Raw genomic sequence first — 41,419 nt, 5'->3', positions numbered from 1 at the left:
GATATCATTTATACTTATTCAATTAATGAAATCTAAGATACGTATGATTCATAAAAGTGATGTTGTTTATGCACAGTAGCTAAATGAACTGAGAAGATGGGAGTGGGACAGAATTCTTTTTGAATTCGTCGTCCCACCCCCGCAAGGGTGACTAGAACTGAGAAAAGCTTGAATTAAGCGCCTTCTTAGTTCAGTCAGCTACTGCGAATTTGCTAAATAGCTTCATTATATTATTTTTGTCCCATCCTCTAATTTTATGTAAATTAATGTTATGCTATTATGAAATGACTAACAGATAGAAGGTGTGAGAACATAATGACAAAAATGCTATTTTACATTAACGGTACACAAGTGACTCAAAAGAAAGTGAATAAATGGGAAACGCAACGTTTAAAAAATGTTTATAAATATTTATCGAAATATCCAGAAGCTCAGTTAAATAAAAATGTCAAATTATGGGTTAAAAATAATGATTTAGATAATATGAAACAGGAAATTGCTCAAGCTAAACTTAACATCACCTTCTCAAAACTAAGAAAATCAATGAGATTTAAATATACAGTAGGTAATTTAATATCAGCAATAGCGACTAAGCTATCGTTTGGACAACGCAAAATGAGCACAGTTGAAATCGCTATACCTAATAGTCATTTAAATGCTCAGGAAGTGATGAATGTTTTAAATCAAGTAATGATGCAGAAAACGCCAGAACATGATGAAATTAATGTGAAAGCAAATCCGGATCATTATGTACTCGAAGGCATTACTTCAGAAATTCAAGAAGTGCTTGAAACTACAGGTGGTAGTCCGTTACCGACACATTTCTTTGCTCATTATAATGATGAAACCAAACTTAAATCACGTATGTCGGAAGATTACCAAATTGAATTACCGGGCGTTGCTAAATTGAAAAACGGCATGATTATAGGCGGTATGCGTCATCAAATTCGCAATGAAAATAATGGCTTTCGTTTTAAAGCATTAGTTGAATTTCCAGCGATTTTACCAAATTATATGATTCATCAACATCAATATCATTTATGCTGTGAATTTGGAAACTGGCTGACTTACATTTTAGAAGTTGAAAGTAAATAGAGCTTTAAACTAATAATCGCTACCTAATAAAGTAGCGATTTTTTTATTGGAAAAATTATTGTGAATTCATCATTTTAGTTTAAAATTACTTTACAAATATTTATGAAATCGTTTACATAAACCATTTTCAGTGAAAGAATAGTATAAGATACATAAACTTAGGAGGATGTTATTTATGAGTGAGACGATTCCGGAGAAAATGAATGTTGCATTAATGCATGAACCTTATGATATTGAAATTGTCGAAAGAGACATGCCTGAAGTAGGTCCTAAAGATGTCCTAATTAAGATGATGGCGGTAGGCGTATGTGGTTCTGACGTCCATTATTATGCACACGGTCGTGTAGGTGAATTTGTTGTTGAGAAACCAATCGTATTAGGTCACGAATGTGCAGGTATGGTCGCACAAGTTGGGGAAGATGTCACAGACTTTAAAGTTGGTGATCGAGTTGCTATCGAACCTGGGGAACCTTGTCGTGAATGTGAATACTGTAAATCTGGACGCTATAACTTATGCCCACATATGGAATTTATGGCAACACCACCGTACGATGGTGCATTCTGTGAATACGTAAGCCATCCGGCAGACTTCCTGTATCATTTACCAGACTCAGTGACTTATGAACAAGCGACATTAGTTGAACCATTCTCAGTTGGGTTACAAGCATGTAAACGTGCGGATATTAAACCAGGTTCAACAGTTGTCATCATGGGTATGGGTCCCGTTGGTTTAATGGCGGTTGTCGCTGCTAAAGCTTACGGCGCAACAAATATTATCGTTTCAGATTTAGAAGATAATCGTTTAGAAGCGGCTAAACGTTTAGGTGCAACAACGACAATTAATATTAAAAATGAAGATGTTGTTGAACGTATTAAAGCCTTAACAGACGGTCAAGGCGTGAACTATGCCATTGAAACTGCAGGTAATCCGATTGCTTTAAGAAGTGCGTTAAATTCATTAAAAGATGGTGGCACTTTAGCAATTGTTGGCTTACCTCAAGAAGATATGAACGAAATTAATGTGCCATTTATAGCGAATCATGAAATCAATATTGTAGGTGTGTTTAGATATGCGAATACGTACCCACAAGGTATTCAAATCTTAAGTACAACAGACGCTGACATCGATTCATTATTCACACATCAATTTGAACTTGCCGATACAAAAGAAGCGATGGAATTAACACGTACAAGTAAAGGTGATGCCTTGAAAGTGATGGTATATCCAAATGGCTTTTTAGATAAATAACTGTAAGTAATGCGTACGCTAACTTTCAATTTTGAAAGCGAATGGTCTTAACATGTAAGATTAGATAAATGCGCATGACGATTGAGCCTCCTACCATAATAGGTAAGGAGGTTATTTTATGAGTGAAAAACGTATTGTTGGATTAGATATCATTAGAGGTATTGCCATAGCTGTAGTATTATTTGCCAATGTTTCAGATATTCTTCCTATAGTTCAAGGTGAAGTAAAACCAACGTTTACACACGCGGACCACATTGTTAAACAGTTCTTTGCACTTTTAATTGATGCACGTTTCATCACCTTATTTACCTTATTGTTTGGTATCGGTATGGGAATATTCATGAATAATGCACGAAAAAAATCTCTATCACCGATTAAATTAATGTTTCGCCGACTCATTTTCTTACTTATTGTCGGTATCCCTGGCATGATACTAGTGTTGCCTTACGCACAATACGCCCTAAGTGGTCTTATTTTGATGTTTTTATTCTTATTACCAAAACCACGCTATACTTTATGGATTTCTCTTGTTTTGATTGTCGGTACAACCGTTGAAATTTTGATTACGCCATCTTCAAATCCTATGTTTTATACTCTACTAGGCGTGATGGCATTTGGTTTGTATTTATCTCAAAGTGGCTTGATTTATCATTTTCACGAAAAACGCACATGGTTTATAGTCACATTATGTATCAATAGTTTCGTTGTAGCGTTATTAGTCATATTGAAAGTAACTGGGTTACCATATAATTGGACAACGATTGAAGATTTAGTAACGCCTTATCAAGCAATTATTTATTTTATTGTCTTAATGTTTATGACACAGAAAGTGACGATTCAGCAAATGCTTAAGCCTTTTGAAAAGTTAGGCAAAACAGCATTTACGAATTTCATGACGCAAATGGTATTACTCTATATTGTGGTGAAATGCTTCTTTCCTTATGACCACCCAACACCAACGCAATCACTTTATATTGGATTGCCTATATTGGTAGTTAATATTTTAGCAACTTATTGGTGGTTATCTTGTCATCGCCAAGGCCCACTAGAAATATTATGGCGCAAATGGACGTATAAAAATGTGCTGAAAAATAAATAATCCTTGAATCGGGTGATGAGTATGTATAAGTTAATACGCTCAAAATCCGATTTTGCTATTTTTAGATGAAATTTAGTGTATGCGCAAATTGTCTATTAATTATCGTTTGCTTACTTTAAAAAAAAGAAAGCAAATAATATGTGTGTTAATTTAATCAATAGATAATGTGTAAGGGGAGATTATGTTATGAACAAAAGACAAGAAATTATAGATATTCATCACCATATTATTCCAAATGTATATAGAGATGCCTTGCGTAAAATCGGTGTGACTACTGCTGGTGGCTTTCCTATTAGAAAATGGGAACCCGAAGACAGCATTCAAATGATGGATGAGTTAAATATAGATGTGGGTTATACTTCAATATCAGAACCTGCAACGATACCATTTAATAGAAAAAAAGCTGCTAAAGTAGCACGACAAGTGAATGAATATCAAGCACAATTAAAGAAAAAGTATCCTGATAGATTTAAAAGCTTTGCCTTGGTTCCTATGCCACATGTCAAAGAAACAATTAAAGAAATTGAATATGCGTTAGATGTCTTAAAATTAGATGGCGTTGGATTATTCTCAAATTATGGAAATGCATATTTAGGAAATGATGTATTTGAAAAGGTCATGGTGGTACTTAATGAGCATCATGCCAAAGTATTTATTCATCCGAGCGCTAACGCTGAAGATTTCCAACCGCCACAATATGTGGTTGCAGATTTCATCCAAGAGTTTACATTTAATACTACACGTGCAGCTACCAATTTAATATTTAGTGGCACAGTAGAACGCTATCCTAATATTAAATTTATCTTAGCTCATGCTGGAGGTACATTGCCATATATCCAATGGCGTATCAATAATACATTAGAAACGCAAAAGTATATAATTCAAGATCCTAAAAATAGACTCAAGTCATTGATGAATAACGGTAAGTCTGAAATCATTAAAGAGGTAGCCAAACATCCAATTCAATATGCGAAGATGTTTAAATTCTATCGTCATGGCTTGCAACCAAGTAAGACAATAACTAAAACTGCGGCTGATTATATGAGTCATTTCTATTATGACACTGGCTTATCTACTGGAGAATCGACATTCGCCAGCTTGAAAGCAGCGACAGATACTGAACATATTTTATTTGGTTCGGATGCACATTACGCCCCAAATCAATGGATCGCCAAAATGGAGCAAGATATAGATAATACTGGAGCATTTAGTGACATTGAAAAAGCAAATATTTTCAGTCATAACACGACGAAATTATTTAAATAAATAACTTTATAGAGGCAGGGCAACCAATTTTGTATAATACATGAAAGGCTGTCCTGCTTTTTTAACACTTAATATTTGATTAATCGCGCGCGATTATTTACACTTTAATTAATCGCGCACGATTGAAAAGAGGTGATGTCTTGAACAATGATGATATGAAATTAGCAAATCAACTTTGTTTTTCTGCATATAATGTGAGTCGTCTATTTGCGAAATTCTATGAACAACAATTGAAACCCTTTGGGTTAACGTATTCACAATATTTGGTGTTACTTGCATTATGGGAACGTGACAATCAACCCTTACATGAAGTGGGGAAACAGTTGGATTTATCGAGTAATACATTGACTCCCCTTTTAAAAAGATTAGAACAGTCAGGGTGGGTTCAACGGCAACGTTCAGAGGCAGATAAACGTCAATTAGTCGTTTCGTTAACACGAAAAGGGCATGAACAACAAGAAGCGATCTTTAAAGCAGTGGCTCAATGTCTACCGCCAGAACTAGATGAAGCACAATATAACGAAGCGAAAGCAGTCTTGAATAACCTAGAACAGTCATTAAAAGCACTCACGAATAAATAAAAAAGGATGAGTTGAATGAAACAATATGATGTTGTATTTATAGGAAGCGGACACGCAGCGTGGCATGCAGCACTAACACTTAAACACGCAGGAAAAGAAGTTGCAATTATTGAAAAAGATACCATTGCAGGTACATGTACAAACTATGGTTGTAATGCCAAAATCCTATTAGAGGGCCCATATGAAGTGCTAGAAGCATCAGCACAATATCCTAACATCATCCAATCACAAGATGTCAATGTGAATTGGTCTCATTTAATGGATTATAAAAAACAAGTGATTAATCCAATGAATGGTATGTTAAAAGGCATGTTTGAACAACAAGGCATCGACGTTTATATGGGCAAAGGTGTCATTAAAGAAGCGCATATAGTGGAAGTAAATGGTGAAACATTACAAACGGAGAATATCGTCATTGCGACAGGTCAACATAGCAATAAATTGGACATTGAAGGTCAAGCACTCACACATGATAGCCGTGAATTTTTATCTATGGATGAACTTCCAAAGCGTATGACATTTATCGGCGTTGGTATTATTAGTGTAGAATTTGCGTCTATTATGATTAAATCAGGTGTTGAAGTGAGTATGATTCACCATTCAGACAAACCACTTAAAGGCTTTAATGACACACATGTGACGAAATTAATTAAGAAATTAGAAGACGAAGGCGTACAATTCTACTTTAATGAAGAGACAAAAAAAGTCGAAAAAGTAGGCGATGCTTATCAAGTATCAACAGAATCTGGATTAATGATTGAAACAGATTATGTCTTAGATGCGACAGGTAGAAATCCAAATGTTGAAGGCATCGGTTTAGATAATGTGGGAATTGAATATAGTAAAAAAGGTATCTCTGTAGATGGTCATTTAAGAACAAATGTAAACACTATTTATGCGAGCGGCGATGTCTTAGATAAAGCTATACCTAAATTAACACCAACAGCAACATTTGAATCAAATTATATTGCTGCACATATCTTAGGAATGACGCAAGATGAAATACACTATCCAGCGATTCCTTCGGTACTTTATTCATTACCTCGACTTTCTCAAATTGGCGTTACTGTTCAAGAAGCAGAGCAAGATGAACGTTATACAGTTAAACACATTCCATTTGGTAAACAAATGGCATTCGAATATAAAAATGAAACAGATGCAGAAATGTACGCTGTGTTAGATGAAAATAAGCGATTGGTCGGCGCAGAAATTTATGGTATTGACGCAGCGGATTTAGTAAACTTACTCGTATTTATCATTAATCAACGTATGACAGCACAAGATTTAAATCAATTGATCTTTGCCTTCCCTGGTGCCTCTAGTGGTGTCATTGATATGTTGAAAGTGACTATGTTGTAAATTAATATAAATCAATAAATAAGCGACGGGGACATAAATAATATAAAGAAGCTATTTTGCAAATTCGCAGTGGCTGACTGAACTGAGAAGGCGCTTAAATCAAGCTTTTCTCAATTCTAGTCATCCTTGCGGGGGTGGGACGACGAATTTAAAAGAATTCTGTTCCACTCCCTTCTTTTTATATTTTAACTGTACGCGCAGTCTAAAAACTTACTTTTGTGATTCCAAGAATTTTTCAGCTACGGCTTTACCAGATTGTGGATTTTGACCAGTAATGATGCGACCATCAGCGACTACAAATTCAGTCCAGTTATCGCCTTGCTCATAGTTAGCACCGCGACGTTTCAGTTCATCTTCAGTAAGATAAGGCACGACGTCTGCCAAACCAACCGCTTGTTCTTCACTATTTGAGAAGCCAGTAACTGTCTTGCCATCGATGATATAGTTACCTTCAGCATCTTTAACATTTAATAGGCCGATTGCGCCATGACAAACAGATGAAACGACATCGTTATTGTCATAGATTTCTTGTGTTAATTTCTGTAAATCTTCATTGTCTTTGAAATCCCAAATCGTACCGTGACCGCCAGCGAAGTAGATAATATCGTAATTCTCAGCTTTGACAGCATCAGGTGTAACGGTATGGCCAAGACGTGTCATAAAGTCTTTGTTTTGATAGTATTTCCAATCTAAATCAGTCATCATATCCTCTTGTAGACTTTGTGGATCAATGGCAGTATAACCACCTTCTGGGCTAATGTAATGCACTTTATAACCATTTTTATATAAGACATCCGCGAAATGAACAACCTCGCCAAACCATAGACCAGTTGGACGGTTCATATCTGGATATTTCGTTACACTTGTCACAACCACTAATGCTCTTTTTGTATTCATTGATACGCCTCCTCATTTTATACTACCTTCAGTCTACCCTTTTCAGAAAAGTAGGAAACTGAAGTAGTCGTGTATTAAAGATATCATGTTTCAAGTAAAAAGACGTAAGATGTATTCGTTGTGCGTCAAATACAACTTCAATATACTTAATATAATGATGATTGTTAGCGAAAGGAGGAATTAGAATGGCACAAGATAATAACAAATTGAAATGGTCAAGCTTAATAATGGGGACATTACTGTTAATTGTGGCAGTTATCATCTTTAGTTATCCTGTTAAAAACTTCTACACGCTGACTTGGCTTATTGGTTTATTTATTCTTATTAACGGTGTGATTCAGCTGTTATTCCGTCGTGCTGCAAGAGCGCTCGCTGGTAGTGGTACTGGGCTTATTATGGTTATAGGAATTATAGATATTATATTTGGACTGCTAGTCATGTTTAATGTTGGTGCAAGTTCAACATTCTTTATTTTTATGTTTGCCGCATGGTTTATTGTAAGTTCAATTATCGGTCTACTTACGATTTCTAAGCAAAGCCGTTTAAAAGGACTATCTATCATAGTTAATATTTTAGGCTTGCTATTAGGAATGATTTTATTATTTAATCCTATGATGGGAATGATACTTGTTTCAACAATGATTGCGATCACATTTGCAATTTTAGGTGTAACTTATGTCATTGACGGCCTTGCATAAATTTTTGGGGTAGGGAGAGAGACATAAATAATATGATGATGCTATTTTGCAAATTCGCAGTAGCTGACTGAACTGAAAATGCGCTTAAATCAAGCTTTTTTCAATTCTAGTCATCCTTGCGGGGGTGGGACGACGAATTTAAAAAGAATTCTGTCCCACTCCCGTTGTCTTTCTCCCAATTTTTATATTTAGAAGAGAAAATCTTAAAAAGTGAATTCATGATTTGGAAGTATTACAATAAAATATATTAAACAATGATTATAGGAGGCATTCATGTGACGTACAATTTTGATGAAATCATTGATCGCCGTGAAACTAATGCGATGAATGTTGAAGGTTATAAAGGTTACTTATTTGGAGATGCAGATACTTCAGACTTAGAAGACCATGATGAACTCATCCGTATGTGGGTCGCTGATATGGATTTCGCCACACCCGACGTTGTGTTAGATGCGATTAAAGATAGACTAGATAAAAAGATTCTAGGTTACACTAACTTATTTGGTACAGATTATTATGATGCCTTTGTCTCATGGACAGAGCGACGATTTGGTTATACATTCCCACAAGACCACCTTGTATTCTCCCATGGTATAGTTGCTGGGTTAATTGAACTTGTAAGTTATATTTGTGATGAAGATGACAAAGCGCTTATTTTAACACCAAGTTATGGACCATTTAAAATGGCATGCGATAAAAACAATATCAAGACGATATATTCCCCACTGATTAATCATAATGGGTACTATGACATCGACTTTGACGATGTACGTCAAAAAGTAGAATCAGAAAATATTAAACTATGTATTTTTGCGAACCCACATAATCCAACAGGCCGCGTATGGTCAGAAGATGAATTGAAACAATTTGGTCAAATCATGGCAGATAATGATGTATGGATCATTTCAGATGAAATTCATTGTGACATTAAACGTGCCGGTCAAACACACATCCCTTTTGCTAAAGCAGTGCCAGATTACGATAAGATTGTGACCGCAATGTCGCAAAGTAAGGCATTTAATATAGCAGGCTTAATGTTCTCAAACATCATTATTCCGAATAGAAGATTATTAAAGACATGGAAGTTACATCACTTTAGTTCTGAGAATCCATTAAGTATCGTTGCGACACAGGCCGCTTATGAAAAGGGCGAAGACTGGTTAGCCGCTATGAATGATTATTTAGACGACAACTTCAAATATTTGGCAAACTTCTTAGAACAAGAACTCCCACATGCAGAATTTAAAATACCAGAAGCCACGTACCTCGCATGGGTAGATTTAAGCTATTACATCAAAGAAAAAGAAATCAACGAACCCATCGCGAAATACTTTATCAAATATGCAGGCGTGATCATTGAAGGACAAGAACAATTCGTGCATAACGCGGAAGGTCACATTAGAATCAATATTGCCATTCCACGTGAAGTTATGAAAAAAGGATTACAAAAAATAAAAGACGCATTGGTTTAAAAGGAGATAATGCATGTCAATTATACCCCCATCGAACAATGGTCAGACACCATTTCAAAAGTTATTAGGCCATCAAGACAAAATGATGCAGTTATGGTCACAGTTAAGTGATGTGTTAGAAAGTGACGGCGCACTTAGCAAGGCATTGAAAGAAGAAATACGAAGAATGTTAGCCCAGAAGAATGGGTGCCAATACTGTAAGGCAAAAGGTCAACCTACCGGCAGTCTAAAAGATGAAAAATCATCCATTTGCATAGGATTTACCGAGGTGTTTATCAAAATGGGCGACCACATTCCAGACAACATTATTAAAGTACTTCAAGACAATCTAACAACAGAAGAAATCGTTGAACTCATTGCATTTATTACATTCACCAACGCACAACAGAACTTTGGTGCAATAATGAAATTACAACCATAACACAAACCTCTAGTCTATTTGGCTAGAGGGATTTTTATTTCAAATATTCAAATTGTCAAAAAGTATATTATTACTCTCTATTTATAATTTTATATGATATGATACAAGAAACAGAATATTCAGTCATAATCAATTTTTATAACTTTATAAACAAGGGGGTTAGGCTCATGCCTAAAAAGTTATTTAGTATTGATTTAAACAAGACAATGGACCAACAAGATCATCCAGGTCACAATCGCTGGCATCCAGATATTCCAGCGGCTTTTTCAGTGGATCCTGGAGAATCATTCAGAATGGAATGTTTAGACTGGACAGACGGTCAAATTAGTAATAATGATGATCCGAGTGATATTAAACACGTCAATTTAAATCGAGTTCATGTATTAAGTGGACCAGTACATGTTAACGGTGTGGAACCTGGAGATTTACTTGTTGTGGATATTCTAGATATTGGTGTATTTGATGAACATCAATGGGGATTCAACGGTATCTTTGATAAAACGAATGGTGGAAGTTTCCTTGTAGATCATTATCCTAATGCGCAAAAATCAATTTGGGATTTCAATGGTATTTATGCGACGAGTCGACATGTACCTGGAGTAGAGTTTGTAGGTTTAATTCATCCTGGCTTAATTGGTGTGGCACCTTCTCAAGAAATGTTAGATGAATGGAATCGCCGTGAAAAAGAACTTGTTGATACTGACCCAAATCGAGAACCCGTATTGGCCAATTTACCTGACACAGACGCTGTAGTTGCTGGTACGTTAACTGGAAAAGACTTTGATAAAGTTGCTAAAGAAGGTGCACGTACGGTTCCACCACGTGAAAATGGTGGTAACTGTGATATCAAAAACTTATCTAAAGGTTCACGTATTTACTTCCCAGTCTTTGTTGATGGCGCAAAATTATCAGTAGGAGATTTACATTTCTCTCAAGGTGATGGCGAAATCACATTCTGTGGTGGTATTGAAATGCCTGGTTGGATTGAACTTAGAGTTAATGTTATTAAAAATGGCATGGAAAAATATCATATTAAAAAGAATCCAGCATTTAAACCAGGTCCAGTAATGCCTAATTATACGGATTACATCGTCTTTGAAGGTATTTCTGTTAACGAATTTAGTGGTAAACAAACGTATTTAGATGCTAATACGGCATATAGAAATGCTGTATTAAACGCAATTGAATTCTTAAAAACACGTGGCTTTACTGGCGAACAAGCATACATGTTACTAGGTACAGCTCCTGTACAAGGCACTGTAGCTGGCATTGTAGATGTTCCCAATGCATGTTGTACAATCGCAATTCCTCGAGAAATTTTTAAAGAGGATATTATTCCAAACTTGGAGCCGGATAAGTAATGCCTAATTATACTTATAATTGCGCAAAATGCGGAGAATTTACACTTCGACAATCAATGAACACTCAACATGATACAGCGACTTGTCCTTCATGTGAAAGTGAAGGAACACGTGTGTTTAATAGCTTTCAAACGTATAAAATGGATGGAAAGTTAAAAAAGCGAATTGAACGGGGACAAGAACCTCGATTAGTAAGTAAAGATAAACTTCCGTCAATGAAATCAAAGCCTAGTAGAGTAGCTCGTCCCTGGATGGCTGGTCATTAATAGTATGAGACGAGCCTGGGACATAAATAATATATTAATGTTATTTTGCAAATTCGCAGTAGCTGACTGAACTGAGAAGGCGCTTAAATCAAGATTTTCTCAGTTCTAGTCATCCTTGCGGGTGGGGCCCCAACAAAGAGAATTTCACTAAGAAATTCTACAAGCAAAGCAAGTTGGGAGAGAGACGACGAATTTAAAAGAATTCTGTCCCTCTCCCATTTTCATGCCTTAATCTAAACACGCCCCTTATTTAAAAAAAGTAAAAAATCTGTCACTTACGTTTATTTGAAATTATAAAAAGATAACTCTAATATATAATTGAAAGGGTGTAAAGCGCTTACACCCAATTAGGGTGATTATGTTCAAAGTTAACATTATTAAGGGATGGAAAGACAACTTCAAAGGTGAAAGGGGTACAAATGATGTCTAAATCGTATGATTTGATCGTTATTGGAGCAGGGCCTGGAGGTTATGCGGCAGCAATTCGAGCAGCGCAATTAGGAAAGGATGTAGCGATTGTTGAGAAACAACACGTGGGTGGTGTATGTCTGAACGTAGGTTGCATACCGTCAAAGATATTTTTAGAATATGGTGCGAAAGTGAGAGACATACAATCTGCAAACAATTGGGGAATTAAGACGAATCACATAGATATCGATTTAAATGGTCTTGTGCAACGTAAAGACCAAGTGGTTAAGACCGTAACGGATGACGTTCGAGATGCATTACAGCAACACAATGTTGACATGATTGAAGGCGAAGCAGAAGTACTTGAAGGATTGAAAGTCCAAGTGAATCAGGCCATTTACACGGCGAAAGATATTATTTTAGCAACAGGGACAAAGCCGTTTGTACCACCAATCGAAGGTCTAGATCAAGCACACTTTGAAACAGCTGACACATTTTTCAACATGGATGCATTGCCGAAACAACTCGTGATAATTGGTGGCGGTGTGATTGCCTCGGAAATCGCCTCTTCAATGGCTGATTTAGGCGTAGATGTTACGATTTTGGAAAAGGGCGATAACATTTTATCTAGTGAAATTGAGGAGATACATACGCATCTATCCTCATATTTGAAACAACAAGGTGTACAAATTATTACCAATTCAGAAACAACGAAAGTGAATGCTACAACCTTAGAAATAGATGGCAAAGATGGGCCTAAAGAAATACCATATGAAACGTTACTCTTTGCGACAGGACGACAACCTAATGTTCATGTGGCTAAGGCATTAAAGCTAGAACAGGATGGGAAGTGCCTCCAAGTCAATGAACATTATGAAACGAGCTACGCACATGTTTATGCAATTGGTGATTTGGTGCCAGGTTACCAACTAGCACATACCGCAAGTGCGCATGGTAAGTATGTAGCAGAACATATTGCAGGCAATCATCCAGAGGCGATTAATCAAGAAGATATACCGCGATGTATTTATACAAGATTGGAATCTGCGTCTGTTGGTTTATCAGCACTACAAGCACAAGAAGCGGGCTATGAGGTTGAAGTGACAACTGCGCCTTTTCAGAAGAATCCTAAAGCAATCTTGAAAGGTGAAACACAAGGACTTGTTAAAATAGTAGCGAATAAGCAAGATGGCAAGATTTTAGGTGGATTTATCATTGGGCCGCATGCGACAGATTTAATTAGTGAAATCTTAGGCATTAAAGTGGCAGGAGGTACGTTGAACGATATTGCGCACATTATTCAACCACATCCTTCACTATCAGAAGTGATTGGTGAAAGTGCAGAGGCATCTTTTGGAAAAGCAATATACCATTAAGTGTGAACAATCATTATCTTTCAAAAACCAAGTCAAATACATTAGCGATTGATTTATAAATTACACAAAATGAATTTTAATATTTACGTAACGAGTATGGATAATCCCCCAGGCGCGCCAAAGTTGCTGGGGGATTTAATGTGTTATTTATGCAACTTATTAATTAGCGTAGCGATTAAAGCGTCACTATATTTTATTGTAAGATAGTTGACTTCTTTTTTAAAATGCACTATCTTATATTATAAGATAGTTAGTAAAAGGTGATGACATGTCAGTATCTAATCAAATGATGAAGGGGCTTTTAGATGGTGCAATTCTAGGACTTATAGCTAAGGGTGAGACGTATGGGTATGAAATTTTAGAGAAATTAAAAGAAAACCAATTTCCTGAAATTAGCGATGGTAGTATTTATCCAGTGTTACTTAGATTAAGTAAGAAAGGCTACGTTCACACAACCACGCGTAAATCAGATAACGGTGGCCCTAAACGTAAGTATTATACGATTTCTGAAAGCGGGCAAGAAGAATTGGAACGATTTAAGGAGAAATGGCGTTATCTCAACTCAGGAATGAATAATTTATTCGGGAGTGATGAATATGATGACTAAAGCACAAGAAGACTATATATTAAAGCTAAAGGCAGAATTAATGTTTAGAGGTAAGGATGAGGATGAAGTCCATGCCATTGGTGATGAATTACAAGACCACTTTGAAATGGCAGAAGCGAATGGTGACGATGTGAGCGATATTCTGAACACGCCTGTGAAAGATTATGCGGATAACTTCTCTAAAGAAATGAGCTTCACTAAAGGGTTACCTAAATATTTAACGTACTTCGTATGCTTTATGATTGCGATATTTACGATACCAGATTTCTTTGAAACGACCTTTACACTCACGGTGGGCTATATTTTAAATATAATCTTTATCTTCGTATTAGCGATCATTGTGCCGTGGTTCTTAATAAGAAAAGCAATTGTAAAATATGGCGATGCTAAACGTGTCTATGTCTATGCGTTTATAGGCGGTATGGTTCTTTTTATACTAATGATTGTAAGTACGTATATTGCTGGAAAATATCCTATCTATACACTTGTGAGCCTTAATCAAACGCAAAGTATCGTTATTGGACTCATATTATTAGCAATTGTTATGTTGCTATGTTTCATTGTGAAACAAAAGCTATTTGCACTTGTCATCTTTATCGTGTGCTTACCTAATTTAATCGGCCAGATTTTTAAAGCACACCATCATTCTAATGAGCAATTTCTAACGATATCACTTGTACTGTATATCGTATTACTTATTGGAATCAATATCGCATTCTTTGGTCATGCTTATTATACGAACCGAAAAGAGCGAAAACATCATTCTTAAATGATTGATAAAAAGCGTTGAATCACTTCATTAATAGTGACTCAACGCTTTTATTAGTGACGCATCATTGAAATATGAATGCATCATTAATCGACTAACCAACCACCATCGATTGGAATAATTGAACCATGGATGAAATTAGAATCATCACTTGCTAGGAAGAGTGACAATTGTGCAATTTCCTCTGGTTGACCATAACGACCAGCAGGTACAGAATTTGTTTTTTCCATAACATCTGCAGAACCTTCTTCAAACATCGCATGTGTCATGCCAGTATCAACGGCACCAGGTGCAATGGCGTTTGCTTTAATACCTTTAAGGCCATAATCAAATGATAATTGTTTCGTATAACCTGCAATACCATGTTTCGCAGAAGTATAAGCTGCACCGCCACCGCCAGCTACAAATGCACCGATAGAAGCAATATTAATAACCGTACCTTTGCCATTGTCAATCATATGTGGCAACACTGCATTCGTTACAAGATAGGTACCTTTTAAATTAATATTAATAATTCTATCCCATAATTCCTCTGACGTTTCTAGCGTTGGTTTATAATCATCTAGAATACCAGCTGTATTACTTAAGATATTGATCGTACCAAATGCTTCAACACCTTGTTTAACAGTTTCTTCATTGATATCAGCGATGATAACTTTAGCACCCTCTGATGCATAAAGAATGGCCTGTGCTTTACCCATACCAGAACCTGCACCTGTAATAAATGCGACTTTACCATCTAATTTTCCCATTAATAATCCCTCCAAGATATATTCATGAACACCCTTTATTTAACTATTCCTTTAAAATGTGAAAGTATTCATATCACTTATTTATGTATTCATAACTTTAAGTTATGAGACTTTGAATGATTATTAATTAAGCACATAGGTTCAACTAAATTTACGAAGAATTGGTTGCGAGACGCTACTAGGAATAGCATTAGCACTGAGACAAAACTTAAATAAAAAAAGAGTTAAATCACAACCTACAAGACTTTGAAAAAGGCTTATAAAGTGATTTAACTCTTTTCAATTATAAATAGCTTGGCTTCATAGTGGTTGATTGACATTAAGCATTTACATGCTTAATGTCTAATCAACTTTGTGGGGGCGAAAAAACGAATTCTTAAACACTAGAATTCTGTTTCGCTCCCAGCAATGCCTAGAGCAAGCGAGCAGCAACAATACGTAGTATTGTGTAACCTGCACGCATTCAATTGTTAGAGTATTTAACGCATTATAGTTCTTCGTACAAAGTTACAATTTCATCTGCTAAACGGTCATTGATTTTCGCATATTCTAATAAGAATGCTTTTACACCATGTGCATCAATATATTCACGCATTTCAACTGTTTCTTTATCGTTCATATCATCATATTTCAATAATAACGCTGCTGCTTTTAATAAGCCTTTGCGACGTAAGTTATTTTCATATAGATAAGATAAAGGTTTGATAATACGATCTTTAGGACCGATTTTACGGATTGTGCCACGACCTACACGTGTTACTTCGTCAGAAAGGTATGGATTTTCAAAACGACCAATAATTTTCTCAACATAAGCCGCTTGTTCATCTTTAGTGAAGCTGAAGTTATCTACGATGTACTCGCTTGTTTCACCTAATACTTGACGTAAATCTGCAACGATAGCATCATCTTTAACCGCATCTAAGACAGTATCTCTACCATAGAAACGACCAGCATATGCTAATAAGGCATGACCTGTATTAACAGTTAATAATTTACGTTCGATATAAGGTGTTAAATCATCAACATATTTAATATGTTCTAATTCTTCACCGTACCAAGCGTCTTTTTCAACAACCCATTCAAAGAAAGGTTCAACCATAACGTCTAAGATATTCTCATTTTTTTGAAGTGGGACAATACGGTCAACTGCAGAGTTTGCGAAGTGAATGTTATCACCTAATGGACCAGTGATATCTAAGATTGCTTCTTTAAGCGTATCAGTCGCCATAATTGCATTTTCACATGCCACGATGTTGACGTGATTTTCTTTTTCTTTTAACACTGGTGCGAATGATTTCGCAATAATAGGAAGAATGTTTACACCAACCGCAGTTGTAATGATATCTGCTTCAAGAATTGCTTGTTTCAACTCATCTGAAGGTTGACCACTGTTAATTGCACTAACACCAGTCACGCGTGTTGTTGTTTTCTCTTCATTAGCAAGAATAACGTTATATGCGCCTTCTTTATCTAATGCAGTGATAATGTCTTCGTTAACGTCTGCAAATGTGACATCAATATTGTTATCTGAAAGAATATAGCCGATGAATCCACGACCAATATTACCAGCTCCGAAATGTACAGCTTTCATTATGCATCAGCCTCCTCGAAGACTTGTTTGATTTCTTCCGCAGATTTAGCATTGACGATACGGTCAACATTTTCTTCTTCACTGAATGTAATTGCGATTTTAGATAATAAGTCTAAGTGTTCGCCGTCTTTACCAGCGATACCAACGACAACTTTCACTGTTTCGCCGTTCCAATCTACACCTTCAGGAATTTGAAGTAATGTTAAACCAGATGCTAATACATCACCTTTAGCTTCATCAGTACCGTGAGGAATTGCTAATCCGTTACCCATGAATGTAGAAACAAGTTGTTCACGTTCTTTCATTGCTTGGATATACGCTTCGTTTACAGAACCGCTATCTACTAACGCACGACCTGCTTTTTCGATGGCTTCGTCTTGGCTTCCTACAGATACGTTTAAAAAGATATTGTCATTACTAAATAATTCAGTCATTTTATACACTCCTAAGTTAATTGGTTTTGAATTCGTTTTAAAAAGCTATCTCTCAATATGTGTTTCATAGCGTCAGGGTCTTGCATGAAGTCATCAATTTGCTCGAGATGATGACCCAATTCAGCAGATAGTTCCCCGACAAGTTGTGCCATTTCATCATTATTTGGGATGAATAGGCTAACCATATATTTAATTTTGAAAAGGTCATTTTGAGTACTTTGCATGTCCATCTCTTGATTCAATATCGTGATGAGAATCAATGGACGAAGAATCAAATCATCCTTCATATGTGGAATAGCAACAGGGTAGGGTTGCAATATCCAACCAGGATTCTGATTCAATTTATCTTGCAACAGCTCAGCGAATGACGTCTGACTATTCGGCGCAATCACGCCATTGTCCTCAAGATAGTCAGCTAAATAGTGATTCCAAATAGTTACATCTTTATATTCAAATTGCATAGAGTTCAACAATGCTAAGCCTTGTTCGATGTTCCTGACTACTTGATTAGGATTTTGAATCGAATGTTTTACTTCGCGTATTTCATGTTGTTTTGCTTTATGCTCAGTCGTCTTTAAGAATGATGCCACATAGGTCACGTCAGCTTCTGGTAGTAGTGGGTTAACCGTAATGAATGGTGCTGAAATATCCAATTTAACGGTTGAAATAATACCATCGTAATCTTCAAGATTTAATCGTTTCAAATCACTGACGGACGCTTGTGTAATCTTCTCTATTTCATTGAACGATTGTTGTAATCGTGTTGCTAATAATCGACTTGTTCCAATACCACTACTGCAGACAACTAAAACATGTAGCAGTTGGCTCGACTGACTTTTTAAGGAGCCACCAAAATGCAAGACAATAAAGGCAATCTCGCTATCCGGGAAGACTAACTCCGGCCACGTCTGATCAATCGCTTTATGCACGATGTCGAAGAGACGAGGGTATTTGTACTTAATCATCTCAGTGAGTGGATTGTATGTCTCAATATTGGCTTCCAAACGATTAATCGCTGGATTGATGTGCAATGATAAGCCATGAACAAGTGTCGCATAGTCTTCAAATGTTTGGCCTGATAGACGTTCAACACGGTTTACAAATGCTTGTATTTTACGGTCGTCAAATTCATTATTCTCAAACATCTTGGAGGTTGTTCGGCGGTTTGCACCGCGTAAATGAATGGTGATAAATGTAACTTCCGCTTGATTAAAGTCGATATCGTATAGTGTCTCTATACGTTTCGCAATTTCTGTAGCAATTTGATGTTCAAATGTGTCTTTAACAGAATGATGAATCGCTTCATTTATGGATACATACTCTCCATTTTGAATGCGCGCAATACTCAATACAATATGGACGGTTAAGGTAAGGTAGCTCGACTCCGTTAAGGTGTACGGCAATTGGCCTAAGTAATCCATTAAGATACGTTCAATCTTAAAGATGCTATCCAAATCGACTAACGCTTGTTGTGACTGATTAATCGATTGATAGACAAAGTGATTCTCGATGACGGAGTAAACACTTGTACTATTTAAGTTATTTACCATCAATTGACTTAAGAACTCACGTTTCTTCGATTCAGGGCCATCAAGATATACCCCTTCACCACGTTTGCGATAAAGGTTAAGTTGATAGCTTGCGAGATCTTTCTCTAAGTCATCAAGTAATTTGGTTAATGATTGAACAGATACGCCAATTTCTTGCGCCAAGCTATATTGCTTCACCGCATGCTTGGATTGAATCAGTGCGTATAAGATAATCGCTTTTTGTTCTTCAACAGACAAGTCAATCGTATCGTGTTGGGCCATTTCTTGTTTTAAAAGTTGAATTTGGTCATCGTTACAAGACAACTTAATGCCTTTTTTATTCGCACGTTCAAGTGTCATATTGAATCCTTGAAGGTAGGTTTCAATGCCTTTTAATTCACGATGAATTGTACGAGAGGACACGCCAAGTTGTTGAGCAATTTCATAAATCGTGACGTATTGACCGTAATACTTAATTAGCAGTTCAATGATTTCCTTTTCACGTGTACTCATTAACATGGTGTGTCCCCCCTTTGAAGGAAGTCTGAACATAGGAAGCAATCGCGCTATGTTCGACTCCTAAACTATTTAATTATGCTTTGTCTTGATTTTTCTTCAAGTTGTTTAATAATTCTTCATAACGTGGAGAATTTAAGAAGTTATCCACTGAGATATGAATTGCGTTTGGAACTTGTTTGATTGCACGGTCGGTTAATGTTTTTTGTGTAATAACAAGTTGTGCATTATTTGGTAATTGGTTAATTGCAGTATTTGTAACGTTAACGTCTGAAATGCCTGCTTTTTTAAATTTATTACGTAACATACTTGCACCCATTGCACTAGAACCCATACCCGCATCACATGCGAAAATAACATGGTCAACATTGCTATAGTCATGCGCGTCTACGTCTTCAGTGTTGTAGTTATCAAGTAAGTCTTCTTCTTCGTCTTCTGATGAAGCTTCTGTATGATTGTCACCTTCAGCTTTGTTTGCTGCTACGCCAGCTGCGCCAGTACCAGTAGTGGCACCAGTTAATTTAGATGACACGCTAGATTTTTTACCTTTAGTAGATTCCATTTTTGCTGTTGCTGCTTCTAAATCTTGTTTAGGTTCTTTAGTTAATTTCATAATTAATGCGGCAACTACGAATGAAACAAGTGCTGCTAAGAATACGCCTAATACCATGTGTAAGAATTCGCCTTTAGGTGCATTTAAGCAATACACGATGAATGAACCTGGTGAAGCCGGACTCTTGAATCCGAAACCAGTTGCTTGGTAAGTTGCTACGCCAGTCATACCACCTAAAATAACAGCGATGAATAATAATGGACGCATTAATACATATGGGAAGTAAATTTCATGAATACCACCGAAGAAGTGGATGATACCTGCACCATATGAAGTTGCTTTAGCAGTACCTTTACCGAAGATCATGTACGCTAATAAGATACCGATACCTGGTCCAGGGTTTGATTCGATTGCGAATAGAATAGATTGACCTGCACTTGCGGCTTGGTCAGTACCAAGTGGTGTGAATACACCATGGTTAATCGCGTTGTTAAGGAATAAAATTTTAGCTGGTTCTACGATGATACTTACAATTGGTAATAAGTGTAAGTGTACTAAGAATTCAACTGCTACTGATAAGATGTGCATGATGAATTGCATAATTGGCGCCAATAGTTTGAAGCCAAGGATTGTCATAATGAATGCTAGAATACCTGCTGAGAAGTTATTGAATAACATTTCAAAGCCTTGTGGTGTTCTAGGTTGTAAGAATTGGTCAACTTTCTTCATTAACCAACCAACAAGTGGTCCCATAATCATTGCGCCAAGTAACATTGGTGTATCTGGTAATGCAACAATAACCCCCATAGTTGCTGTCGCTGCAACGATACCACCACGTAAGTCGTGAATTAAACGACCACCACTAAATGCGATAAGTAATGGAATTAAGTACGTGATCATTGGTCCTGCTAATTGAGATAATTCTTTATTAGGATACCAGCCATTATCAATGAAAATCGCAGCAATAAAGCCCCATGCGATAAACGCACCGATGTTTGGCATAATCATACTACTAAGGAATGAACCAAACGCTTGAACTTTACGGCCGAGACCTTTTTTCTCTTGTGTCTCTGTTTGAGCCATAACTACACCTCTTTTTTTATTCTGATTTGATACATCAATTGTAAGGGCGTAAGAAAGCGTCTTCAACATAAAGAAAATGCCACTTTGTCACAGTAAATGTGACAACAGTGTGGCAAGGTCATGGAGAATGGGTTTAGGGTTTGGATAGAAGTAATTAGCGAGCAAATCTGAAAGCCAAGTTTTGCATATATTTTGCCGAAAATCCTGAATTTAGATTGTTATTTATAAGATGACTTATCTATAATTTGAGAATTAAAAGAGTGATGTCAAACATCTTTAAAACAAACGTGTAATTCAACTGGAGATATTTAATATCTAAAGATTAGCGATTAATAAATAGGCTATAAAATAAGTAAGAAACAATAAAGGAGTGTTGTGTATGACTGGGAATGCAGGAAACGGCTGTGTGAAATGTGGACATACAGAAGTGGAAGAGGGGACACTATCGGCAACAGGTTCTGGACTATCTAAGATGTTTGATGTCCAACATAACAACTTTAAAACAATCACTTGCAAGAATTGTGGTTATACAGAGTTTTATAAAACTGATAAAAATAGAACAAGTGATATTATTGATTTATTCTTTGGTGGATAAGTTAAGTAAATAGAATTTTAGACAGTGGTTATTAAGACCACTGTTTTTCTATGCACAATAAATCTTAATTTGTAGTAATATGACACGTTTGGTACAATTATGCTTGTAATACAATATCATCTGCTAGGGGTGCTTTAAGTGGCTGAAAGGAGTTTAAAACTCCAACCCTTCGTACCTGATCTAGTTAATACTAGCGTAGGGAAGCAAGTGAGTACATTTAGACTAAAAGATATTAAAGTTAAAAGGTTTGTTCACTTTCACTTTAATAATTTAAGATACATATAAATTTGTTTAATATACTTTGCTTATTTTCTTATGCATTCAGTGTTCAGCTGAATGTTTTTTTGTGCATGTATTGATCAGTCATTTGAGATATACCTAGTGGCATAGGAAGGTTATGTATATGAAACAAGAATTGATTAATTTTAAAAAGAATTTTCCAGCGAGCAAACGAATCTTTAAAACAGGAAAGAACGACGAAATCAAAGTTCCATTTCGTGAAATTGAGTTGTCGGATACGCAACTTGAAAGTAGTTCATTTAAAAATGAACCAATAATAGTGTACGATACAGCGGGACCTTACCATGATGAGAGTTATGAGGTAAATGTTAATCGAGGGATTCCAAAAATTAGAAGATCATGGATTGCTGAACGTGAAGATGTCGTATGCTATGAAGGACGCAAGGTTCAATCGATTGATAATGGCTTTAAGAAAGATGGTCATAAAAACTATGTAGCACACCCTTTTCATTATCAACCGAAACGTGCAATGAAAGATAAAGTTGTAACCCAAATGCATTATGCGAAACAAGGCATTATCACTAAAGAAATGGAATTCGTTGCGATTCGTGAACAAGTAGACCCAGAATTTGTGAGAGAAGAAATTGCGAGAGGACGTGCGATTATACCGAGTAACATCAATCATCCTGAATCAGAACCGATGATTATTGGAAAGAATTTTAAAGTTAAGATTAATGCGAACATTGGTAACTCCATCGTTTCATCTTCGATTGAAGCGGAAATCGAGAAATTGGTGTGGGCAATTCACTGGGGTGCAGATACGATGATGGATTTGTCGACAGGTAAGAACATCCATTCTACTCGCGAATATTTGATTCGTAATTCACCAGTTCCAGTAGGTACGGTACCAATTTATCAAGCTTTGGAAAAGGTAAACGGTGTAGCTGAAGACTTAACTTGGGAAGTTTATCGAGATACGTTAATTGAACAAGCCGAACAAGGTGTCGACTACTTCACGATTCATGCTGGCTTGTTGTTACATTACATTCCACTAACTGTCAATCGTTTAACAGGTATTGTATCGCGTGGAGGATCAATTATTGCGCAATGGTGTCTTGCACATCATGAAGAAAGTTTCTTATATACGCATTTTGAAGATATTTGTAAAATCTTAAACAAATATGATGTGGCAGTATCTCTAGGAGACGGTTTACGTCCAGGTTCAATTTATGATGCTAACGATGAAAGCCAAATTGCAGAACTTAAAACACTAGGTGAATTAACTGAAATTGCTTGGAAACATGATGTGCAAGTCATGATTGAAGGACCAGGACATATCCCAATGTATAAAATAAAAGAGAACCAGGATTTAGCAGATTTCTATTGTAAAGAAGCACCATTCTATACATTAGGCCCCTTAGTCACTGATATCGCGCCAGCATATGATCATATAACATCTGCCATTGGTGCAGCCCAAATTGCAAGTTATGGCACAGCGATGTTATGTTACGTAACACCTAAAGAACATCTTGGTTTACCAAATAAAGACGATGTTCGTGATGGTGTTGTAACATATAAAATCGCAGCGCATGCAGCCGACTTAGCGAAAGGCTTACCAGGTGCTACGGTTCGCGATGATGCGATTAGTAAAGCACGCTTTGAATTCCGTTGGATAGATCAATTCAATTTATCATTAGACCCAGAACGCGCAAGAGAATTTCATGATGAAACCTTACCCGCTGAAGCTGCAAAAATTGCACATTTCTGTAGTATGTGTGGACCCAAATTCTGTTCAATGAAATTGTCACATGAGATTCGTGATTCATATAAAGAACAATTAGAAGGTATGAGAGAAAAAGCCGAAGAGTTTAGAAAATCAGGCAACAAAATCTATCAATAATACAGAATTACCTTATAGCAGTGGCTTGTGTAGTCACTGCCATTATTATTTTTGAATTAAAGGGTAAGACTTCGGGTTGTGTGATGTTAGAGTGATGGATGTCTAAATTCGGGTTAATTCGACCTGATTCATTGGGAATTTAAGAGATTTTGAGCAGTTTATATATCTAACCTTCTTAACTATTGGTACCATAGTTGTATTACTAAATACATATTTCCAGGGTTATACCGATAGGAGGGTTTGGATGAATTCCAATACTGAATTCAAAAAAGGGATTCTATATGCGTTAGGGGCATATGTACTATGGGGAATCTTGCCAATTTATTGGAAATTAATTGGTGGCGTTAGTGCATTTGAAATCTTAGCTTATCGCATTGTATTATCCATGATCTTTATGATTCTAATGATCGTCGTTTTAAAGAAATCACAAACATTCAAGCGTGATTTGCAACATCTATTCTCACATCCAATTGAACTTATCGTCATCATTATTGCCGGTTATGTGATTACGGTGAACTGGGGAACGTTCATTTGGGCTGTATCTAATGGCCACGTCCTTCAATCTAGTTTAGGTTATTACATTAATCCATTAGTCAGTATATTATTGGCGTTTATTTTCCTAAAAGAAAGGTTTAATAAATTTGAATCTTTAGCCATCGTATTTGCGGCAATCGGAGTACTCTATATGACGATACGCGTTGGAGAATTTCCAGTTATCTCATTAATGCTTGCTTTCTCATTCGGCATTTATGGCTTGTTGAAGAAGATTGTTAAAATCGAAGCCATCAGCAGTATTGCGATTGAATGTATCGTCACAGCGCCAGCGGGATTAATTTATATGATTTATTTATGGAAGACAGGAACGTCATCAGTCGGTATGAACATGGATACCTTCTGGCTACTATTCTCAGGGGCAGTAACAGCCATTCCATTAATTTTATTCTCAGCAGGTGCTAAACGAATTCCTTTATCTCTAACAGGATTTATTCAATACGTTGGACCAACGATCATGTTCTTCTTAGGTATCTTTGCCTTTAAAGAACATTTTGACGCACAACAATTAGTTACGTTCGCACTTATTTGGTTCGGAATTATACTATACAGTATCTCTCAATATGTGAAGATGAAACGCAATCCAGGACCTCAATAATCACTTCAATCTAGTTAAAATAAGCTATGAAGAAACCGATAATGCAAGGTTTCCTCATAGCTTTTATAATGTCAGAGCGCTAATGTGAACGTGTACATGCGAACATTAAGTCTACCTTAAATCTCTGAAAAAGATATTAAAATACCGTATAAGATTTGTTAGTATAAGTGGCGACAGAGGAGGTCGATTATGCTGAAATCAATTAACTTGGATATTGTTAAACGTGCCGTAAAAATATTTATAGTGGCTACGATATGTGTAATCATTACTACGCTATTCTGTTATTTTGTTCATCCGTCAATTAATGACTTGAAGAATATGGGAAATGCGAGCGAAAAGATTGGCGAAGCTAAAGGACTTGAGAAAGTGTGGAAATATATCGTTAATAACGGCTTTCAAGTGCCACTACAAATGTTTATCTTAGCCTTACTACCTATACCTTATCTTTATTTGATCAATTTAGTGGTTACCATTCTTATGCCTGGCATAATGTTTGGCTTTCTTCTGAGTTTTGATTTACATAAAGGCTTGATAGGATGTATTGCATTTATTCCGCATTATACATTTGAAGTCATGGGCTTTTGCATTTTAGCAAGTGCATTGTATATGTTGAATAAAGCCATCACACGTCGCTTTACCAATCTCTTCAGGAAAAGTAAAAAAGAAAACTACGCGTTAAAAGTTAACTTAATCAACGTAATCAAATCCTATGTATTGATCGCATTACCATTAATCATCATCGCAGCATTTCTAGAAACATATGTAGCTAATTTTATATTTAATATTTTGAGTTGATTCTCATACATAAAGCCAAATGAACCCTATCTTGCGTTCATTTGGCTTGTTTGTGCATTTATTCAATTTCTGATTGGATATTCAGGAGTTCGTGGTTGAAATATTTATTTTGACTAACATTAACGTCAGAGAACATTCATGAGAAGTTGCAACTCTAACAGACTTAGTGGTCTATAAAAAAGAAAACGTCATGTACGTTTATCGTGAAACTATATTATTAGCCATTATCGTTAATATGTTAGGTTTCATATGTAGTTATTATTCACATAAATTTATCATGAGTAAATTACCACCGAACAATATCGTGGCAGACATGACATTCCTATTGAAACAACTTCGTTCTATCATCTGTATTAACATTTATCTTTGCATTTATCGTTATGAATATCATGGAAGGTAAGATGAATATGAAAAGCGTGCTAAATTTTTTGAAATAAATCTTTATTTTATAAATAATTTGTAATAGTAAATAAAAATTAAGTGTATAATAGTTGTAAATTTTAGAAATAATTAAGAATTTATATGTAAAAGCTTAGAGGTCTATATGAAAAAATACTATGAATATATTGAAGAAATTACTAAAGATGAAGTATTAGAAGAATTTATAAGTTATGGATTATTTAACGATAAGTTACCACCTTTCCTTCAATCAAAAGAGTATTATCAATATTATAAAAATACTAATATTAAATTTGATAAAAACATGAAAAAACCAAAGACTTATATATTATATGAAAGTTACCGAAATATAAACATTCCTAGACAGTTAGCTATTCCTAATCCATTTTCCTATTCATTACAGTGTGAAACATTATCGGAAAATTGGACAGAATATGTAAATCATTTTCAAAAATTAACTGAAAACCAACATTTTAAAATTAGTCGAATTCACATCAGAAAAAAAAGCAAGAAAAATGGCTTGTTCGAAATGAATTATTCTAATTATAAAATAGATGGGAGTCCCAATATTGATTTATTAATTGGAGCAAAATACAAAGTTTCTGCAGATATTTCTAATTGTTTTCCAAGTATATATACACATGCTATCACTTGGGCATTAATCTCAAAAATTGAGGCAAAAAAATATAAATCCAGACAATATCAAAATGAATGGTTTAATGAAATTGATTTATATACGAGAAATATGAAAGAAGGGGAGACACATGGCCTTCTCATAGGCCCACATACATCTAATTTATTAGCAGAAGTTATTTTATGTGAAATAGATAATAATTTGCATTCAGAGAAATTTAATTATATTAGAAATATTGATGATTATACATGCTATACTGCTAGCATATCTGAAGCAAATAATTTTTTATATTCTTTACAAAAGCATTTACGAAATTATGGTTTGAGCTTAAATTATAAAAAAACAAAAATTGATAAACTTCCTAAAGAAACTGAAGAGAATTGGATTAGAAATATCAAAACTTTTTTCATAAAAAATTCTAATGATTATATTGATTACAACAGTTGTAAGTATTACATGAATTTAGCAATTAGTTTGGCTGAAAAGGAATCTAATGCGGCAATTATAAATTATGCAACTAAAGTTTTAAATAAAGAGAGGCTTTCAAATAATGCAAAAAGATATCTAACTAAAGTTTGGTTTCATTTAGCGATTATATATCCATATTTATTACCATTACTTGAAGAACAAATCTTATCCTTAAAACAATTTAACGAGAGTGAGTTAAAGGGAGTTCTTTATCAAATTTATAAAGAAAACTATAGAATTAATAATTATGAGGGTGTTAGTTATGCGCTTTACTTAGCTGTTAAATATAATATCAATATTCTCAATACTGAAGAATATGATGAACTAATAAATTGTGAAGACTGTTTATTATTATTAATTCTATACATGTATGGTATGGCATTTAAATTCGGCAAAGGAAAGAAAAAATTGACTAAATTAGCTAAAGATTTATCAAAAGATAATTTTGATGCATATTGGTTATTTATTTATGAGGTTCTATCTAAAGAACAATTGTCTAAGCAAGAATGGAAGGCTATGAAAGAAAAAGGAATAAGTTTTATTAAATATGAATTCAATCTATATAGTATATTCAATGCTTTTGACCATAGTAATATTAATTAATACTGTGATCAGTTAAGTGCGTATGCATAAAAAAATATATCATCTACTATTTTGGCGACAATAATAGATATACAATTAAATATCTACTTCATGTTTTTATGATGTCCTAGCAAAAGTAATTATGAAAACAAAAAATTGTAACTGACTTTTAAACACTATATTTCAGCCCATACAAAATGTTTGTGTAAATACTTTATTGTTTTTACGGCAAAATATAAAATAAAGCTTATTCGCAATAAACATGGATTATCAATAGTAGAGATTATAAAATTATATTGAAAATGGAAGGTCGTAGAAATTGAGAAGTTCACGTGATGTGAGAACATGCTCATATTGTGATAAGCCTATGAATTTAAAATATAAATTATATTTTAGTATTTGTTAAAGTAATACAAAGACACATGAGACTTAAACTAAAGAGATAATATTGTTTTGAGTTGAACAGGAAAAAGCTAACGTCTTTAGACGCTAGCCGTTAAAGTAATATTATAGCTTTAGGGATAACTGCCTGTTTCTCAGGTAGTTATCCTTTACATAATGGGACTTTATCAGAATTACAAGAACATCTTCTGTAAGAGTCCTTGCTTGCGTTGTTTTAGTAATTTAAGTTTAGTTTTCTGTTTCTCTATTAATCGATTATTTTTATAAAATAATCTCCCTATTTTTTGTTGCTCTTTTATTGTAGGAGTTGATATTTTGATTTCTTCCATTTGCTTTCTTGAAACTTCTGTAAATGTTGAACCTGCTCCTACTCTTTCAGCATATCTCTTTAATAGACTTGTCATAGAGTATACAAAATAAGAGTCTAATAAATTTTCTTTAGGTACAATAGATTGAAAACCTTGATTAGTTGTTGATTCTTTAGAAAGTATTGCTGTTTTCCCTATTCCAGCTCTTGACGTAAATAGAACAGTACCAATTGGCAAAAGTTTTGCGGAGCTTTTTCGTAGTCCTTTTTCAGTTATCATCTTTTGACTTTCGTTAACAAAATCTTTATCCCCTATTTCAACTGGTGAAAACCAATTTATATTACCATCCCAATAAGTATCATCTTTTGTACTAGGTGTTCCTCCACCAATAATTTCGGCTATATCTTTTAATTTCTTTATACTCCACTCTGGATATTCATTGCCATTTTTATCTTTAAACCTCAACTCTTGTGAGAAAATCTTTTGCATATAGCCTTTCTTTTGTTGTTCTAAAAGTTCAAGTTTCTGTTCTTCTAACTCAATCTGGCGGTCGAGTTTGCTAAAGAAAACCCCTATTTTGACTTGTTCTTTTTTAGATTCGGGTATGTTAATTTCAAATTTGCCTAAATCACCTAAATAAATACCTGGTTGTGCGGAGACAACTTGATTTCTTTTGAGTTTCTTTTTAAATACAAAAGTTTGAAAAAGGTATAAAAAATATAAACTTGAAAAACAATCTTTGAATCTTAAAATAGCTACACTTCTTTGAAAGGCAATGTTATAAGGATTTTTTACAAGAGCAACATTACCTATGGTGCCGACTATTGAAAGTAAAAGATCATCTGTTCTTAAATTATAGTTTTTATAAATTTTATTAAAGTCAGTTTGACTTATTTTTCTATCATTTTCCACTATAGTTATTTTGTTATTCTTTATATTTTTTGCACTTAAAAGCCATGGACCTATTTCAACATCTTTATGAGTGCCATGTGTTCCATCTTTTAATAAAGTTGTTACTAATGTTAACTTGCTAGTTACCCAATTTTCTTCAAACCCTGGGAATCTTAGTTCTGGAGTATTTTGCTGTTCAGTCATTTTTCAACACTCCTAGTTCTTTAAGATAATCATTGATTTCTGATTCTACGTCGGCGATTTCTTTGTCGATGTCTGCGAGTTGTTGTTGGACTTGGTCTAGATCAATCGGTTCTTCTTCTTCGAATGTATCGACGTATCTTGGGATATTAAGGTTATAATCATTTTCTTTAATTTCTTCTAAAGTTGCTATATAGCTGTATTTATCAATGGTTTCTCTATTGCGGTAGGTTTCAACGATTTTGTTGACGTCTTCGTCGGTAAGATGGTTTTGGTTTTTACCTTTTTCAAAGGATTGAGAAGCATCAATAAACACTACGTCGTCATTCGCTTCACGACATTTCTTAAATACTAGAATGCTTGTTGGGATACTTGTACCGAAGAATAGGTTAGCAGGTAAGCCGATAACGGCATCTAAGTAATTCTTCTCTTCAATTAAATATTTACGAATGGTACCTTCTGCTGCGCCACGGAATAAAACTCCATGTGGTAAGACTACGGCCATAGTGCCATTATCATCTAAGTGGTAAATCATATGTTGAATAAAGGCGAAATCGGCTTTAGATTTAGGTGCAAGTTTACCATAGTTACTGAAACGTGCATCATCTAAGAATGAAGGGTCAGCACTCCATTTCGCGCTGTATGGTGGGTTAGCTACAACGGCATCAAAGCGTTCTTCACGTACTGCAGGGCTTTCAAGCGTGTCGTCATTTTCGATTTGGAAACGTTTATAGTTCACATCGTGGAGTAACATGTTCATTCGAGCTAGGTTGTATGTCGTACTATTGTATTCTTGACCATAGTATTGACGCACTTTAGCTTCTGCACCAACACGAAGGAGTAGGGAACCAGATCCGCACGTAGGGTCGTAAACGCTTTTTAAGTCTTGCTTTCCTGTTGTAACAATTTTAGCTAAGATTGTAGATACTTGTTGTGGTGTATAAAACTCACCAGCTTTTTTACCTGCACTTGCCGCGAATTGACCGATTAAGTATTCGTAGGCATCACCAAGCATGTCGATTTCAAGGTCACTATGAACGAAAGGCAAGGTTGAAATTTGGACCATCACTTTTGAAATCAGTTGTGTACGTTTCGCGTTTGTATTACCAAGACGGCTAGATGTTAGGTCCATATCATCGAAGAGATGAATAAAGTCATCTTCACTTTCATGACCACGTGTAGAGTTTTCAACGTTTTTCACGGCATTGCTTAAATCTTCAATTTGAAATGTTTGTTTTTCGATTTCTTTAATTAAATTACTAAATAAGTATTGAGGTTTAATGACAAAACCAATACGTGCGATTAATTCTTTCTCAACGATAGGTTTATATGTATCATTCTTCATGGCTTCTTCATACGAGATGCCATCTTTTTTTAGCAAGTCTGAAGCGATTTCTTCATTCTTCTCACTTAGGAAGCGATAGAAGATTAAGCCTAAGATATAGTTTTTGAACTCATTGGCGTCCATGTTCCCACGTAAGTCATTGGCGATGGACCATAATTTTCTTTGTAGATCAGCTTGTTGTTGACGTTGTTTTTCTGTCGTTGACACTGATGTTTCCCCCTTAATAAATGTAATTATATTGTTTGATATTTAAGTTTTTATATTTTATTTCTTATTTTAAATCACAAATTAAAATAAGTTAAGCGGGAAACCGCCTAACTTATTTAGTTTGCTGCGCCATATTTTTCTGTTGTTTCTTGAACGAAGGATTTAACGTTTTCAATCTTCTGGGTACGTACTAGTAAGCCCCCTGTAATACCTTGTTCAACAACGGCATTGTCTAATTGTCCGCTAAATTCATATTCATTAATGACTTCTTTAAGCAGTTCGACTGGATATTCTTTTGAATCTGCGAAGTCTTGAATTTCTTTTTCTTTGACCGTTTCCTCGAAATTAAAGTAAGCATCTTCAACAACAGCATCTTCATCTAAATGAGGAATGACTTTATCTAAGAATTCTCTAATTAATTCGGCTTTTAGGCGAAGTTTATCATCGTCAGCTTTATCTAATAATTGTTTGATTTGATTACGCACGCGCTCAGTTTGTTTTTTATCTGTTAAGTCAATGTTATTAAGTAAGTCTAAGATATATTGAACATTGATTAAATCGTTTCTAAGTACTTCGATTTTAAAGTCAATATCTTCTAAAACAGATGTCTTTTCAGCAGTATTGGTTGCTTTGACTTGATCATAAATATTGAGATATTTACTCTTATAATCTTCGTACGTTTGTTCATCAATACCTACCACATCTGTTGTGAAATAGAATTCGTCGAATGTTTTAAGTCGTTGCATAATACTCGCTAGGGCACGATAAATCATTACAAATTGATACTTGTCTTCTTCACGCTCTAAGTCATCTACACTATCTGGCGTTGGGGCAAGTTTGAATAATTGTTCTAACTCTGACTTGAATTGTGACAATATGACATCAAATGATGGACTTAATACGGTATCCGTATCGTTTGTTTGTGAAAAGAGCTCAATGGCTCTATCTGTATTGTCTTTCAAATTTCGATAGCAAACGATATTACCGTAAGGCTTCGTTTCTTTCTCAACACGATTGGTACGTGAGTAGGCTTGGATTAAACCATGATATTTCAAGTTACGATCGACATATAGTGTGTTTAGCTTCTTGCTATCGAAACCAGTTAAGAACATATCGACGACAATAAGGATATCAAGACGTTCGGCGGGGTTACCTTGTTTCACACGTTTAGAAATGTCATTAAAGAACCCATCGAATGAATCGAGTGAATAATTCTTGTCGAAGGTCGCGTTATAATCTTTCATTATTTCGGCAAGTTCATCTTTAGTATGCTTATTATCCGACTGTTGTTTACTATCTTCATTCGCTCCGTAAGTGAAAATGGTAGAAACATTTAAATCATGTTTGCCTTCTTCTTTGAGTTGTTTGAAGATTTTATAATACTTAATTGCCATTGGTATACTTTGTACAGTGAAGATGGAAGTATACATTTGATTACGTGTCTTCTTATGATGGTTATCAATCATATGTTGGGCAACTAATTTAAGACGGTCGTCAGCCATCCATAGTTCATTTTCATCGATATTAGCGACATATGTGTCGTCCATCTCGTGTAATTCCTTCGCAAATGTACTGATATATTCCACTGAGAAACCAAGTACGTTGCCGTCACGAATCGCATCTTTGATGAGGTAGGTGTGTAAACACTTTTCAAAAATATCTGCAGTCGCACGACCATCTTGACTTGAATTCTCTTCAAAGCGAGGCGTACCAGTGAAACCGAAATATTGAGCGTTAAGGAAATGTTGTCTAATAAGACGGTGCATCTCGCCAAATTGCGTACGGTGACACTCATCAATAATGAAGACAACTTTATCTTCCTTATATTTATCCATTACTTTAGCGCCAGTCTTAACCGCATTGGACATCTTCTGAATCGTAGTAACAATGAGTTTCTGATAAGGATCATCAACCTGCTTTAAAAGTTTATGTGTATTATCGGTTAAATCAACAGAGTCCATTTGGAATTTATTAAATTCTGCGAGTGTTTGACTGTCTAAATCTTTACGGTCTACGAGGAAGATGACTTTCTTAATGCCAGGATCTCTAGATAGAATTTGGCTCGTTTTAAATGATGTCAGTGTTTTACCACTACCAGTCGTATGCCAAATGTAGCCATTATTATTCGTTTCCGTAGCACGATTGATGAGTGCTTCCACTGCATACACTTGATATGGTCGAAGTGCCATTAAAAGTTTATCAGTTTCGTTTGTGATCATATAGCGACTAATCATTTTCGCCACGCGACAACGGTCAAGGAAGTCTTGGATAAATTCTTTTAAATTGTTAATTCGACGATTGTCTTTATCGCTCCAATAGAACATAAAGCTTTTGAATATTTCTTTATCACTGTTCGCATAATAACGTGTTTCCTTCTTATTACTCACAACGAATAATTGAATGAAGCGGAACAAGCCTCTGTAGTTATGTTTACGATAACGTTCAATTTGATTGAACGCTTGTGTAATCGCAATACCGCTACGTTTAAGTTCAATTTGAACAAGTGGCAGACCATTAATGAGAAGCGTCACATCATAGCGACCTTTATATTTATCATCGACTGATACTTGATTCGTAACTTGGAATTTGTTTTGACACCAATGTTCCGTATTAAAGAAGTATAAGTACACCTTCGATTCGTCATCTCTTTCAAGCGTGTAACTATCGCGCAGTTGCATTGCACTTTCAAAGACACTCTTATCACTAATATCAGTCATCAAACGCGCAAATTCAGTATCAGTGAGCGGTTTATTATTAAGTTTGTCCATATTTCGTTCATTTAAAATTTGACGAAAATTGTTAACCAATTGGTCATGATTTCTTAAGATTACTTTTTCATAACCTTGAGACTCTAGTTGCTTAATCACTTCATTCTCTAACGCCAATTCACCTTGATAACTCATAACATCACCCGAAAAATAGTATTTGGTTTAAATATAGCATAAGAGAATAAAGTGTTGTAGAAAACAATTAAATTAACTAAATACGCAGACTTAATTATATATTTTAGAGTGAAATACTACACTTATTTTCGAATTGTAAAAGATATAAAAATATTTATAAAAATTACAATAATTTTTAACTAATTTTATGATTGTTGTGCTAAACTAATTTCGAAAAATAAGTACTTTAAGGGGATAATTGAAATGAAATTTTGTCCAGAATGTGGAAATAAATTAATTGAAAATGCTAAATTTTGTCCGGAATGCGGATTTAAAATTGCAAGTATAAACAATAATAGTCAAAAAATCGAAGAAGTGGATGTAATAGAGAAGGTAAGTTCAGATGTGTATATTAAGTCATTACTAAATGAAACAAATCTAACAGATATCATGATTACACCTGATATTCCTGAAAAAGTTCTCATAAATGCATCAGTCAGTATTGCGGAAGGTATTGATCCAAATACTGTTATAGCATTAATCGATACTAGTTTATTAAATAATGGCAAATCAGGAGTAGTATTTACTGGGGCTGAAATGTATTTAAAAACTACGTTTGATAGTGTTAAGAAAATCCCTTTTGAAAATATAATATCAGCTGAGTATGATTCTGACAGAACAATCAATAATAAGGGAAAAGTAATTGAATATCATCGAGTAATCGTTTCATATGAAAACGGTGAAGATATAGAATTTAGCTCTGAACAATTTGATAGTGATTTGCCGTATAAACTTATTGCAAAGTTATTGAATGATTTTAATAAACGTGTAGATAATATTGCTTCTAAAAATCAAGTAGTGCAAATTAGTCAAATGAGTTCTGAAATATTGGAATTATATTTCAGAATTGTTATTGCATATTTAAAAGATGATGATGGCATTATTGATAGTCGGGAGTATAAAGAACTCATCAGTTTGATGACCAAAATAAAAGTTAGCAAACAATTGGCCAATGATTTAAGAAAGTATCGATTCGAAGATAAAGAAGATTTAACTATTGAAGAATTAATAGATCAACTTAAAAGTCAAACTAATAAAGATAATTTTTCAGAAGCTGCAGTAGAACAAACTTTGGCTATGGATATTATAGGAATGAATAGTGGTAAATTAGACACTATTAAGGATGACGAAGTATTAGTTAGAATGCTTAATAGATTAAATATTTCAGATAAACAACTGAAGTTTATTTTGAGAAAAATTAAAGCAGATAAAGAAATTATTGAAAGTAGAATGACAGATAGTCAAATTAAAGAAGTAAACAAAGAACTTGCTGCTGTGGCTAGTGGAGCCGGATTAGTGGCTCTGGGACTACTTACTAGTGGTGGAACTGTTTACCTGGGAATTATAGCGGGATTCGGTGTTTATAGAGGACTTAAATACTTCTCTGGCACAGGAGAAGCAGAGAAGTTTGGTATTAGAATTCAAACGCTTAATGACCGTATTAGTCAACTACGTATTGCTAATGCATACATTATTGAAGATATCAATTGGTTAAGTCAAAAAATGACAGATTTTGCTTTAAAATTACGTGAATCAAATGAACTTAGTTCAGAGTTGTATAAAGAATTAGAATTAATTATAAATCAAAATCAATCATTAGCTGATGCTGGTAGTTTAATTGAAGAGGATGAAACTTATTCTGAACGTGAATTGTTATTAACCATGGTTCCTGAAAGTTTAGATATAGGAAAATATAATGAATTATTAGCTAAAAATATTAATAAAGTTTATGCGGATGAAGTAATTAAAAATGTTTATTTGATAAATGGAGATTTAGATAATCAATCTGAAGCTGACGATGTCGCTTTAAGAGAGAATATCGAATTGGATGAATTAAAAGCAGTGCATACTGTTCTTGAAGATATCGGTTACTTCGATACAAAAGCATCAAGTATTGCTCAAAGTAAATCACTTGCTAAAAAAGGATTTTCAGGTTTGAAAAAATCATTGTTTAGTGGAGAAAAAGATGAGTAGACAGGGGAGAAAAGATAAAAAAGAACTAAAAGGTTTAGCAGAAAATCTGTTAGTAGATTATGAATTACGAAATCAAGCTAATGACAACCTTGATAAGTCTTTGCATAATATTGATGTTATGAAAGAGAATATCGATAATCAAATTAATATGAAAAAAGACTTATTGAATGAATTAAGAAAACGAAGATTAAATAATACTCAGTCTCAAGATTCTAATCTCACAAAATTTAATGATGAAGTGTTGAGAAATAAACTAAGAGATGGCCAAATATATGCTTCAAAATCTATTGATTTGGTAGAAACAAAAAATGTTAAAACAATAGATATTGATAGAGATGATTTTAATTCTTACGAATATAATAGACAATTCGCATTAGAAAATAATATAGATTTAACAAGTCCATTTTTAAATTTATATAGTAAACATGAGCAGGTTGAAGTGGCTCGTAAAATGATAGAAAAATTTGACTTACTAGAACTTGAAAAAGAGGACTATGGATTTGCAGCTGCAGCAGGTGTTATAGCAGGATTTATCGATGTAGTTTTTGTGGGCACAATTGCTAAAGGTAAAGATGCAAAGGGGTTACAAAAGGTTGTAGATGGTGGTTATGCAAAATTAGTAAAAGAATATGCATACCATGAAAGAATTGCAGAATTAAAAAAACATAAGAAAAAGGCAAATTCTCCTGAAGCTATTGAAAAACTAAATAAGAAAATAAATAAAATTAAAGAAAATAAACACAATGCTAGTTTAAAGTCGTGTATTAAGTACTTGGAGAAAAAACATCCAGTTGGTTATGATGCTGGACATTCTAAGGTTGTCCAAGGAATGTCACCGGATAACCATCATTTATTTTCATTAGGACATGATGCTAGTTTGTTAGGCTTAATAAGTAGTGTTTATAATCAATTAACTGGTACGGCTAGTTTTATTACAAATGAAGGTAAAATTATTACGACAGAAGCAAAAAATAAAAATATTGAATTAACAGGAAATATAGTAAATAAAATTATTCAAGCAGTGAACAATTGGTTTGGTCATCTAATGAGTGATGTCTCAGGAAGTAGTGGTTCAAAAGGAAGAGGCAGTGGCTTAGCTGTTCCTGGGGAAGCATTATTAAAAAAATTACAATTTGGTAAAATAAAAATTAATAATCAAGATATGAATATAGCAAAGGCTACTGATTGGATGTTTAAAAATGGATATGACCTTAGAGCCTTCACAACTGAGTTAATACCAGTCATAATTTTTGAGACATTGGTGCGTATATATTGGTTTTATAAACAATATTTTTATTATGGTAAATCATTTAAAGAAAGTTTACCTATAGCGAAAAATAGAGAGTTCTCACGTTTATTACTAGTTAGTTCTTCGACATTTACTAGTATAGATGTTACTCATGGAACTATTATGGCTGGGACTAAAGGAGGTACTCAACCAATGGGGATTGCTACTTTTATTATGACTGTAAATAAACCTGGTCTTGTGGATTTAGGATTTAGAAGCTTTCAAAATGCCCGTCTAGAACTTAAACATAAAAAACATGTTAATAAAATTATAGACGAAGACATTGTAGTAGAGTACAAGAGAGTGATGTCTTCTAGAGGTGTGTTTGAGTAACATTTGCACTTTACCATTTCTTTACTCACTCCCAATAATCCATAAATATTCCTCTTGTAAGATGGTGGTGTATACACTTTTATCTTACAGGGGGGATTTTTTTATGGATAAGAAGCAGTTTAGGAATAAGCGTGAGGCGTATTCGATTCGTAAATATTCAATCGGGGCGACGTCTATTCTTGTTGGGAGTTTATTATTGATAGGTGGGGGGCAAGCGTCTGCTGCGGAAAGTCATGAGGCGAACACTTCTGAAAAGGTTTCAACGGAACAAACGCAATCATCTAAAGAACAACCGAGTTATGAAGCCTCAACGCAACGTGTGGCACAACCACAAAATAAAGCGATAGCAACACAAGACATTCAAACTAAGGAAGAAGCATCTACTGAACAAGTACCGTCTCAAGAAGCGGATACAGAGGAAGATAAAGCGATACATAATGAGAATCAAAGTAATAATCAAACAGAACAAGTAACTAAAGAAACAACACAACAAAGTAAACCATCTAAGGATGTAACAACATCTCAAACACCAACTACACAAGAACAACCTAAAAAAGAACAATCACAAACTCAAGAACAACCTCAACATGAAATTAAAGAAACATCATCACAAAACAATACGCAAGAAGCACCTACACAAGAAACAAAAAAAGCAACACAACCAGCGACTAAAAACAGACAAACAGAAAACAGTCATACGACACAACAATCTAACCAAAATGCACATTCTGATGTATCTCAATCCAACGTAACATCAACTGAAGCAGTACAACATTCAAATGTGACACGTACGAATGCACACCCTTTTTCAAAAGAAACGCAAATGAATAAAGTAACGGCTACAGAAGCGCGTGATGTCACAGTTGCGGATGTGCCTAAATCACAACTGACGCATATGTCTTCGCAACAAAAGCAAGTGCTCTTCAATGCGTTACAACGTGATGCGAACGCGCAAGATCAACAACCGAAAGCAATCCTTTCTACAACACCTGAATGGACATCGGCACAACGTACAAAGAATGCGTCTCGCACTGGTCAAGATCAATTGAACATCACGCATACAGGACGTTATACAAGTGGTGCGGATTTCGATAAGGGTGGAACTGAAATTGTGAAATACAATCCAAAGAATGGCTATGCGTATTCGGTAAATGGTGATAAGGAAGCGTTGGATATTATTGATGTAAAGCATCCTGGAAAGGATGGCGCAATTCATTTAGTGAAGCGTATTTACCTGCAAGATAATGGAATTGAAGCGGGTGACTTAACGAGTGTGACAGTACATCCGAGTGGAGCGTATGTAGCTGTGTCAGCGCCAGCAGTGGATAAGACGAAGCCCGGGCATGTTATATTTTATGGTTCAAATGGTGAATATATCAATAACGTGACGGTCGGCAGTCTACCGGATATGGTCACTTTTTCAAAAGATGGCAAATATTTATTGGTCGCTAATGAAGGGGAACCAAGTGACGATTATATCGTTAACCCACCAGGTTCTGTGTCAGTGATTGATGTGGCGAATGGTCCTGAAAATGTAACTGCCAATAACATACGTACAGCAATGTTTACGAAAGAACATCAAGAAAGTATTCGCGCGTTAGGACCTAATGCGGAAGATGCCTATTTGAATATTGAACCAGAATATATTGCGGTTGATAGCCAAAGTAAATATGCCTATGTCACGTTACAAGAAGTGAGTGCCATCGCGAAGATCGACATTGCGAAGGGAAACATTGTCCAAGTGAAAGGGTTACCGTATAAGGACCATTCACTTGCCCAAAATGCGATGGATACGTCTGATGAAGATGGTAAATCAGAGTTACGACGTGTGCCTGTATTAGGGTTATTGCAGCCAGATGGTATCGATACGTATGACTATAATGGTGAAAACTATTTATTGATCGCAAATGAAGGTGATTCTCAAGATTATGAGGGTTATTCTGAGGAAAAACGTGTGAAGAAATTGAAAGATGATATTCAATTGGATGCACGTTATTACCAAGACTACACACAAGCAGAACTAGATGAAATGGTGAAAAATGGCTTGTTTGATGACGAACAATTGGGTCGTTTGAAAGTTACGACGTCACATGCGTTCAAAGATGCCAATGGGAAATACAATGCGCTAGTATCATATGGTGGTCGTTCATTCTCTATCTTAAGAGCCTCTGATTTGGAAATGATCTATGACAGTGGTATTGATATTGAGCAACGCGTATTAGATATATTGCCTGAACGATTTAATGCCAATTATGAATCAGCTGATGACATTAAAGTAGATGATCGTAGTGATGATAAAGGTCCAGAAGCTGAAAATGTGGTAGTTGGTAAAGTAGGCAGTCATTCATATGCCTTTGTCGGTTTAGAACGTGTGGGTGGTATTATGATTTATGATATTACAAACCCTAATGAACCGTATTTTGTGAAATATTTATATGACCCAGATAATAAAGATATTTCACCTGAGGGCATTACGTTTGAAAGCGCTGAAGACAGTCCAAATGGTAAACCAATGTTGATTGCGTCATTTGAGTTATCTGGCACAACATCCGCTTGGGAATTAGAAGATTTAACAGGTGATCAAGAAAGTGATGATGAAGGAGTTAATGATAACCCGGGAAATACTAACGGGGCGTCTAAAGATGATTCAGATAACCCTGCTCCTGAAAATGAATCACCCAATACCAATCATGGTGTAGATAATGGCGAACAACCTAATAACGAAAACGATAATTCAAGTAACGAAGAAGGCAATCATGCTTCTGTTGATAATAATGGAAATGATGAGGGCTTAGAACCACCTTATGAAGTCGGTGGTGACATATATGAAGATGATAGTGACGTCGTTATCTCAAATCAAGAAGATAACAATGCACAGTCAAATGAAGGAGTAGAGGAGAGTAAAGGTTCTTCCCACGATATGAATCATAGTGCTCATAACAATCATCAAGAAGAAAGCCATAATCAACAAACAACAAAATCTAACACTCATAACTTGAGTGTGATAAGCACTCAATCTTCAAGTCATCATGAAGTGATAACTCATCATGCAAGTGAAGTATCTGATGAGGTAAACCATTCAAATACTTCGGGTGACAACGTAACAAAAGCACTACCAAAGTCAGGTCAAACTGATACAAACACAACATTATGGTCAGTACTTTTAGGAGGCCTAGGCCTTGTATTAATTAAAAAACGCAAAACGTCAAAATCTGAGAAATAATGCTTCAGAGAGTGAGGCTGGAACATAAATAATATAATGAAGCTATTTTGCAAATTCGCAGTAGCTGACTGAACTGAGAAGGCGCTTAAATCAAGCTTTTCTCAGTTCTAGTCATCCTTGCGGGGGTGGGACGACGAATTCAAAAGAATTCTGTCCCACT

Annotated in this window: 31 protein-coding genes and 1 riboswitch; of the genes, 22 read left to right on the top strand and 9 right to left on the bottom strand. The window is 35.0% G+C overall.

Translation table 11 applies throughout. The annotated features are described in order from the left end of the window. Nucleotides 1-315 precede the first annotated feature (315 nt). The 6 genes from KA909_RS12465 to KA909_RS12440 all read left to right on the top strand — a co-directional run bounded on the left by KA909_RS12465 (nt 316) and on the right by KA909_RS12440 (nt 6,649). Nucleotides 316-1,095 (top strand): hypothetical protein, encoded by a 780-nt coding sequence (locus KA909_RS12465; protein WP_210130286.1) that lies wholly within the window; start codon nt 316-318, stop codon nt 1,093-1,095. A 175-nt stretch (nt 1,096-1,270) separates the two neighbouring features. After that, nucleotides 1,271-2,344, top strand: coding sequence for an NAD(P)-dependent alcohol dehydrogenase (locus tag KA909_RS12460; protein ID WP_193838737.1), 1,074 nt, complete (start codon nt 1,271-1,273; stop codon nt 2,342-2,344). A gap of 118 nt (nt 2,345-2,462) precedes the next feature. Next, nucleotides 2,463-3,443: a DUF418 domain-containing protein gene (locus KA909_RS12455; RefSeq protein WP_210130285.1), complete on the top strand. Its 981-nt coding sequence runs from the start codon at nt 2,463-2,465 to the stop codon at nt 3,441-3,443. A gap of 186 nt (nt 3,444-3,629) precedes the next feature. Further along, on the top strand, nt 3,630-4,709 hold the full coding sequence (locus tag KA909_RS12450) for an amidohydrolase family protein (protein ID WP_193838739.1): 1,080 nt from the start codon (nt 3,630-3,632) through the stop codon (nt 4,707-4,709). 140 nt (nt 4,710-4,849) lie between these two features. Continuing rightward, on the top strand, nt 4,850-5,290 hold the full coding sequence (locus KA909_RS12445) for a MarR family winged helix-turn-helix transcriptional regulator (RefSeq protein WP_210130284.1): 441 nt from the start codon (nt 4,850-4,852) through the stop codon (nt 5,288-5,290). A 15-nt stretch (nt 5,291-5,305) separates the two neighbouring features. After that, the gene (locus KA909_RS12440) at nt 5,306-6,649 is read left to right on the top strand and encodes a dihydrolipoyl dehydrogenase family protein (protein ID WP_193838740.1); all 1,344 of its coding nucleotides are present in this window, start codon (nt 5,306-5,308) and stop codon (nt 6,647-6,649) included. 210 nt (nt 6,650-6,859) lie between these two features. Here the strand turns inward: KA909_RS12440 and KA909_RS12435 are convergent, their stop codons facing one another. Next, a complete protein-coding gene (locus KA909_RS12435; RefSeq protein WP_193838741.1) occupies nt 6,860-7,546 on the bottom strand; it encodes a type 1 glutamine amidotransferase domain-containing protein in 687 nt (228 codons plus the stop codon). A 185-nt stretch (nt 7,547-7,731) separates the two neighbouring features. Here KA909_RS12435 and KA909_RS12430 point away from each other — a divergent pair, with 185 nt between their 5' ends. From KA909_RS12430 to KA909_RS12395, 8 genes are all read left to right on the top strand, one after another. Next, nucleotides 7,732-8,244, top strand: coding sequence for a DUF308 domain-containing protein (locus KA909_RS12430; protein ID WP_107629321.1), 513 nt, complete (start codon nt 7,732-7,734; stop codon nt 8,242-8,244). A 275-nt stretch (nt 8,245-8,519) separates the two neighbouring features. Beyond that, nucleotides 8,520-9,716 carry a 3M3SH-releasing C-S lyase gene (locus tag KA909_RS12425; RefSeq protein WP_193838742.1) on the top strand — a complete coding sequence of 399 codons (1,197 nt, stop codon included), beginning with the start codon at nt 8,520-8,522 and terminating at the stop codon, nt 9,714-9,716. Between the two features lie 13 nt (nt 9,717-9,729). Then, nucleotides 9,730-10,137: a carboxymuconolactone decarboxylase family protein gene (locus KA909_RS12420; protein WP_193838743.1), complete on the top strand. Its 408-nt coding sequence runs from the start codon at nt 9,730-9,732 to the stop codon at nt 10,135-10,137. A 167-nt stretch (nt 10,138-10,304) separates the two neighbouring features. Then, nucleotides 10,305-11,498, top strand: a complete 1,194-nt coding sequence (fmdA, locus tag KA909_RS12415) for a formamidase (RefSeq protein WP_210130283.1) — start codon at nt 10,305-10,307, stop codon at nt 11,496-11,498. Next, complete coding sequence (locus tag KA909_RS12410; protein WP_193838745.1) at nt 11,498-11,764, top strand: zinc ribbon domain-containing protein; 267 nt, start codon at nt 11,498-11,500, stop codon at nt 11,762-11,764. Before fmdA ends, KA909_RS12410 begins: the two co-directional genes overlap by 1 nt. Before the next feature lie 422 nt (nt 11,765-12,186). Further along, nucleotides 12,187-13,548: a dihydrolipoyl dehydrogenase gene (lpdA, locus tag KA909_RS12405; RefSeq protein WP_210130282.1), complete on the top strand. Its 1,362-nt coding sequence runs from the start codon at nt 12,187-12,189 to the stop codon at nt 13,546-13,548. 268 nt (nt 13,549-13,816) lie between these two features. Next, nucleotides 13,817-14,155 carry a PadR family transcriptional regulator gene (locus tag KA909_RS12400; RefSeq protein WP_053030099.1) on the top strand — a complete coding sequence of 113 codons (339 nt, stop codon included), beginning with the start codon at nt 13,817-13,819 and terminating at the stop codon, nt 14,153-14,155. Next, nucleotides 14,145-14,924, top strand: a complete 780-nt coding sequence (locus KA909_RS12395) for a hypothetical protein (protein ID WP_193838747.1) — start codon at nt 14,145-14,147, stop codon at nt 14,922-14,924. Before KA909_RS12400 ends, KA909_RS12395 begins: the two co-directional genes overlap by 11 nt. A gap of 86 nt (nt 14,925-15,010) precedes the next feature. Here KA909_RS12395 and KA909_RS12390 read toward each other — a convergent pair whose 3' ends face one another. From KA909_RS12390 to KA909_RS12370, 5 genes are all read right to left on the bottom strand, one after another. Further along, on the bottom strand, nt 15,011-15,676 hold the full coding sequence (locus KA909_RS12390; RefSeq protein ID WP_210130281.1) for an SDR family oxidoreductase: 666 nt from the start codon (nt 15,674-15,676) through the stop codon (nt 15,011-15,013). A gap of 487 nt (nt 15,677-16,163) precedes the next feature. Then, complete coding sequence (locus tag KA909_RS12385; RefSeq protein WP_210130280.1) at nt 16,164-17,267, bottom strand: mannitol-1-phosphate 5-dehydrogenase; 1,104 nt, start codon at nt 17,265-17,267, stop codon at nt 16,164-16,166. Then, complete coding sequence (locus tag KA909_RS12380) at nt 17,267-17,701, bottom strand: PTS mannitol transporter subunit IIA (RefSeq protein ID WP_033079814.1); 435 nt, start codon at nt 17,699-17,701, stop codon at nt 17,267-17,269. Before KA909_RS12380 ends, KA909_RS12385 begins: the two co-directional genes overlap by 1 nt. An 11-nt stretch (nt 17,702-17,712) precedes the next feature. Continuing rightward, nucleotides 17,713-19,749: a BglG family transcription antiterminator gene (locus tag KA909_RS12375; protein ID WP_193838749.1), complete on the bottom strand. Its 2,037-nt coding sequence runs from the start codon at nt 19,747-19,749 to the stop codon at nt 17,713-17,715. Between the two features lie 73 nt (nt 19,750-19,822). Next, complete coding sequence (locus KA909_RS12370) at nt 19,823-21,382, bottom strand: PTS mannitol transporter subunit IIBC (RefSeq protein WP_210130279.1); 1,560 nt, start codon at nt 21,380-21,382, stop codon at nt 19,823-19,825. Between the two features lie 379 nt (nt 21,383-21,761). Between KA909_RS12370 and KA909_RS12365 the strand changes: the two genes are divergently transcribed. The 5 genes from KA909_RS12365 (at nt 21,762) to KA909_RS12345 (ending at nt 28,166) form a co-directional block, all read left to right on the top strand. Continuing rightward, nucleotides 21,762-21,977: a zinc ribbon domain-containing protein gene (locus KA909_RS12365; protein ID WP_193838751.1), complete on the top strand. Its 216-nt coding sequence runs from the start codon at nt 21,762-21,764 to the stop codon at nt 21,975-21,977. 115 nt (nt 21,978-22,092) lie between these two features. Continuing rightward, nucleotides 22,093-22,196, top strand: a riboswitch (TPP riboswitch). 184 nt (nt 22,197-22,380) lie between these two features. Beyond that, nucleotides 22,381-24,117: a phosphomethylpyrimidine synthase ThiC gene (gene thiC, locus KA909_RS12360; protein WP_193838752.1), complete on the top strand. Its 1,737-nt coding sequence runs from the start codon at nt 22,381-22,383 to the stop codon at nt 24,115-24,117. Nucleotides 24,118-24,361: 244 nt separating this feature from the next. Then, a complete protein-coding gene (gene rarD / locus KA909_RS12355; protein ID WP_193838753.1) occupies nt 24,362-25,267 on the top strand; it encodes an EamA family transporter RarD in 906 nt (301 codons plus the stop codon). Between the two features lie 189 nt (nt 25,268-25,456). Beyond that, entirely contained in the window at nt 25,457-26,062 is a 606-nt protein-coding gene (locus tag KA909_RS12350; RefSeq protein WP_193838754.1) for a stage II sporulation protein M, read from the top strand. 544 nt (nt 26,063-26,606) lie between these two features. Then, a complete protein-coding gene (locus KA909_RS12345; RefSeq protein WP_193838755.1) occupies nt 26,607-28,166 on the top strand; it encodes an RNA-directed DNA polymerase in 1,560 nt (519 codons plus the stop codon). A gap of 554 nt (nt 28,167-28,720) precedes the next feature. Here KA909_RS12345 and KA909_RS12340 read toward each other — a convergent pair. From KA909_RS12340 to KA909_RS12330, 3 genes are all read right to left on the bottom strand, one after another. Then, nucleotides 28,721-29,950 (bottom strand): restriction endonuclease subunit S, encoded by a 1,230-nt coding sequence (locus KA909_RS12340; protein WP_193838756.1) that lies wholly within the window; start codon nt 29,948-29,950, stop codon nt 28,721-28,723. Next, nucleotides 29,943-31,499: a type I restriction-modification system subunit M gene (locus tag KA909_RS12335; protein WP_193838757.1), complete on the bottom strand. Its 1,557-nt coding sequence runs from the start codon at nt 31,497-31,499 to the stop codon at nt 29,943-29,945. The genes KA909_RS12340 and KA909_RS12335 overlap by 8 nt, the downstream gene beginning before the upstream one ends. 116 nt (nt 31,500-31,615) lie before the next feature. Further along, the gene (locus KA909_RS12330) at nt 31,616-34,402 is read right to left on the bottom strand and encodes a type I restriction endonuclease subunit R (RefSeq protein ID WP_210130278.1); all 2,787 of its coding nucleotides are present in this window, start codon (nt 34,400-34,402) and stop codon (nt 31,616-31,618) included. Between the two features lie 243 nt (nt 34,403-34,645). Here KA909_RS12330 and KA909_RS12325 point away from each other — a divergent pair, with 243 nt between their 5' ends. The 3 genes from KA909_RS12325 (at nt 34,646) to KA909_RS12315 (ending at nt 41,259) form a co-directional block, all read left to right on the top strand. Beyond that, nucleotides 34,646-36,415: a zinc-ribbon domain-containing protein gene (locus KA909_RS12325; RefSeq protein ID WP_193838759.1), complete on the top strand. Its 1,770-nt coding sequence runs from the start codon at nt 34,646-34,648 to the stop codon at nt 36,413-36,415. Continuing rightward, the gene (locus KA909_RS12320) at nt 36,408-38,036 is read left to right on the top strand and encodes an ATP-binding protein (protein WP_193839936.1); all 1,629 of its coding nucleotides are present in this window, start codon (nt 36,408-36,410) and stop codon (nt 38,034-38,036) included. Before KA909_RS12325 ends, KA909_RS12320 begins: the two co-directional genes overlap by 8 nt. A 103-nt stretch (nt 38,037-38,139) precedes the next feature. Beyond that, nucleotides 38,140-41,259 (top strand): choice-of-anchor I family protein, encoded by a 3,120-nt coding sequence (locus KA909_RS12315; RefSeq protein WP_210130277.1) that lies wholly within the window; start codon nt 38,140-38,142, stop codon nt 41,257-41,259. Nucleotides 41,260-41,419 lie beyond the last annotated feature (160 nt).

Origin of the sequence: Staphylococcus sp. GDX8P54P, assembly GCF_017893165.1 — a bacterium.
GTDB classification, from domain to species: domain Bacteria; phylum Bacillota; class Bacilli; order Staphylococcales; family Staphylococcaceae; genus Staphylococcus; species Staphylococcus borealis.
This window is presented reverse-complemented; position numbering and strand designations above follow the sequence as displayed.

Excerpts from the sequence above, each read along its gene's own strand:
- KA909_RS12315 (WP_210130277.1), top strand. The coding sequence starts at position 38,140 with ATGGATAAGAAGCAGTTTAGGAATAAGCGTGAGGCGTATTCGATTCGT.
- KA909_RS12465 (WP_210130286.1), top strand. The coding sequence starts at position 316 with ATGACAAAAATGCTATTTTACATTAACGGTACACAAGTGACTCAAAAG.
- KA909_RS12340 (WP_193838756.1), bottom strand. The coding sequence starts at position 29,950 with ATGACTGAACAGCAAAATACTCCAGAACTAAGATTCCCAGGGTTTGAA.
- KA909_RS12325 (WP_193838759.1), top strand. The coding sequence starts at position 34,646 with ATGAAATTTTGTCCAGAATGTGGAAATAAATTAATTGAAAATGCTAAA.
- KA909_RS12320 (WP_193839936.1), top strand. The coding sequence starts at position 36,408 with ATGAGTAGACAGGGGAGAAAAGATAAAAAAGAACTAAAAGGTTTAGCA.
- KA909_RS12420 (WP_193838743.1), top strand. The coding sequence starts at position 9,730 with ATGTCAATTATACCCCCATCGAACAATGGTCAGACACCATTTCAAAAG.
- KA909_RS12380 (WP_033079814.1), bottom strand. The coding sequence starts at position 17,701 with ATGACTGAATTATTTAGTAATGACAATATCTTTTTAAACGTATCTGTA.
- KA909_RS12430 (WP_107629321.1), top strand. The coding sequence starts at position 7,732 with ATGGCACAAGATAATAACAAATTGAAATGGTCAAGCTTAATAATGGGG.
- KA909_RS12395 (WP_193838747.1), top strand. The coding sequence starts at position 14,145 with ATGATGACTAAAGCACAAGAAGACTATATATTAAAGCTAAAGGCAGAA.
- KA909_RS12460 (WP_193838737.1), top strand. The coding sequence starts at position 1,271 with ATGAGTGAGACGATTCCGGAGAAAATGAATGTTGCATTAATGCATGAA.
- KA909_RS12435 (WP_193838741.1), bottom strand. The coding sequence starts at position 7,546 with ATGAATACAAAAAGAGCATTAGTGGTTGTGACAAGTGTAACGAAATAT.
- rarD (WP_193838753.1), top strand. The coding sequence starts at position 24,362 with ATGAATTCCAATACTGAATTCAAAAAAGGGATTCTATATGCGTTAGGG.
- KA909_RS12440 (WP_193838740.1), top strand. The coding sequence starts at position 5,306 with ATGAAACAATATGATGTTGTATTTATAGGAAGCGGACACGCAGCGTGG.
- KA909_RS12365 (WP_193838751.1), top strand. The coding sequence starts at position 21,762 with ATGACTGGGAATGCAGGAAACGGCTGTGTGAAATGTGGACATACAGAA.
- KA909_RS12385 (WP_210130280.1), bottom strand. The coding sequence starts at position 17,267 with ATGAAAGCTGTACATTTCGGAGCTGGTAATATTGGTCGTGGATTCATC.
- thiC (WP_193838752.1), top strand. The coding sequence starts at position 22,381 with ATGAAACAAGAATTGATTAATTTTAAAAAGAATTTTCCAGCGAGCAAA.
- KA909_RS12390 (WP_210130281.1), bottom strand. The coding sequence starts at position 15,676 with ATGGGAAAATTAGATGGTAAAGTCGCATTTATTACAGGTGCAGGTTCT.
- KA909_RS12345 (WP_193838755.1), top strand. The coding sequence starts at position 26,607 with ATGAAAAAATACTATGAATATATTGAAGAAATTACTAAAGATGAAGTA.
- lpdA (WP_210130282.1), top strand. The coding sequence starts at position 12,187 with ATGTCTAAATCGTATGATTTGATCGTTATTGGAGCAGGGCCTGGAGGT.
- fmdA (WP_210130283.1), top strand. The coding sequence starts at position 10,305 with ATGCCTAAAAAGTTATTTAGTATTGATTTAAACAAGACAATGGACCAA.
- KA909_RS12450 (WP_193838739.1), top strand. The coding sequence starts at position 3,630 with ATGAACAAAAGACAAGAAATTATAGATATTCATCACCATATTATTCCA.
- KA909_RS12455 (WP_210130285.1), top strand. The coding sequence starts at position 2,463 with ATGAGTGAAAAACGTATTGTTGGATTAGATATCATTAGAGGTATTGCC.
- KA909_RS12375 (WP_193838749.1), bottom strand. The coding sequence starts at position 19,749 with ATGTTAATGAGTACACGTGAAAAGGAAATCATTGAACTGCTAATTAAG.
- KA909_RS12410 (WP_193838745.1), top strand. The coding sequence starts at position 11,498 with ATGCCTAATTATACTTATAATTGCGCAAAATGCGGAGAATTTACACTT.
- KA909_RS12400 (WP_053030099.1), top strand. The coding sequence starts at position 13,817 with ATGTCAGTATCTAATCAAATGATGAAGGGGCTTTTAGATGGTGCAATT.
- KA909_RS12350 (WP_193838754.1), top strand. The coding sequence starts at position 25,457 with ATGCTGAAATCAATTAACTTGGATATTGTTAAACGTGCCGTAAAAATA.
- KA909_RS12330 (WP_210130278.1), bottom strand. The coding sequence starts at position 34,402 with ATGAGTTATCAAGGTGAATTGGCGTTAGAGAATGAAGTGATTAAGCAA.
- KA909_RS12370 (WP_210130279.1), bottom strand. The coding sequence starts at position 21,382 with ATGGCTCAAACAGAGACACAAGAGAAAAAAGGTCTCGGCCGTAAAGTT.